Origin of the sequence: Acidovorax sp. (assembly GCF_046314175.1) — a bacterium.
Lineage (GTDB): Bacteria > Pseudomonadota > Gammaproteobacteria > Burkholderiales > Burkholderiaceae_C > Acidovorax.
This window is the reverse complement of record NZ_JBKBXG010000007.1, coordinates 1-41,534: the sequence shown is the minus strand read 5'-3', so window position 1 is coordinate 41,534 and position 41,534 is coordinate 1. Positions and strand designations below refer to the sequence as shown.

General features: G+C 61.2%; 30 protein-coding genes and 1 pseudogene. 5 read left to right on the top strand and 26 right to left on the bottom strand.

The features are described 5' to 3' along the window. The 4 genes and pseudogenes from ACK4OE_RS03295 to ACK4OE_RS03280 form a co-directional block, all read right to left on the bottom strand. Window positions 1-229, bottom strand: a pseudogene (locus tag ACK4OE_RS03295) (acyl-CoA dehydrogenase); the annotation flags it as partial. 45 nt (window positions 230-274) lie between these two features. Continuing rightward, window positions 275-853: an OsmC family protein gene (locus tag ACK4OE_RS03290; RefSeq protein ID WP_409882969.1), complete on the bottom strand. Its 579-nt coding sequence runs from the start codon at window positions 851-853 to the stop codon at window positions 275-277. Window positions 854-937: 84 nt separating this feature from the next. Continuing rightward, window positions 938-1,849, bottom strand: a complete 912-nt coding sequence (locus ACK4OE_RS03285; protein ID WP_409882967.1) for a sulfurtransferase — start codon at window positions 1,847-1,849, stop codon at window positions 938-940. Window positions 1,850-2,081: 232 nt separating this feature from the next. After that, window positions 2,082-3,716: a sigma-54 interaction domain-containing protein gene (locus ACK4OE_RS03280; protein WP_409882965.1), complete on the bottom strand. Its 1,635-nt coding sequence runs from the start codon at window positions 3,714-3,716 to the stop codon at window positions 2,082-2,084. 95 nt (window positions 3,717-3,811) lie between these two features. Here ACK4OE_RS03280 and purT point away from each other — a divergent pair, with 95 nt between their 5' ends. Beyond that, window positions 3,812-5,014, top strand: a complete 1,203-nt coding sequence (purT, locus tag ACK4OE_RS03275) for a formate-dependent phosphoribosylglycinamide formyltransferase (protein WP_409882963.1) — start codon at window positions 3,812-3,814, stop codon at window positions 5,012-5,014. 119 nt (window positions 5,015-5,133) lie between these two features. On the opposite strand, the gene ACK4OE_RS03270 is transcribed toward purT, so the two are convergent. Beyond that, the gene (locus ACK4OE_RS03270; protein ID WP_409882961.1) at window positions 5,134-6,069 is read right to left on the bottom strand and encodes an ATP-binding cassette domain-containing protein; all 936 of its coding nucleotides are present in this window, start codon (window positions 6,067-6,069) and stop codon (window positions 5,134-5,136) included. A gap of 104 nt (window positions 6,070-6,173) precedes the next feature. Between ACK4OE_RS03270 and ACK4OE_RS03265 the strand changes: the two genes are divergently transcribed. Both ACK4OE_RS03265 and ACK4OE_RS03260 read left to right on the top strand, forming a co-directional pair. After that, window positions 6,174-6,968, top strand: a complete 795-nt coding sequence (locus tag ACK4OE_RS03265; protein ID WP_409882960.1) for a helix-turn-helix domain-containing protein — start codon at window positions 6,174-6,176, stop codon at window positions 6,966-6,968. Window positions 6,969-7,060: 92 nt separating this feature from the next. Further along, a complete protein-coding gene (locus ACK4OE_RS03260; protein WP_409882958.1) occupies window positions 7,061-7,681 on the top strand; it encodes an FMN-binding negative transcriptional regulator in 621 nt (206 codons plus the stop codon). Between the two features lie 32 nt (window positions 7,682-7,713). Here ACK4OE_RS03260 and ACK4OE_RS03255 read toward each other — a convergent pair whose 3' ends face one another. The 21 genes from ACK4OE_RS03255 to ACK4OE_RS03155 form a co-directional block, all read right to left on the bottom strand. Then, the gene (locus ACK4OE_RS03255) at window positions 7,714-8,850 is read right to left on the bottom strand and encodes a diguanylate cyclase domain-containing protein (protein ID WP_409882955.1); all 1,137 of its coding nucleotides are present in this window, start codon (window positions 8,848-8,850) and stop codon (window positions 7,714-7,716) included. 17 nt (window positions 8,851-8,867) lie between these two features. Next, window positions 8,868-10,349 carry an AMP nucleosidase gene (locus ACK4OE_RS03250; protein ID WP_409882954.1) on the bottom strand — a complete coding sequence of 494 codons (1,482 nt, stop codon included), beginning with the start codon at window positions 10,347-10,349 and terminating at the stop codon, window positions 8,868-8,870. A gap of 98 nt (window positions 10,350-10,447) precedes the next feature. Continuing rightward, a complete protein-coding gene (locus ACK4OE_RS03245) occupies window positions 10,448-12,613 on the bottom strand; it encodes a S41 family peptidase (protein WP_409882953.1) in 2,166 nt (721 codons plus the stop codon). 187 nt (window positions 12,614-12,800) lie between these two features. Continuing rightward, entirely contained in the window at window positions 12,801-15,518 is a 2,718-nt protein-coding gene (tssH, locus tag ACK4OE_RS03240) for a type VI secretion system ATPase TssH (protein WP_409882951.1), read from the bottom strand. A gap of 56 nt (window positions 15,519-15,574) precedes the next feature. Continuing rightward, complete coding sequence (gene tssG, locus ACK4OE_RS03235) at window positions 15,575-16,660, bottom strand: type VI secretion system baseplate subunit TssG (RefSeq protein ID WP_409882950.1); 1,086 nt, start codon at window positions 16,658-16,660, stop codon at window positions 15,575-15,577. Beyond that, on the bottom strand, window positions 16,657-18,531 hold the full coding sequence (tssF, locus tag ACK4OE_RS03230; RefSeq protein WP_409882949.1) for a type VI secretion system baseplate subunit TssF: 1,875 nt from the start codon (window positions 18,529-18,531) through the stop codon (window positions 16,657-16,659). Before tssF ends, tssG begins: the two co-directional genes overlap by 4 nt. A gap of 16 nt (window positions 18,532-18,547) precedes the next feature. Continuing rightward, a complete protein-coding gene (gene tssE, locus ACK4OE_RS03225) occupies window positions 18,548-19,072 on the bottom strand; it encodes a type VI secretion system baseplate subunit TssE (protein WP_409882947.1) in 525 nt (174 codons plus the stop codon). An 11-nt stretch (window positions 19,073-19,083) separates the two neighbouring features. Continuing rightward, window positions 19,084-19,938 (bottom strand): type VI secretion system accessory protein TagJ, encoded by an 855-nt coding sequence (locus ACK4OE_RS03220; RefSeq protein WP_409882946.1) that lies wholly within the window; start codon window positions 19,936-19,938, stop codon window positions 19,084-19,086. Between the two features lie 247 nt (window positions 19,939-20,185). After that, window positions 20,186-21,640 (bottom strand): type VI secretion system contractile sheath large subunit, encoded by a 1,455-nt coding sequence (gene tssC / locus ACK4OE_RS03215; RefSeq protein WP_409883052.1) that lies wholly within the window; start codon window positions 21,638-21,640, stop codon window positions 20,186-20,188. Between the two features lie 70 nt (window positions 21,641-21,710). After that, a complete protein-coding gene (gene tssB / locus ACK4OE_RS03210; protein WP_409882944.1) occupies window positions 21,711-22,259 on the bottom strand; it encodes a type VI secretion system contractile sheath small subunit in 549 nt (182 codons plus the stop codon). Window positions 22,260-22,565: 306 nt separating this feature from the next. Next, window positions 22,566-23,564 (bottom strand): type VI secretion system protein TssA, encoded by a 999-nt coding sequence (gene tssA / locus ACK4OE_RS03205; protein ID WP_409882943.1) that lies wholly within the window; start codon window positions 23,562-23,564, stop codon window positions 22,566-22,568. 18 nt (window positions 23,565-23,582) lie between these two features. Further along, a complete protein-coding gene (gene tagF / locus ACK4OE_RS03200) occupies window positions 23,583-24,344 on the bottom strand; it encodes a type VI secretion system-associated protein TagF (protein ID WP_409882942.1) in 762 nt (253 codons plus the stop codon). Continuing rightward, entirely contained in the window at window positions 24,326-27,958 is a 3,633-nt protein-coding gene (gene tssM / locus ACK4OE_RS03195; RefSeq protein ID WP_409882941.1) for a type VI secretion system membrane subunit TssM, read from the bottom strand. Before tssM ends, tagF begins: the two co-directional genes overlap by 19 nt. A 2-nt stretch (window positions 27,959-27,960) precedes the next feature. Further along, window positions 27,961-29,223 (bottom strand): DotU family type VI secretion system protein, encoded by a 1,263-nt coding sequence (locus ACK4OE_RS03190; protein WP_409883050.1) that lies wholly within the window; start codon window positions 29,221-29,223, stop codon window positions 27,961-27,963. A gap of 84 nt (window positions 29,224-29,307) precedes the next feature. Continuing rightward, on the bottom strand, window positions 29,308-30,642 hold the full coding sequence (gene tssK / locus ACK4OE_RS03185; protein ID WP_409882940.1) for a type VI secretion system baseplate subunit TssK: 1,335 nt from the start codon (window positions 30,640-30,642) through the stop codon (window positions 29,308-29,310). A 3-nt stretch (window positions 30,643-30,645) separates the two neighbouring features. After that, entirely contained in the window at window positions 30,646-31,215 is a 570-nt protein-coding gene (gene tssJ / locus ACK4OE_RS03180; protein ID WP_409882939.1) for a type VI secretion system lipoprotein TssJ, read from the bottom strand. A gap of 22 nt (window positions 31,216-31,237) precedes the next feature. After that, a complete protein-coding gene (locus tag ACK4OE_RS03175; RefSeq protein ID WP_409882938.1) occupies window positions 31,238-32,026 on the bottom strand; it encodes a PP2C family protein-serine/threonine phosphatase in 789 nt (262 codons plus the stop codon). Continuing rightward, window positions 32,023-34,188 (bottom strand): type VI secretion system-associated FHA domain protein TagH, encoded by a 2,166-nt coding sequence (gene tagH / locus ACK4OE_RS03170; protein WP_409882937.1) that lies wholly within the window; start codon window positions 34,186-34,188, stop codon window positions 32,023-32,025. Before tagH ends, ACK4OE_RS03175 begins: the two co-directional genes overlap by 4 nt. 35 nt (window positions 34,189-34,223) lie before the next feature. Further along, window positions 34,224-34,697, bottom strand: a complete 474-nt coding sequence (locus ACK4OE_RS03165) for a TssQ family T6SS-associated lipoprotein (protein ID WP_409882936.1) — start codon at window positions 34,695-34,697, stop codon at window positions 34,224-34,226. 3 nt (window positions 34,698-34,700) lie between these two features. Continuing rightward, entirely contained in the window at window positions 34,701-35,513 is an 813-nt protein-coding gene (locus ACK4OE_RS03160; protein ID WP_409882935.1) for a PEGA domain-containing protein, read from the bottom strand. A gap of 35 nt (window positions 35,514-35,548) precedes the next feature. After that, window positions 35,549-37,585 (bottom strand): protein kinase domain-containing protein, encoded by a 2,037-nt coding sequence (locus ACK4OE_RS03155; protein ID WP_409882933.1) that lies wholly within the window; start codon window positions 37,583-37,585, stop codon window positions 35,549-35,551. A 746-nt stretch (window positions 37,586-38,331) separates the two neighbouring features. Here ACK4OE_RS03155 and ACK4OE_RS03150 point away from each other — a divergent pair. Further along, window positions 38,332-38,814 carry an Hcp family type VI secretion system effector gene (locus ACK4OE_RS03150; protein WP_409882931.1) on the top strand — a complete coding sequence of 161 codons (483 nt, stop codon included), beginning with the start codon at window positions 38,332-38,334 and terminating at the stop codon, window positions 38,812-38,814. Window positions 38,815-39,017: 203 nt separating this feature from the next. Beyond that, a complete protein-coding gene (gene tssI, locus ACK4OE_RS03145; protein ID WP_409882930.1) occupies window positions 39,018-41,318 on the top strand; it encodes a type VI secretion system tip protein TssI/VgrG in 2,301 nt (766 codons plus the stop codon). Window positions 41,319-41,534 lie beyond the last annotated feature (216 nt).

The following is a 41,534-nucleotide window of genomic DNA, read 5'->3' as shown; positions in this document are numbered from 1 at the left end:
TGGCCAAGCCGTAGTCGGCCGGGCCGGCGGTGCTGTCCAGGTGCGCGCTCATCGCGCCCACGGCGGCCAGCTGCTGCAGCTCGGCGCAGGGGTAGTAGCCGGTGCGGTCAATCGCCTCCACCTGCGCGGCCAGCGGGCCCTGCGCAATCTGGCGCACGGCGGCCAGCAGCGCATCGCCCCGCAGGGCGCTGTCCAGGTGGAGTTGGGGGGGGAGGTCGGCGGGGTTCATGGGGCTCCTTGGGGGCGCGGGGTGGGCTCGATGGCGGCGGGTTGGCTAGTCCGCCAGGCTGATTTCAAACGGAATGGGGTTGCGCATGCTGTTCGCCACGGGCGAGTAGAAGTTGGCGTGCTGCACGATCTCATCCAGCACCTCGCGCGGCGCATCGCCCTCCACCAGCACCTTCACGCGGATTGCCTGAAAGCCCATTTCGGCAGGCAGCTTCTGCAGCGCCCCACCCGCACCCCAGGCGGCGGGGTTGCCGATGTCGCCTTCCATGAAGATCTCGATCTTGCTGAGCTTGACCTGCTTCCAGGTGGCCACGGCCGTGATGCCCACCGCCAGACAGCCGCCCAGGCCCGACAGCACGATCTCGCCGGGCGCGGGTGCCGTGTCCTGCCCGAACAGGTGCAGGGGCTCGTCCACCACCACTGGGGCATGGTTGCCCACAGTGCTCAGCGAGCGGTACTGCCCTTCCATCACCGTGTGGACCTTGTTCGTGCCCCGGCTCGCAGGGTTGTTGCGGCCCTTGTCGGCAAAGGCCATCAGCCCGTCGCGGTCGATGGGGCGTAGGTGCGTGTGCACGGTGGTCACGGTGGTGACGGGGGCAGAGGGTTCCAGCAGATCGGTGGACATGGTGTTCCTTGGAGAAAAAAGTGAAGGTAAAAATGAAACAGGGGCCGCAGCAGGCCACACCCGCTGCGGGGATTCGGGCGTGGCTCAGGCCGCCAGCGCCAGCGCAGGCTTCTTGGGGAACTTGACCAGCGGCAGCCCGCTTTCAATCGGCAGCTTGTCGTCGCGCGACCATTCGTTCCACGAGCCGAAGTACATGCGCACATCGGCAAAGCCCGCCTGCTTGAGCGCCAGGAAGGTGTTGGACGCGCGCGCGCCCTTGAAGCAATACAGGTACACCGTGTCCGCCGGGCTGATGCCCGCCGTGGCGCATTCGGCGCGCACTTCGTCGGGCGACTTGAACACCGGGCCTTGGGCAGATGGCTTCATGAAGCGGTACCACTCCAGCCACTTGGCGCCGGGCAGGCGGCCCTTGCGCGGCGCAAAGTCCTTGCCATAGGGGCTGGAGCTGTCGCCAATCCACTCGTCCACATCGCGCACGTCCAGCAGCACGGTGTCGGTGCCCAGGGCCTCGATCACGTCTTCCTTGGTCAGCATCACGTCGGTGGTGGTCAGCTGGGTCGGGAAGATGGCGGGCGTAGGCGCCATGGCCTCGGTGGAGACGGGCAGCTCTGCCGCCTTCCAGGCCGAGTAGCCGCCATTGAGTACCTTGACCTTGGGGTAGCCCAGCCAGGTCAGCAGGTAGTAGCCCCGGCACGACTGGCCGTAGCCGCTGTTGAGCGCGTCTTCGTAGAACACGGCCGTCTCGGCGCCCGACAGGCCGATGGCGCCCAGGTGTGCGGCGAAGGTGTCTTTCAGCTCCTGCAGGCCCTGGGGCGTGGAGGTGGCGAGATACGTGAAGGTCTCGCGCAGGTTCACCGCGCCGGGGATGTGCCCTAGCGCATAGGTGTCAGCGTCGCGGGTGTCGATCAGCACCACGGGTTCTGCTGCTTGCAGGGCCAACAACTGGGTGGGTGAGATGAGAACGGCGTCGGAGGCAGAGGCGGTCACGGTGCTCATGGGAAACCTTTCGATGCGGTGGTGGGCGGGATGCCTGCCCTCCTTATCGCAACAGGTGTGCCAGAGCGGGTGGGTGCAAAGAAATTTGAATAAAATTTGCCGCTAGCGCTTATCCATAAAGCGCTAATAGCTATCAATTTAATAGTATTTTGCCGCGCTCTGATCGCAAAGCAGCATGGTCAACGCAGCCGCTGAACACTGTGTGTACAAATTGTCGACACAGTGTGTGGCGTCACTTCAAGCCTGCCTTGCGCAGCCGGTAGCTGAATTGCCGCAGCGTCAGCCCCAGGCTCTGCGCTGCGCGCGACTGGCTGCCGTGGTGCGCGGCCAGCGCGGTTTGCAGCACCTGGACGCTGTGGGACTGGGCCGGGGCGTAGTCGCGCACCAGCGGCGCTGCGGCGGCCCCGGGAGGCCCTGACGCGATCTGCGGAGCAGGCGCCGCTGCTGGCGGCAACACCACAGCCGCAGCGGGCAGAAACCGGTCCAGCTCAGCCCGCGTCACCAGCGTGTCATTGGCCAGCAGCACCAGCCGCTCGATCACATTGCCCAGCTCGCGGATGTTGCCGGGCCAGGGGTGTTCTTCCAGCCGCGCCAGCGCGTCGGGCGACAGGTTGACGTTGCGCTGGTGCGCCTGGTTCGCGCGGCTCACAAAGTGCAGCGCCAGCGCGCGGATGTCCTCGCGCCGCTCGGCCAGCGAGGGCAGGCGGATGGGGATCACGTTCAGGCGGTAGTACAGGTCTTGCCGGAAGTGGCCGACCTCCACCTCCTGCGCCAGGTCGCGGTTGGTGGCCGCCACCAGGCGCACGTTCACCTTCACCTCGCGCTGCCCCCCCAGGCGCACCAGCGTACCCTCTTGCAGCGTGCGCAGCAGCTTGGACTGCATGGCCAGCGGCAGCTCGCCGATCTCGTCCAGAAAGATGGTCCCGCTGTCGGCCTGCTCAAACCATCCCGCGCGTGCCGTGCTCGCGCCCGTAAACGCCCCTTTTTCGTAGCCAAACAGTTCGGATTCGAACAGCGCATCGGGGATGGCCGAGCAGTTGACCTTGATGAAAGGCCGGTCGCGCCGCCCGCTGGCCAAGTGCACGGCGCGTGCGAACAATTCCTTGCCCGTGCCTGACTGGCCCAGCAGCAGCACGGTGGCCTGGGTTTGCGACACGCGCTCCAGCTCGCTCAAGGCCTGCAGCAGCGGCGGCGAGCTACCGATGAGCCCGTAGCGCGCGCTTTTGGTGTTGAGCGCATTGGCCAGCACGGCGTTGCGCGCCTGTAGCTGCCGCGTCTGCTCGGCCACCAGGGCTTCGAGCTGCAGCAGCTGCCCCACCAGCGTGGCCAGCACGCGCAGCACCGCCAGGTCGTCGTTCAGGTGGCGCTGGCGGCTGCGGATGCGGTGGCAGGCCAGCACACCGATGGGCGCGTTGTTGACCTCGATGGGCAGGGCGATGAAGGCCACCGTCTCGGGCGGCAGCTGGCTGCGTTCCACCGCGCGCGCCAGAAACAGCGGTTCGGCATCAATGTCCTGCACGATGGCAGGCTGCCCCGTGGCCAGCACGCGGCCCGTGATGCCCTCGCCCCAGGCATACCGGCCGCGCTGGGCCTCGGCCTGGGTGAGGCCGTAGGCGTGCTGGATGGAGGCGGTGCGCGGTTCGCCAGCGGCGGCAGGAGCATCGTCAACGAGCACGATGCGCCCCCGGTTCAGGCCCAGCAGCTCGCTCATCAGGTGCAGCATCTCGCGCAGCACCAGGCCGGGTGCCAGGCTGCGGCCAATGAGGCGCATCACCTCGCGCATCAGCAGCAGCTCCTGGGCGTGCCAGTCGGTGGGGCTGTGCGAGCGGGCCGTGCTGGAAGGGGAGGACAGGGGCGGTGGGGACATGCCCGGAGCGTTTGCAAGTTCTGCGCCCGGGTGCATTAAAGTCGCCGTCGTCCTTCTCACCCTGACTTTGTCACCCTTCCTGAAAGCCCTCCACCATGACCACCCTCGGAACCCCCCTGTCCCCCCATGCCACCAAAGTCATGCTCCTGGGCTCGGGAGAGCTGGGCAAGGAGGTGCTGATCGCGCTGCAACGCCTGGGCGTGGAAACCATCGCCGTGGACCGCTACGACAACGCCCCCGGCCAGCAGGTGGCCCACCATGCGCGCACCATCACCATGAGCGACCCCGCCCAGCTCAAGGCCCTGATCGAGGCCGAAAAGCCCCATCTGGTGGTGCCTGAGATCGAAGCCATCGCCACCCCCATGCTCGAAGAGCTGGAAGCCGCTGGCACCGTGCGCGTCATCCCCACCGCCCGCGCCGCCCGCCTGACCATGGACCGTGAAGGCATCCGCGTGTTGGCGGCCGAAACCCTGGGCCTGCCCACCAGCCCCTACAAGTTCTGCAATTCGCTGGAAGAGCTGCAGGCCGCCATTGATGCAGGCATCGGCTACCCCTGCATCGTCAAGCCGGTGATGAGCAGCTCCGGCAAGGGTCAGAGCAAGATCGACGGCCCCGACGACGTGAAAAAAGCCTGGGACTACGCCATGGCTGGTGGCCGCGTGAGCCACGGCCGCGTGATCGTCGAGGGCTTCATCGACTTTGACTACGAAATCACCCAGCTAACCGTTCGCGCCGTGGGTGCCGATGGCCAGATCGAGACCCATTTCTGCGACCCCATAGGCCATGTGCAGGTCAGCGGCGACTACGTGGAAAGCTGGCAGCCCCACCCCATGCACCCGGCCGCGCTTGAGAAGTCGCGCCAGATTGCCAAGGCCGTGACCGATAACCTCGGCGGCCAGGGATTGTTTGGCGTGGAGCTATTTGTGAAGGGGCAAGACGTGTGGTTCAGCGAAGTGAGCCCACGCCCCCACGACACCGGCCTGGTCACCCTGTGCACCCAGCACCAGAGCGAGTTCGAACTGCACGCCCGTGCCATCCTGGGCCTGCCGGTGGACACCAGTCTGCGCAACCCCGGCGCCAGCGCGGTGATCTACGGCGGCGTGGATGCGGTCGGTATCGTGTTTGACGGCGTGGAGGAGGCACTGCGCGTGCCGGGCACCGACCTGCGCCTGTTCGGCAAACCCGAGAGCTTCACCAAGCGCCGCATGGGCGTGGCGCTGGCGCGTGCGGCCGATGTGGAGACGGCGCGCACCAGCGCCAAGCTGGCTGCCAGCAAGGTCAAGCCACGCAAGGTGTAAGGAAAAATTTAAGTGAAATTGGCCTCTGGAGCTTATCCCATAAGCGCTAGTAGCTATCGAATCAGGAGTGATTGAGGGCGCGGTGGGCGGCGCTCCCCCAGTGCCAACGCATCACTCGCTCACTCCCGGATCTGCCGCCCGGTGAGCTTGAGGAACAGGTCTTCCAGATTCGCAGGCCGGTGCAGCGTGCGCAGATGGCCGTGCGCGCCCAGCGCCTGCAGCAGCGGCTGGGCGTTCTGCGTGTAGAAGAACACCGTCTCCCCGCTGATCTCTACCCGCGCGGCCAGGGCGCGCAGTGCGGCGTCTCCGGCCAAGGCCTTGGCGCCCACGCCAAACACCTCCACCACATCGGGCTCCAGGTGCTGGGCGATCAGTTCGCGCGGCCTGCCTTCGGCGATCTTCTTGCCGTGGTCCAGCACCAGCAGGCGCGAGCACAGGCGCTCTGCCTCGTCCATAAAGTGGGTGGTCAGCAAAATCGACTTGCCTTGTTGCAGCAGCATTTGCAGCCGCTCCCACATCAAGTGGCGCGCTTGCGGGTCCAGGCCCGTGGTGGGCTCGTCCAGCAGCAGCAGGCGCGGGTTGTTGACGAGGGCACGCGCCAGCGACAACCGGCGCTTCATGCCGCCGGACAGTTCTCCAGGCTTGGCGTTGGCCTTGGGGGTGAGGGCGGCGAACTCCAGCAACTGGGGTACGCGCTCGTCCATGACCTTGCCCTTGAGGCCAAAATAGCGGCCAAACACGTGCAGGTTTTCGGCGCAGGTGAAGTCCGGGTCCAGCGTGTCGAACTGTGTGACCACGCCCAGCTGCGCCTTGATGGCCAGCGCATCGCGTGGCATGTGCAGCGGGGTGCCTCCAGCTTGTGGATAAAAGTGCACGGCACCGCCATCGGGCGAAGCGAGGCCAAGGCACATGCGGATGGTGGTGGTTTTGCCAGCGCCGTTGGGGCCGATGACGCCCAGGCATTCGCCGGGGGCGATGGAGAACGACACGTCGTCCACCACCGTGGTTTCGCCATAACTTTTGCGCAGGTTCAGGACTTCAAAGAGTGCGGTCATGGGCTGATTGTGTGCGATACCAGAAGCGCCAATGGCAAGGACCGCACTACATGGCGCACCCAAGACGGGCGCTGGTTTTTTTGCGGTGCTAACCTGTTGGCGCCATGAAATCCATTCATCTTGATGCGGGGTATGCCGAACTGCCTCTGGGCACACTCGACTCTGAAAAAATCGAGGCAATTTGGCGCTACAGGGCGCAGTCCGAAGGGCAGCAATTGGTATTACCGGACGGGCGGATGGATCTGGTGGTGCATTGCGCGCTGGGGCGGGCAGGCACTGCAACGCCGCGGCTTTTGGTGATTGCAGGACCTGCGCAGGTCCCCACCATGGTTGCGCTACGCCCCCACACCGTCATTCTTGGTGTGCGCTTTCATATCGGCTGGGGCGGGGCGTGCCTCGGCATTACGCCGAGTGCGCTGCGCGATTGCACGTTGGTGGGCGGTGATGTTGAGCGGTGCCTGGGGGCATTGGCAGGTGAAATCCTCGCGCAAACCACATTGCATGGTGTGGAAGCTGCCTTGCGTTGTGTGGCCGCGGCGCTGGCGTCGAGTGCGCGTGCGCGCATGGCCGCATCCCACGGCCGGGCGCTTCTTGCGCTTGGTCGCATGCAGCACGGTGCACAAGATGATGCTGGTGCGGCGGCTTGGGCGCCCCCCTCCTCGGCCCGCACGCTGCGGCGCGATATGGTGGCGGTGGTAGGCCTGCCCTTGCGCACGCTGGCGGGTGTGTTGCGCTTCCAGCGTGCGATGGCGCTTCTGGCCAAAGGCGTGGCTCCGCTGAGCGACGTGGCTGCCGCAGCAGGCTATGCAGATCAGGCCCACATGACCCGGGAGTTCCGGCGGTTCGGCGGGTTCACACCGGCCTTGCCTGAGCCAGCGCCACTGGTCCGCCTGGCATAGCTGCGCGTTTGCTACTGTCCGAAACGTTCAAGACGTGCCGCGGCAAATGGGCAAGACTGCGACGGTTTCGCAAACGCTTTTTTTACCCACACATGTACACACAACCTGTTTTTCAGCCAGACGGCTCTGGCGACTGCCACAGCCTGATGCGCACGTACCCGCTCGCCACCGTGGTGGCGATGACGGAACTCGGGCTGGATGCCAACCTGCTGCCGCTGGAGTGGGTGGCACAAGGCGTTCATGGCCAACTGCGGGGGCATATTGCGCGCGAGCACACCTTGCGGGCGGTGTATGAAGGAGCGCAGGTACTCGCGGTATTTCAGAGCCCCAACGCCTACATTTCGCCACGCTGGTACGTGAACGGCCAGCGCAGCGGGCGCCTTGCACCCAGCTGGAACTACGCGGCGGTGCAAGCCCGCGGTGCCATCCGCTTCACGGACGACATCGAATGGATGCACGCGCACCTGCAGGCGCTCACCCGACTGCAAGAGGAGTACCGCGCGCTGCCTTGGTCGCTGCAAGATGCGTCCCCCTCGTTTGTGGAAGATGCCGCCCGGCGGCTGGTGGGATTTGAGATCGACATCGATCACTTGAGCGGAAAGCGCTTTCTGTCGCAGCAACGCACTGCGGAGGATCGCCACAGCCTGGTCAAACACCTCCTTTTGGAACAAGCAGGCGCTGCGCGCGACGTGGCGGCGATGATCAACCCTTGAAGACCGGGGCCACCCGGTTGGGTGGGTTGATGTCAGCCAGCTGCCATCAAACGCCCGCGGCCCGAAGCCTTTGCGTCGTAGAGTGCAGCATCGGCGCGGGCCATGAGGGCGGACAGTTTGTTTTCGCCCGGGTTTAATGTGGCCATGCCAGCGCTGAAGTCCAGCTCGAACCCCAGCTCTGCGGCGCTGGTTTCGCGCAACCGCGCGCGCAGGCGGCGGTCAAATGCTTCGCCAGCGGGTGCTGTGTTGTGCAACAGCAGCACGCCGAATTCTTCGCCGCCCAGCCGCGCGATCAGGTCGCCGGTGCGGCGGGTTTCGCCCAGCAACCGGGCAAACAACTGCAAAGCGCGGTCACCCGCTTCATGGCCCAGGGTGTCGTTGATCTGCTTGAAGTGGTCCAGGTCTAGCATCAGGGCGGTCATGGGCAGCCGGTGACGCCAGGCGTGGGACATCAGGTTCTCGCCCTGGTGGGTGAAGCCACGGCGGTTGAGCAGGCCGGTCAGCCCGTCGGTCATGGCCAGTGTGCGCAGCTTTTGCTCAGCTTCATACCGCCACGCGACCAGCACGGCGACCGTACCCAGCACCAGGCTCACGTTGGTGACCACGGCCGCTGCCAGATTGACTGGGTGGGGAGTGCGAAAACTGGGGTACTGGTCGGTGAACGCACCCAGCACACCGCGGGCCAGCGTAAAGAGCGCAGAACTCAGCAGGCAGCCCAGCAACAGGTGTCTCCAGCGGCTGTCTGCAAGGATGAGGGGCGCCTGCGTGGCACGTGCCACCACACACAGCGTGGCGGCCAGCAGCCCGTTGGCCCAGCCCACGCGCCAGGCATAGTGGTCAAAACCCAGGGTATAGCCCAGCGGTGCCGCCACCACCAGCACCAGCAGGGTGCGGCGCAGGGGACGGGGCCCCAGCCACTCTTCCAGCGCGCGGTACAGCGCCCACTGCGCGGCCGTCTGGCACGCAATGGCAACCGTGGACAAGGCCTGGTCCCACAGCGTGGACGACGCGATGATGGCGGCCCAGCCCACTGCTTGCAGCAGCAGGCTGGCCTGCACGCACCGTGCGGCACGGCTCACATCCCGGCCCATGATCAGCGGCAGCACCGCCGAAATCATGAACAGGTTCGCCGCCATGACGGTCATGAGCGTGACGAAGTCCAGGGTCATGGGGTGGACAGAAGGGATTACTGGAAAGCCACCTCGGCGAAACTACGCAACTTGCGGCTGTGCAGGCGATCGACGCCGCCGGTGCGCAGGATTTCGATGGCGCGCATGCCGATGCGCAGGTGCTGGTCCACGCGCTCGCGGTAGAAATGGTTGGCCATGCCGGGCAGCTTGATCTCGCCGTGCAGGGGCTTGTCGCTCACACACAGCAGGGTGCCGTAGGGGACGCGAAAGCGGAAACCGTTGGCGGCGATGGTGGCGCTTTCCATGTCCAGGGCCACGGCGCGGCTTTGGCTGAAGCGGCGCTGGGGCATGTTGTCGGGCAGCAGCTCCCAGTTGCGGTTGTCAGTGCTGGCCACGGTGCCGGTGCGCATGATGCGTTTGAGGTCGGCATCCTCGATCTTTGTCACGTCGGCCACTGCCTGTTGCAGGGCCATCTGGATTTCGGCCAGCGCCGGGATGGGTACCCACAATGGCAGTTCTTCGTCCAGTACGTGGTCTTCGCGCACGTAGGCGTGGGCCAGCACATAGTCGCCCAGTTGCTGGCTGTTGCGCAGGCCCGCGCAGTGGCCCAGCATCATCCAGGCGTGGGGGCGCAACACGGCGATGTGGTCGGTAATGGTCTTGGCGTTGGCCGGGCCCACGCCGATGTTGACCATGGTGATGCCACTCGCGTCCTTGCGCACCAGGTGATAGGCGGGCATTTGCGGCAGGCGCGGCGGAGCGGCACCCAGGTCGTCGCCTGGCTGGGAGGGCAATCCAACGCGGCGGGTGACCACATTGCCGGGCTCGATGAAGGCGATGTATTCGCTGTCGGGCTTGGCCATCTCGGCATGGCCAAGGCGCACGAATTCGTCGATGTAGAACTGGTAATTCGTGAATAGCACGAAGTTCTGGAACCACTCGGGCGCCGTGCCGGTGTAGTGGCGCAGGCGGTGCAGCGAATAGTCCACACGCGGCGCGGTGAAAAGCGACAGCGGCTGCGCCTCGCCGGGGCGGGCCTGCCAGGTGCCGTTGGCAATGCCATCGTCCATGGCGGCCAGGTCGGGCAGGTCGAACACGTCGCGCATCAGCATGCGGCGCTCGGTGGTCAGCGTGCCTTCAATGTGATCGTGCTCGGCAAAGGAGAAATGGATGGGAATGGGGTGTGTGCTGGTGCCTACTTCCAGTTCTACGTTGTGGCTGGCGCGCAGAAGGCGGAATTGCTCGGCATAGTAGTTGGCGAACAGATCGGGCCGCGTAAGGGTGGTTTCGTAGCGGCCAGGCCCCTCCACAAACCCATAGGCCAGCTTGGTGTCGGCCCGCGCCACCGTGGTGGTGTGCACCCGTATAAAGGGGTAGAACGCACGCACGGCTGATCCGGGCGTCTCTCCCGCCACAAAGCGCTGCATCGTTTCGCGCAGATGGCCGATCTGTTGCTGGTAAATACGCTGCACCTGTGCCAGCGCTTCGGCCGGATCGGTGTGGCGGGTGGGGGCAATGAAGTCTGGAATGAGGGGCATGGGGCTATTTTCTCTCGGCTCGCCCATCCCGCCCGCCACGCCCACACAAATAGATGACAGTGGCGGGGTCCCAGACCTTGGCCGTTAGTGGCGGAGTGTCAAGTCTTGCTGTCCAGCCACTGAACGGCTGCATCCAGTACCGGGTCACCCCCGCCCATGATGCGCTGCACGAACCCTGCGTCCACCGGGACTCGCAAATCGGGTTCCACCCCCTTGCCGTGCACATAGTGGTCGCCGTTGGCTCCGATTTCTGCCACGGTGGGAGCGTGCACCACCACTTCTCCCGGCAACAGCACGCGGGTGGTCAGGCCGACCGAGCCCGGCGTGGGTTCGGTGGCAACGATGTGGGCGCGTCCTGCCTTTTGCAGCCAGGCAGAGAACACTTCGCAGGGGCCTGTGCACTCCTGGCCCGTCAGCAGTACCAGCGGGGCGCTGTATTGGCCGCTCCCCTGGGTGTATAGAGGCAGCTGGGGCGGGATGCCCAGGCTGCCACGGGAGCGCCAGACCTTGGCTGTCGCGTCCACCTGCCGCTGTGCGTAAGCCTGCAGGCGCAGCGGCCGGTCATACGAGAAAAACGACGCCGCAAAATGAGGCACCAGCTGGTAGGTGCTGTGGTTGTTGCCGCGCAGGTCCAGGATCAGGCCGCGCAGCCGGGATTGGTTGACGGTGGCCAGACTGCGCTCCCACATCTCCAGGTTGCCCCCGCCATCCGAGAAGGAGTTGAAGGCGATGTAGCCGTATTGCTTGCCCGAGTGGCTGCGCAGCTGAAAGGCTGAGAGCGATTCGTTGTTGGGTGCTCGGCCGGGTGCCTGTGGCTGCTCGGCCATTCGCTGGCGCAGATCCAGGGTCTGGTCCTTGCCGTCCTGGCGCACCTTGAGGGTCATGGCGTCCCGGTCGTAGGCGATCATTTTGAGCGCATCGTGCCGACGGCCCGCTTCTGTGGGGCGGTTGGAGTAGCGCGCTGCCCGGCCGACATAGCGCGAGACGCTTTCACCGTTGATTTCGACAATTTCTGCGCCGGGGCGCAAGCCTGCCAGCGCAGCGGGCGAGTTGGCAGTCACGCTGCTGACCAACGCGCGGCCATCAGAGAGCCACCACACACCGGGCACTGGCAGCGGCATGATGCCGCGCGGCTGCCATTGTTCGGTCAGGCCGACATCCAGGCCTCCCATGGCAGCGGCCTGTGAGCCAGCTTCCCGATGATCGACGCGAAACAGGCCGTCCTGCAGACGAGCACCGATTTCCGTGTAAACCTGCCCCATCGCCCGTCGGTCCTTCTGATCACCGGCCTGCCGGACCTTGTCGGACAGTTCAGTTTGCAACCGACTCCAGTCGGTGGGCTGGGCGCCACGGAAGGGGTAGCGCTCGTGCATCACGCTGGTGAAAGCCTTGAACGCATCTGCTGGGGCCAAACGCGCCAGGTCAATGTCAGCGGTCGATTGCACGTTGTACTGTGCGAGCGCCACTTCACGGCTGCGGTCGAAGCTGAAACCGCGGCTGTCGAGTGTGACCACGGTGTAGCCGCGGGGCAGTCGCACCATGGGGTCGTCGGATGTGAACAGGCGGCCGTCTGCACCGAATCCTGCTGGAAACGCCACGCCTGCTTCACTGGCCCACACCAGCAACTTGCCGCCCACGGGCTCCAGCGCCAGGTCGGGCTGCAATGGCCACTCCAGCTGCACCGAGCTGGACGTCAGCATGGCGTGCTGCTCGATGGCATCAAGCCCCCGACGGCCCGGGCGCCGCGGCACGTTGGAGTGCACTGTCAGTGCAAAGATCTTGACGCCGGCACCTCCTGTGCGGGTGCGGCCCGTGCCCAGGTCAAACAGGGTGCCGGGCGGTGTCGTCGGCAGGTCGATGGACACCGCAGAGCTGTCCCCGCGCGGCGTTGCCAGCAACTGGTCTTGCACCGGCGTGACATGGGCAGGCTGCCGCTGCACGAAGTACGCGCCCTGGTCGAGCAAGCCGACCAGCGTGTTGCTCACGGTGATCGAGTCGCCCGCATTGCGCTCCAGCATGGCAATGAGGCGTTTTGGCCCCCCTTCGTCCCGCGCCATGACGGCGGGGCCTGAGGGAGGCTGGGTGGGCGCGTAGCCCCGGTTGTTCCACATCTGTCTGCCGGTATCTACAGCCTGCCGTCCCGTGGACATGACCTGCTGCCCCGTGGACAGAACGCTTTCACCGCGGCTGACCGCTTCGCCCGCCTTGCCGATGTCCCCCAGGGTCCACGCGCGAAGCGGCGTGAAGGTCGCAACCATTGCCATGCCAATGAGCGCGATGAGCACCGGACGGAAACGAGGTTGCAGCGGCGCGCGCGCGCCTCGTGGCCAACGGCGCGGTGAGGTCGCTGCTGCAGCAACAACTTCAACTGAAGCGAGGGTGGCGGGGAAATCGCTGATCGGGCTGTGGATGGGCATGATGGCGATGGTGGGTGGGTGGAAAAGGGCGTTCTCAGGTGTAGCTGATCACGAAGTCGTTGTGAGCGGCGCTGACTTCGATCGTGTCGATGGACTTGGCATCGACCGATGCCTGCAAAAACTCCATCGCCATGCGCGGCAGGAGGTTTTGGGTCAAGATGCCGTCGATCATGCGGGCGCCGGATTCGACCTCGCTGCAGCGCTCGCGGATGAGCTGCACCGCGCTGTCGTCGAACGCGAACTGCGCGCCGTGGTTGTCCTCAATGCGTTTCTGAATGCGGCGCATCTGCAGGCGGATGATCTGGTCCAGCATGGCGTCCGAGATGGGGTAGTACGGCACCACCGCGAGGCGGCCCAGGAGCGCCGCAGGAAACTTGTCGAGCAGCGGTTGCCGAACGGTCTTTGCCAACGCCTCGGGCGCCGGAATCAGCTCGGGGTCGTTGCACATGCCCGCGATCAGGTCAGACCCCACATTGGACGTGAGGATGATCACTGTGTTCTTGAAGTCGATGTAGCGGCCTTCACCGTCTTCCATCCAGCCTTTGTCAAACACCTGAAAGAACATCTCGTGCACGTCGGAGTGGGCCTTCTCGATCTCATCGAGCAGCACCACGCTGTAGGGCCTGCGCCGCACCGCCTCGGTCAGCACGCCGCCTTCTCCGTATCCCACGTAGCCGGGTGGCGCGCCTTTGAGGGTGGAGACCGTGTGGGCCTCTTGAAACTCGCTCATGTTGATGGTGATGAGGTTCTGTTCACCGCCATACAGGGCTTCGGCCAGCGACAGCGCCGTCTCTGTCTTGCCGACCCCGGATGGTCCCGCCAGCAGAAAGACGCCGATGGGCTTTCCAGGATTGTCCAGTCGGGCGCGGGCAGTTTGAATACGGCGCGTGATGGCCTCCAGTCCGTGGCGCTGGCCAATCACCCGCTTTTCCAGCGTCTGCGTAAGCTCCAGGACGGATTTCACCTCGTCCCGAACCATGCGGCCCACAGGGATTCCGGTCCACTCTGCGACCACGGCCGCGACGACGCCCGCATCGACAACGGGGTGAAGCAGTGGATCATCGCCCTGCAATGCAGAGAGTTCCTTGCGCAAGGCATCCAACTCCAACGCAGAAACCTGGGGTTCTGCCGGTGCTGATGGCGGTTGTGTGATTGGAGCGTCTGTGCTCTCGGCTGCGCCCGCATCGCTCTGTGATGGCGGTTTGTGGGCCGCCATCAAGGCCACTTCGGCGGCGACGATGCGTTGGGCCAGGTCGCTTTCACGTTCCAGGCGCTCGGACAGGGCTGCGTGTTCCAGCTCAAGGCTCTGCAATGTTGCTGCAAGCTCCTCAAGACGGCTGGTGTGGGTGATGCCCAGGGCCGCTTCGCGCTGCACCACCTCCAGCTCCACCTGAAGTGCCTCCTGCTGGCGAGTCACTGCTTCAAGCCGGGCTGGCGTTGCCGTCAATGCCATGGCTACGCGGGAGCAGGCCGTGTCAAGCAGGCTCACGGCCTTGTCAGGCAGTTGCCGCGAGGGGATGTACCGGTGCGACAGGCTGACAGCAGCGGCAACTGCCTCGTCGGCAATGCGCACCTTGTGGTGCCCCTCCAACTTGGTGGCCACGCCACGGAGCATTTGAACGGCCTTGGGCTCGTCAGGTTCATGGATGTGCACCAGTTGGAACCGGCGTGTAAGTGCCGGGTCTTTTTCGATGTACTTTTTGTACTCAGCCCATGTGGTGGCGCCGATGGTGCGCAACACGCCACGTGCAAGGGCTGGCTTGAGCAGGTTGGCAGCATCGCCCGTCCCTGCCTGCCCACCGGCTCCGATCAAGGTATGGACTTCGTCGATGAACAGCACGATGGGCGTGGTGCTTGCCTGCACTTCATCCAGCAGCGAGCGCAGGCGGTTTTCGAACTCGCCCTTCATGCTGGCACCGGCCTGGAGCAGGCCCACATCCATCACGCGCAATTGCACGCCGCGAAGTGGAGGAGGCACGTCATCTGAGGCGATGCGCAGCGCCAAGCCTTCCACCACTGCCGTCTTGCCAACACCTGCTTCACCCACCAGGATGGGGTTGTTTTGCCGTCTGCGCATCAGGATGTCGATCATCTGGCGAACTTCGTCGTCGCGCCCTGTGACGGGGTCCAGCTCGCCTTTGCGTGCACGGTCTGTGAGGTCTACCGTGTAGCGCTGCAGGGCATCCTGTTTGCCCGCACCCAGGGGCGATGTGGCACCGCTGGCATCGCCCGGCGCACCCTGCAGACCCGACCCATCGGCAGCCTGTAGCGTGGCCTCTGGAGAAGCTGGCAACAATTTCGCAAACGCATCGCTGAGAGCGGGTTCGCTCACTTTCTCTAGCTCTTTGGAGATAGACCGCAGTTCATTGGTCAGTGCGCGCGTGCGCAGCATGCCGGAGAGCCAGTAGGCACTGCGAATCTGCGATTCATTGAACATCAGCGTGGCGTACACCCAGCCGCGCTCAATCGACATTTCGATTTGATCGGAAAAGTCGCTGATGGACGTTGCGCCCCGAGGGAGCCGATCCAGGCTGCGCAGCACGTCTGCTGCCAGCTGCTCCGAGTTCACTTCGAAATGGCGAAGGATTCTGAGCAGATCGGAATCGTTTTCCTGCAGCAACTGATGCAGCCAGTGCACCAGCTCCACATACGGATTGCCCCGCAGTTTGCAGAACACCGTGGCGCCCTCCAGGGACTTGAAGAGCAGGGGGTTGAGTTTTCCAAACAGGGCGAGTCGGCTGATCTCAGACATGGGAAGTAAGGGCAGTGCGTTGAGGGTGAAAGGTGTGTGTGGTGGCAGCGCGCGACCTATGCCGACGGGCTGCGCGGCTGTGGCTGGCCGCGTAGCTTGTGGCCGCGTTGCTGGAGCCAACTCTCAGGGTCGAGCCGGAAGTCATCTGCGTCGTGGGTGGCCGGAGCGCTTAGCATCCAGCTGGTCCAGCCCAGGCGCGTGCCGCCGCCCAGCTGGGTGCGAGGAACTTCCTCGCGCTGCAGAACCAGCTCGAAGTCCCAGGCGTATTCGATTCCAAGGTAGTTGCGGACCCAGTCCACCAAGGCCTTGAAGTCCTGCTGTCCAGGCAGGAAGCGCTCGTACTGCGCCAGCGTCATGGGGCCTATCCGTAGTCGGAATTTGCTTTGGGCGTCGGGCACCCGCGAGCCCACAACGGTATCTACGCCCAGTTGGGAGTTGCAAGCATGGCGCGAGAGGCGCGTTTGCTGCGCGGGCTCTAGCTCCAGGAGGTGCAGGCAATATTCTTGCAGCCCGACTCGGACGCCAAAGTAGCTGCCAATGGCCCGTTGCAGTCCTTCCGGGTTGCGTGTGGCCCGCGTGAGGTGGCCGGCCATGTGCAGTTTGGCGTGGTCAGCAACAGCATCGCGCTGGCGTGCGGTGGATTCCCCCACGCCGACAATGCTGGCCATGTGCCGACCAAACATGTCATCGCCAGCTCGGTCCAGAGAAGCCGTAGGTTGGGCGTCGGACCAGGCGCGAAAAAACAGCAGCAGCAGACGGTGGTGAAAGATGTCGGAGAAGCGCGCCAGCGCCGGGTCGTCATGCTGGCGCTGGCGTTCCCGGACATACTCTGTAAGGTGTGTCGGCAGAGGCCCGTTGGGTCCGTACAGGCCGAAATTCCACACGGTCAGGCGTTCGGGTTGGCCCGCCACTGGAGGCAATAACTCGGCGATGGTGGCCGGCGCAAAGGCAAGAGACGGGTCTTGCCCCAGACGGATGGGCTCTGCGTTCGGGCGGGCTGCGCGGCCCAGGCGTGGCAGATGCGAGTTGCGCGCCTGGAGCCATCGCAACGTGAAGAACAGGTCAAAGGCGTGGGGATTGCGGCGTAGCCGCTGCCACAGGTCACTGGCTTCAGTGCACGGTGGTGGCGCGGGTTTTCTCATACCCCGGGCCTCTGGCCAGGCCGCACGTCCCACTGCGCAATTTTTCCGCGCTGGCGTGAATGAAGGGACAGCTCCGTAAAGCTGTTGACCCCCACATGTCGTGCGAAGAAGCGCTCCAGCACAGACACCAATGGCCATGCGCTGACGCCGGCAAACGAAGCATCATCCACTGTGAGCGAAATGCCGACCCCGCGTCCGTAGACAAGCTGGCTGTGCTGGGTCAGGCGCCGGGTAATGGGGTGGATGCGCATCTCCTTGAGCCCTGCGACCTGGCCTGCCAGCGCATGGTTGCCCAGTGCCAGGTAGAGATTCATCACTTCTCGCAACGTGGCCGCGCCTTCCTCATCCGAGAGGTCGGTCATCGCCAGGTAGTTCAGGGTGAGGTGCGATATCAGGCGCCAGGTGATCTCATTTTCAGCCACGCTGCCAACAGGACGCGAGGGGCCTGTGATAGTGCGGATGTGTCCAATGGGTGCCGACTCAATGGTGGTGAAGTCGCCTTCTGCCCGGTTGGTTGGCATCAGCAGAGGCAGGTCCCGGTTGGTGCACAGGGTGCGCACGGAAAGCTGTTTGAGGTCGTCGGAGAAGGGGGCTGCACGCTGGTCGACCAGTGACAGAAACACCTCGCTTCCCAGGTACTGGGTGCGGGGGCCAAACCGCACAGCGTGCTCGGAAAAAAGTCGGGGCTCGCGCCGCATCGCGAAGTAGGCCTGATCTTCCGACCTGATGCCATGGACGGACGCGTACAGCGGTACGAATTCCCGGTCATTGACTTGACCCTCCTGGTGTCCAGTCACGCTCAGCACGCTGTAAACCTCGAAGTCGCGCGGGCGGGTCCGCTCCATCACCACGTGGTATTCGTTCACGTCGGAGGACACGTGGATGCGATCTGCCATGCGCTCGAACAGGTTGATGGCCGGGGTGCAGTGCAGCAAGAACTTGTGATGGTCGACCACTGCTTCCAGGGCTGGTACGGCCTTGCGCAACAGCAGGGTGATCGCCACCCGCTTTGCAGGAATCTGCCGCAGTGCCGAAGAAAGACCCCGAATGGAAAAGAAGCGGAAACGCGCGGGGAACGCAAAATACTCGTGAAGAAGGCGATGTCCTTGAAACGCCCGGTGGGAGTAGGGAAGGAGCGCCTGTGATTGCTCGTATCCTTCTGCATGCAGCGCCTGGGCCGGCAGGTGTCCATACACGATGGATGGATCGTTCACGTCGTGGATTACGATTCCCAGCACCGACTGGTGCAGGAGTTCCTGCAGGTGTGATGCAATGGCGTCTGTTGCATGAATGTACAGATCCAGCCTGTCCATCGCCAGATGCGAGAACTCCATGGCACCCTGGGTTTCAAGCTCCAGTCTCAGATGTGCGGCGGACTCTGCGGGCAAGCGAAATCGGGCCAGGGGAAGGTCCAGAGGCGGGCCGGCCAAGGCGGCGCGTGTGAGTGCTATGGGCCATAGCGTCACATCGTGGCCCGTACGAAAGTCGCAGGAGGTCTGATCGTCAGTTGTCTTGCGAGAACGCAGCATGCTGCCTGCAGGCAGGCAAAAGCCATCAGCGACATTGCCTTCAATCTCGCTGGGGGACATCTGAACGACCACCATGGCCGGGGTGGGCGCCAGGTAGTGCGGGCACACCATTTCCAGAATGCGCTGCGACAACCGCGGAAACTCCGCGTCCATCTTCATCTGTACCCGCGCAGTCAGAAAGCTGAAGCCCTCCAGCAGTCGCTCGACATAGGGGTCTGCGACTTCGAGATCGCGCAGCGCAAGGCGTCCTGCGACTTTTGGAAACGCAGAGGCGAACTCGGCTCCCAACTCTCGCAAGTAGGCCAGCTCGCGGTTGTAGTACTCCACCAGACGGGGATTCATCGTTGTGCGCTCACTGTCAATTTCTCAGATCCGATACCAAGACCTGGCCCGTTTCGAGGTCGAGGCTGGTCTTGAGCAGCAACTCCAGCGGGTAGGGCATGGACCAGAACTGGCAGCGAATCTCAAACTGCAGGGTGTTGTGGTGGTTCAGCGAATCGAACGATGGCAAAAGCGTGACGGCCAGGGTTTCCGGCAGGATGCGCGGCTCAAAGGCCACAATGGCGCGGCTCACGTTGGCCTCTACATCCTTCCAGTCCAGGTCGGATAGCAGCTTGCCTGCCAGCGGCGTCATTCCGTAGTTCAACGTCGACTGTTCCGCATGCGCTAGGCCGTCAAAATCGATGTGTCCCGACGCGTTACTGGCATTCAGCAGCCAGCCCAGATCGCGCAACAGTGCTGCACGCAGCCGGGACTCGGTGACGTAGACCGCGTCGGCTTGCTCGGTACGCTTGGTGGGCTCGTGGTCCGTCAAGCGATCCAACAGCGCCGGTTGCAGGCGGTCCTTCTCGGTGCCAAATCCGCTCAATCGCCTGGAAAGCATGTGCGAAGGCGTCAGGCGTTGAAAGAGATCGTGCGCACATCAAGCATCGCGTGATCGCCCTGATCTGTGATCAGTACCCGCTGGCCTCTGCCCGCAACATGATCGCCACCTATCTCTGACCATTCAGTGCGGCGTGCGAGGCGAAGGCCGTCATCGTCTCCCGCGTGGGCGGGGTAGCGTACGGGCACTACACCTTGCAGGGTGCCCTCATTTACTAACGTCAGCTCGGCGGGTTGCCACACAACATCGCGGAGGTCCTGGGGTTTCTCCAACGTGATGCTTTTGATGGACGAGAGCGGCACCCAGTAGTAGCAGCCCGCTGAATAGAGTTCCAAAATGGGCCCGAGGCGCGAGTCCGAATCGCACAGCCATTCGAATGGGTCTCCATTGATCGATCCGCTGATCGCTGGCGCCATGTCCAGTGCCTGGGTGCGCAGATCAAATGCGGCCTCCTGGGAACCCTCTGCTTGCGCCTTCAAAGCATCCACCATATAGCTCAACCACTGCGGCGGCTCGCCCACTACAAAGGGCGTGCGCCGGCCCTCAAACACTTCAGTTCGCAAAAGCTCGCAACGCATTGCTTCGCGATATGCCTGAGCCATGGGCAACGCCTTGGGGTCCAGCTGCGCGCACACCTGCAGCTGTGCGAGGGCTTTGTCCCAATCTCCCATCACTGCGAGCAGCTGAAAGTAAAAGGTGCGCAGTGAGGCCTTTGTCGGCTCTGCTCGAATGGCTTCTTTGATGCGGCTCAGCTGCACATCCAAAGGGTTGGTTGAGTCGAAGAATGTCGTAGTCACTTGAATACTCTTTGGATTGCCGAGGGTACGCAGCAGCGGGTTGATAGCTGGCGAGGTGGTCGACTGCACGCAGACCAGTCCGTCCGCCGTCCGTACGGAAGCAGGCGCACGTTGTTGGCTGCGCCGACGCCTAACCCCCAGTCACATGCACAAACTGGCCGAATCCGGACAAGACAACGGTGTCAACGGAAACGCGACGCCCGCACCTCGCCAAAAGTTGGCTTGTATGTTTGTATGGTTTGGGTGAGATGAAGGGACGCTTGGGGCCGTCGCGTTTATTGATGCGACTGTTGTTTCGCAACGGCCCTGAGTGGACTCAGTTTCCCGCTTCCTTCACAGAAGGGAGCTTAGATACCAGTCGCAGCGAAACCGTCAGACCTTCCAGTTGATAGTGCGGGCGCAGGAAGAACTTGGAGGTGTAGTAGCCGGGGTTGCCTTCCACTTCGTTCACTTCCACCTCTGCTGCGGCCAGTGGCTTGCGGGCCTTGGTCTCTTGCGATGAGTTCGATGGGTCGCCATCAACGTAGTTCATGATCCAGTCATTGAGCCAGCGCTCCATATCGCTGCGCTCCTTGAACGAGCCGATCTTGTCGCGCACGATGCACTTCAAGTAGTGGGCGAAGCGGCAGCAGGCAAACATGTAGGGCAGGCGCGCGGACAGGTTGGCATTGGCCGTGGCATCGGCGTCGTAGTATTCAGCCGGTTTGTTGAGTGACTGGGCTCCGATGAACGCGGCCACATCAGAGTTCTTTCGGTGGACCAGCGGCATGAATCCGTTCTTGGCCAGCTCCGCTTCGCGCCGATCACTGATGGCAATTTCGGTGGGGCACTTCATGTCCACGCCGCCGTCGTCGGTGGGGAAAGTGTGTGCGGGAAGATTCTCCACCGCACCGCCCGACTCCACCCCACGGATCGATGTGCACCAACCGTAGTATTTGAACGACCGGTTGATGTTTACCGCCATCGCGTACGCCGAGTTGGACCAGCAGTACTTGCTATGGTTGCCGCCCGCGGTTTCTTCCTCAAAGTCGAACTCGTCAACGGGATTGGTCTTGGCACCATACGGCAGGCGCGCCAAGAATCGGGGCATTGCCAGACCGATGTACTTCGAGTCATCGGACTCTCGCAAGCTGCGCCAGGCCGCGTATTCGGTGTTGGTGAAGATCTTGGTCAGGTCGCGGGGGTTTGCGAGTTCTTGCCAGGAGTCCATTTGCATGAGTGCTGGCGATGCACCCGAGATGAATGGGCAATGCGCAGCGGCAGCGACTTTGGCCATTTCTCCCAGCAGCTCGACGTCTGGAGGGCTGTGGTCGAAGTGGTAGTCGCCTACCAGGCATCCGAAAGGTTCGCCGCCAAACTGGCCGTATTCTTCTTCATAGACTTTCTTGAAGATGGGGCTTTGATCCCAGCCGACACCTTTGTACCGGCGCATGTTGCGATGCAGTTCCTTTTTGGAAATGTTCATCACACGGATCTTCAGCATCTCATCCACTTCCGTGTTGGTCACCAGATGCTGCAGGCCGCGCCAGGCGCCTTCCAGTTTCTGAAACTCCGTGTGGTGGATCACCAGATTGACCTGCTCTGACAACTTGCGATCAATCTCGGCAATGATGGCCTGAACAGTCTGGTAGGCGTCATTGGAGATCGTCGCAACAGACGCCAGCGCCTGCTGCGCAAGGGTCTGAACCGCTGCCTCCACGGCATCGCGGGCCTGGTCTGTTTTTGGTTTGAATTCCTTGCTCAGCAACGCCGCGAAGTCGTGCCCCTCCATAGACTGGGTAGTCGCGGAAGATTCGGTGATAGGTAGTGCGCTCATGGGTGTTTCCGTTCGCTAGGCTGGCTCAGGCGGCGTCGTGTTGAACAGAGCCTTCAGCAGGCTCCATGGCGGGCTTGGCGCTGGTGGCCAAAGACTTGAGCAGTGCCGGGTCTTGGAGGACCTTGCGGATCAGTTCTTCGGCACCCTGCTTGCCATCCATGTACGACAGCAGGTTGTGAAGCTGGGTGCGCGCCTCCAGAAGTGTGTTCAGCGGACCGATGTTCCGCGCCACTGCGGCGGGAGAGAAGTCATCCATGCTTTCAAACGTCAGGTCCACGCTCAGGTAGCCCTCGCCCGTCAAGGTGTTGGGGACAAGGAAGGAAGCGCGTGGCTTGATCGATTTCATGCGCGCATCGAAATTGTCGATGTCGATGTCCAGGAATTTTCGATCAGCTATTTCGGGCAAGTTCTCCAGAGGCTTGCCTGACAGGTCCGCCATGACGCCCATGACAAAGGGGATGTGCACCTTCTTCTCGGAGCCATAGATTTCAACGTCGTACTCAATCTGTACGCGAGGCGCCCGGTTTCGGGCGATGAATTTTTGTCCGCTTTTGCCCACTTTGGTGATTGACATGATTACCTCTCAAGTTGTCGATATCTAAGAACCTGGGCGGACCGCGAAGTTGTTCCGACACAGGCCGTCTTGCTTCAAATGCTTACAAAAATGTGCAAATTCACCACAGCTTGAATCCGCAGTTGCCAATACCCAGAACGCCTTTCACGAAACCACAACGGGATGAAAGTGGAGCGCGCTAGAAACATCAGCCAGTGCGTCCAGTTACAGGCGAAACTTTTGCGCACTTTGTTCGCGAATCGGCTTACAGGTTTGCGTGGTTCAGTATCCGAGTCCCTGGCGAAGTGACTGTTACAGTTCGTAGATTCATTGGGGCGATTCGGGCTGCGTGCCGGTTATCACTTCAATCTGCTGAAGGCTCTGTGGCGCCAATTCCCGCAAGATGTCGATGAAACCCATACCCATCAATCTTGCGGATCGGCGGATGAGCAGTGACGCCGGGTTGGTAGGCTCGGTCGACTCCAGGAACTCGGCGATCTTGACCAGTTGTTTGATCGCATCGTCCCGCGTTTTGATCTCCAGCGTCTTCACCGTGCTCTGAACCGCCAAAGAACCGGCGTCCTGCTCGACGGCGGTTGAGACTTCTACTGCAACTGCGCTTTTGGGCAAGAGACCGCTCAGAAGCGCCACCAAGGACTGAATGTTCCCCAGGTCAGGATGCTGGTGGCTGGGGAGCTTCTCGGTGCAAATCTGCATGATTTGCTGAAGTGACGTCTTGGCTTGCGGTATAGCCAGCAAAGAAAGGGTGTCACGTTTGGATGCATCTTCAATGCTCAGTCGAAGCTGCTCCAGAGTCAGTTGCGGATTCGACTCGGCGCGCTGGCCGCGTGCCAGCACTTCAGCATCACGAACCGTGAACGTGCCAAATGTGGACCTGACAAATTCCGTCTGTCTGAGTTCACGCAGCAGGCCCGCAACGTCGTTAAGGATGGACACCGCATTCATCCGCATGAAGTAGTCATCATCCTCGGCGAGTGGATGAATGTGATCCCAATGCTGGTCTAGCAGGGCGGCCATGAGACCGAGTCCACGGGCAAGGCCCACGAAGCCTGCGGTATTGGTCCAGGATCTGCATAGCAGCCCCGCAATGCGTATGTCCTTGCTTTGTCGGAGCAGCTGCAACGCGCTGCTTTCAACCGCCTGCCAGTCGGGTTCTTCTGCTGGGATGATCGTGTCGCCATATTGCTGCTCCAGCTTGCCTCGTGCGGCTTGTTCCAGTGCGAGAAACTCGGGGGCGTACGTCATTTCCGGGCCGCAGGGCGGGCTTGACGGAACATCGCTAAGGAGCTCGTCGATATCGGTCATGGGATATGAGATGTATGTTTACAGTGGGGAGACATGAGGCTCGGACGAAGGCGGCTGCTTCATGAACAGATGCGCAAACAGCGAGCGATCCAGTACGCCGCGATGCACATGTTCGTCATAGCCCCAGCGAGGAGTGGGGGTGACCCACCAGAGGCTGTTTTCGCTGCCGCGTGCCGTCCGGTTCCTCCAGTCACCGCGGGGAAGTTGAACCCGTTCGTCAGCCGCCTGATGTGCATAAGATGCCTCGCTGAGGTCCGCGAGGATGTTGTCGATCAACGACGGCTCGCGCGGCGTGGCGCTAGCCGACTCAAACGGGCTGGCAAGATGGCTAAGGCGCTGATCCAGTTCTTCTGGCGAAAGCGTGAGACGCCTCGCTTCCACAATCGCCGCGCGTGCGCCCGACAGGAACACGCGTACGCGGGCGTCGTCTGCGAGCGAGCTTGTGGCATGGGGTGCCGTTGCCATCACCGTCAGCGGGTAGTAGCGACCGACCCGGTCCATGCTGGGTGCGAGTGCCCCAATAACGGCAGTGCCAGTAACCGCAGCTGGCACCGCGAAGAACCAAAGCGGTGCGGTCACAAATTTCTCGGGCCATGTTGTGCTGTTCAGTGCACGCAGCTCATCCATGCCCGATCTCAACCAGGTGTCCCATTCAGTGGATAACGCATGAGGCATGCGGCGCCCCACAAAATCGCCGAGGCTGGGTAGCTTGCCGTACCACGCAACGGCGCCTTCGGGTTGCGCGCTTCGTGCCTCGGGGGCTAGAGGTTGTTCGGACATTCGAACTCCTCCATGGCTTTGAGCCGGAACGGGTTGAGGACACTGCTCGTTGTGACCTCGAACCGTACCCTTCGACCGTCCACATTGAAGATGGCGGTGAACTTTTCAGGTGCGTTGCCGGGAAGAATCTGGGCCCGATCAAAGAGTCGGTGCAAGGCCCATGGCCCTTCAGTGACCAAACCAGAGTTCTCCGCGCCCGCTGCCGTGATCTGCAGCCGCACCTGACCCGTACCGCGCGTACCGGGCCAGTTCACTGACTTGGGGATTTGCGGACCGTGCTGGTAGCGCAATACATCACCGTCGACATCCAGGACCATTTGCGAGATGGATGCATCCATTTCAATCGGTTTGATGTCCAGCCGAATCCCCGGGGCCTTGCCTCCTGACCGGAAGAAGACATCTCGGATGGTCGAGGCTTTCTGAAACGACGCCAAGGAGGCGGAACCGCCTACAGGGGTTCCATCGACACCTTGTTTGAACGTCCACGTGGCGGTGGAGATGTCGACCATGGGTTGCAGCGTGCTGCGGAAAAACTCGTCCATGGTCCCACCCATCGCAAACAGTTTTGCGAAATCGTCCGCAGTGACATCTCGTCCGGCACTGCGAGTGAAGGGATACCGGCCCAAAATGGCGCGGCGGCAGAAGTCGCCAATGGTGGCATTCAGGTTGCCACCGATGGTGCTGCGCACATCGCGCCCCACCATGGTGGACGTGGCTTGAGCCAGGTCGTCATACATGATGTTGAGCGGCGGAGGGAGTCGCTTGGCCTCTGCGCGCACCCTCTCCAGGGTGGACGAAAGCGTGGGAGGGACCGTACCGCCCGATTTGACCTGCTGCCGTGCTGCTGCAATCACGGCGGACGCCTCAGCGAGAACCTGCAGGCTCTGCGTCAGAGGTGTTGGACCTGAGCCGTTACTCGTGGCAAGGCGTCGGTACTCGCGAAACCGGAAGTCCACGATGTCCGCTTCAAGTGTCCCGCTGGGTGTCAGCCCACCTACGTTCACCTGCTTTCCGGTCAGGCGGCTTAGTTGGCGTTGCTCTTCGCGAATGCGGTTCAGCTTCTCGCCCAGCCAACTGCTGGTACTTGCGTTGGTACCTCCCTCTGCGTCTGGGCGCCGGGCCAGCGTCGTCTCCCGGGAAACGGCGCGAATGAACTGCTCCAGACTGGAGTTAGCCGACGAGTAAAGTCGGGCTTGCTCTCCGGCTTGATCCAGTGAGCCGATGCGCGTTGGACGAACATCAGCCAGATAGTCCTCCCAGAGCTTCGCATACTCCATGAGGTACAGGCGTTTGACTTCATTCGCCATCTGCCCCGTCAAAACCTCCTGGGTGGTACTGCGTCTGCCGTCGGATTGACCAATGATCCATCCCTCTTCCTTGGATAGCAGCGTTGTCACTTTGGGCACTTCGTGCAAGAAGACACCGTGATAGCCGTCATAGGTAAAAAGCCCGGAGATGCCCTGGGTCAGCGGTCGGCCGCTGCGGCGGCTGAAAACCTGAGGTGCTTCTGGTCCGCTGGCGCGCACCACTGAAAAGTCTGCAGGCAGATTGTTGCCCGTGGAAAGCAGCTGCTTCAGACGGCTATACGCACGCTGCGCAGGCGACATTTGGGCCAAACGCTGTCGGACCTCCGCGACGAGAGCGCTGTCGATGGGTGTGGTTGCAAGCACCACGCGCTCATCCATGAGGCGATCCAGATGATGAGAGAGACGTTCGCTCACGCCTGCCTGTACCAATTCGGGCGTCAGACTCGCGTCCCATTCATGGCGAATCCAGGCTTTGACGGTGCGCGCATCGAATCGGTCCGCATCGTGCACCATGAGATACGCTTTCAGCGCTTCGTAGCTGGCTTCGGGATTGTTGGTTGCCGTTTGTTGAAGTGATCGCCGCAGCTGCCTCACGATGCCAGGCAGCCAAGCGTCCTCTAGCAAGCGCAAGTAGGTGTTGTCCGCAGCAGTTTGCACTTTGGGTACCTGCAGAAGGCCCCAGCGCCATCCCACCGGGGGTGATCCCGTGTATTGGTCGCTGACGGCGAGGGCTTCGGCGTGGTCCAGCAAGGGGAGCAATGCCACCAAATTTTCCGGATCGGCCGTTTTGGCTTCATCAACCGCATGGCGCAGCGTGGCAACGCTGTCCTTGACCTCGGCCAGATAGCTCAGGTTGTTCTGATTGCTGATGCTCCATGCCAGCGCCGCTCCGCTCAACGCAAGCACAAGCCCAATGAGGCCCCCCGCCTGCAGGAGTCTGAGTTGCCGCTCTTTTTTGGCATTGCGGCCGGTCAACCCCGCTTCGTTGAACATCACCCCCTTGAAGAGGGTTTCGATAAAGAAGCTTTTGCCTTGTTGTCCCGTAGCTTGTTGGTTGGGGCTGGCGATGGAAAACCGGCGCTTCAGAGCGGAAAGCACGCGATCAAACGGCATGCCTTCCTGGGTTCCGCTCGTGAAGTAGACGCCTCTGAAAAGCGGCTTCTCCTTGAAGCGTGACGACGAGAAAGCCTCCGCCAACGTCTGGTTCACCACTTCGCGAAGACCCACAAACTGTTGAGGAAGCGCATAGATCAAACCGCGCCGTGCCAGATCGGTTTCTGCAAGCAGACGCTGCGGCAACAACCGATTGATCTGCGTGACGAGTGCGTCGAATTCCGCGGTGAATTGTGCAGTGGGATCGAGGTTTGAGGCCGACTCTTTGTAGGCCTGCGTGAATCCCCAGACCTGAGACCGTTCTTCGCGCGTCATCTGACCAAAAAACTCGTTGAAGCCCGCCAACAGATCTGTTTTGGTGATCAGCACATACACCGGAAACTTGATGGCGAGCTCGTCGCATAGCTCGCCCAATCGCATGCCGATGGTTTTTGCAAGGCGTGCACGCTCTGCGTCATTGCTGCTCAGCAGCTCTTGGACGCTGAGTGTGACGATGACTCCGTTGATGGGTTGCCTGCCGCGAAAGCGCTTGAGCAACTGCAGAAAGCCGGACCAAGCGGCTTTGTCCTGTACTGCATCGCTTTCCTGCGTGGTGTAGCGTCCAGCCGTGTCCAGCAGCACCGCCTGGTCGGTGAACCACCAATCGCAGTTGCGAGTGCCGCCAACGCCGCGAATAGACCCCTTGCCAAACTGCTCCGCCAAGGGGAAATTCAGACCCGAGTTGACCAGTGCAGTCGTCTTGCCAGAGCCAGGAGACCCAATGATCAGATACCAAGGCAACTGATAGACATAGCGTTTGGTAAACCGACCGAAGAGGCCGTTTTCTGTTTCGCCAAACCGTGTCTTTGCGAGGACATCAACCGCCTCTTTAAAGCGACCCTCCAGTTCCGCCACCTCTTCGTGGCCGGGTGAAGAATCCTGGGGGGTATCGCGCCCTGCCGTCAGCCTTGCAAGCTGTCCGAGCAGCTTGTCGTTCATTCTCTTGGCTCGCCACCATTGCAAGAGAAGTTTGATGAACCAGGCAACAAACAAGGCCGCGATCAGCGCCCAGCGGACGTTTTCACTTTCCAATGGTTGATAGGGCTTGATGTAAACCAATGGCCCTATGAACCAAATCACCAAGCTCAGCAGGATCAATCCGCAGAGCACCAGGGTGTGACGATTGAACAGCAGTGCTGCCAGGTTTCTCAGCATGCTCATTTCCTAACGCTTTCACTGCGTGCATTGCCGCCGCTGATGGCCTGCAACTCGTTGTCTCGCACCTGCGGGGCTACCAGAAGAATGATTTCCACACGCCGATTTCTGGCCTTGCCTTCGCTGGTGGTGTTGGGGGCCACAGGGTCGGCTTCACCTCGGCCCTCAGCTCTCACGCGCGTGCTGTCCCGTACGGTACGGATCAGCATGTCGGACACCGACTGGGCTCGTTCCTGCGATAGGTGCCAGTTGGACGGAAAGCGCGCTGTGCGTATCGGTGACGAGTCTGTGTACCCGTTCACCACGACCTTGCCCGGAACTTCATTCAATGCAATTGCCACGCGTTCGATGACTTGTATATAGCGGGGCTTGACGGTGGTGGAAGCAGGATCAAATAGACCATCACCCCGAAGAATGATGGTGCTGCGATCTGCCAAGTCGATGACTTCGACCAAGCCTTCCCTGATTTCTGGTTCCAAAAACTGGCGCAATCGGGGTTTGTCGACCGTGGCAACTGCGGCGATGGCTTTGGGAAAGCGGATGGAGTTAATGGCTGCAAACAGCTCGTCGGATTGAGCTGCCAAACGGTAGTTGAACCAAAGAAACAGGAGAAAAGCCAACAGCAATGCCAATGCAGTGGCCACCCAGAGGGGAACCATCGTCCATGGTGGTGCCGCTTTGCGCTCCTCCCCCTTCCAGCGGATCGACAATGCGCTACTGCGGTCGCCACGTGTGCTTTCGATCAACGCCAGCAACCGGGCCTTCAGAGTTTCGAGCTGGCTGCTGCCGTTTTCAATCACGCGATAGCGGCCTTCAAAGCCGAGCATCAGGCAAAAGTACATGAGCTCAATCAGGTCGATGTGCTGGTGGGGCGTCTGAACGAGCTTTGCCAGAAGCTGAAAGAACTTCTCCCCGCCCCAGGTCTCGTTGTGCAAGGCAACCAACAGGCTGAATTTGGGCCAAACCCCCGAGCCCCCCCAGGGGGTTTGCGCTGCTGCTTCATCCACCACCGTACAGAGGCAGTACCTTGCTCCGATCACCGTTTCGATGGAGACACCCGCTACACCGGCGCCTCGTTCAAATTCCCGGATGTTCGCAAGCAGCAGTCGCTGGAATCCTTCGGGATCGGAGTTCGACACCATGGCGCGAATCTGCGGGATGAGATTGAGCAGTGCGTTCGCGGACGCCACCAGGGGGTTGCCGCCGCTGATCACATCGGGCAAATCCGTTCGTGCGGCGGCAGGAGAGGGCATGGACGTGTCCATCAGGCCCGGGATTCCGTCCGTCGAGTGTCTTACTGCCCCCGAAGCGAAGAGGTTGTCCGTCATTTGCATCGTCATAGACATCTTTTATCTGCGGATCGCCCAGAACTCCAGCTGCAACTCCGGGAATTCGCCAGACACATGCATTGCCAGCCCGCCGGAGTTGTTCAACTGCCGCCACAGGTCGTGCGTGGTATCGACCTCGAAATACGAATATCCCGCGTGGTAGGGGATTTCGCGCGGTGCGACCGAAAGCGAACGCAAGATGACACCTGGCAGGTGAAGATTGACAAGGTCGCGAATTTTTTCCACAGGGCCGAGCTTGGTCTGCGTCGGAAAGTGAGTGCGCAGAAACTCCACTGTGGTCTGGGCATGCACTGCCAGCACAAAGTCGCAAGTGGTAAGCAGTTCGGTGGACGGGATAAGGGCTACACGTACGCCGTACTGCCGCTCCTGCAGCTCGATCTGGATGGCGTTCTGTTCAAGGACTGAAGACAGGCCACGACGAAGCTCCAGCATGAGCGGTGGAAAACAGCTTCGCAGGTCGTCATGGTCATAGGCTGGCAACGGGGCCGGGCGACGCTGCTCTCGGGTGAAGGTGGCGAGTTCTCCAGCCATCTTCAGCAGATCATCAAACAGGCGCTCCGGGTGTATGGTGCGGACTCGGACCCAGTGCTCCACGGCTGGTTCCCAGCGGTTGATGTACTGCAGCATCAGAAAGTCGCCCACCTCGCCAACTCCACCGCGGCCCGGTTGTATCAAGCGCTCTTCTAGCGCCGCGCCGCGTTGTTTCAGTAAGCCATGTAGCTCGCGACAGAATGCAAATAGCGCCGATGTCTCTGAGTTGTTCACTACCGTGGGGATGAACGACTTGTCTAGCAGCACCGACCCATCGGATTTGCGCTCCACAACGTGAGCGACCGGCAGCGATACCCATCCCTCTGAGAGATCCTGCTTTGCGCGCAGGCTGAAGCGTGCTTTGCCAAGCTGTACCTCTGCGGGCTGGGCGCCGACATCATTCACGTCAGGCACCTCCAGCACTTCCGCCTGATAGCGGGTCATGCCCACATCCGACTCACTCAACGTCACCTCCGCTCCACTGCGTCGGCGCAAAGGCAATGAGAGAAATACGAGTGTGTCCTTGACGTCCTTGCCAACATCCAGAGGTGGCGGAGCATCGTCAACTTGCGGGATCTGGAAAGGCGTTCCGTCCGGCATCACCCCGTGCGCGGATATCAGCGCAATCTTGCCGAGCGCAAGCATCTGATTGTCCAGAGTGAGCTCAGAAAATCCCCAGTAAAAAGGCTGACCAGGCAGGCTGCGCCCCTGCACCAGAAAGTCGATATAGCGCTCTTGTTGCTGAAAGTGCTGCGGGCGCAGGAACATGCCCTCGGCCCACACTACTTTTCTTTGCCAGACCATGGATTACCTTGAAGTTATTTGATGCTGAACGCGGACGGCATCGCGGGACACCGTCACCAGGTAGTGCACGGGTTTGAGCCGCTCTGTCTGCCCCAACCCCCACCAGCGACGGCGCATCTCGACGGAGTTGGGCGCATCTACAGAGGTTCTCCAGGTGCTGCGCTCCAGATCCCGATAGCCCGCAAGGAAACCAAATGCACGCACATCGGGGTTGCCCTTGCGTTCAATAATCCGCCGCTCACCAGGAGCAATCAGCAGCTCCTCGCGGCGAACAAAGTCACCGCCTAATTGGCTTTCGTCCTTGTCTTGTAGATCGAAGAAGCTGGAACGCTCGAACGTAGCGGGAGCACGTAGCTCGTAGATGCGAAGCAGAACAGGTTTCGGCATGCCGTCGATATCGGGGTTCAGACTGCGTTCCGCAACGATTTCGATGATGGCGGAGGGAACGGCGGTGGGTGCCTCGACGGGTCGATTGAGCGTATTCACGACACCACATGCCGACAGTGCAAACGCTGCAGCTATGAGGGATGCGGATCTAACAATGGCTCGCCGCATGGGGGTACTGGTCGTCATGATGGCAACAGTCTTTGCAATTTCAGTTGATGGCGGGGTTCTCGGAGACCCACACCGCGAAAGCACTGAGGTTGTCCTGATGGGGGCGGCCCTTGGCGGTCACCGCCCCCGCCATGTTGTGCAGCCACACATCCGGGCGATCTGCTGCCTGCAGCGCGTCTTCCATGGCAGACTCGTGCAGGTTCTCCCACAAGCCATCCGAACACAGCAGGAAGGCATCACCTTCCATCAACTCCATCGACTGAGGCAGTACCGTAGGAGGGACTTGGGATTCGGCACCGACAGCGCCTGCAAGAACACTCCGGTTGGGGAGCGAGCGAGGATCGCTGTTGGCGTACATCCCGGCGTGCAAGAGCTGTTGCACCACACTGTGGTCCTCGGTCATGCGGTGAACCTTGCCGCCTCGAAACCAATACAGCCGAGAGTCGCCCCAGTGCGCCCACAGCGCTCGCCCGGTCAGCGGCTCGATACACAGCAACACCACGGTGGCGCTCATGTGCATGCGCGACGTGGATGTGGGTTGCTCTTCCGAGACTGTGTGCTCCGCGCGAAAGATCAGCGACGCCAGACTGGCAGGGGCAAACATAGGGTTCTCGCGATAGCCACCCAATACCGCGTCCACCGTGAGCCGCGCGGCCAGTGCGCCGTTTCCGTGTCCTCCTGCGCCGTCTGCGAGCGTGCAGCAAAAGCCCTTGGGCCCGAGGTCAATCATGCCCAGGTAATCTTCGTTGGAGGCCCGTCCGCCTTTTTCAGAGATGGCTGAAACGGTGAGTTGCAGTCGATGTGCTTCACCTGCTATGTGCGCGATCACAGCGTCTCCTCCGCAGCTTGCGCAGCATTCTCATAAGCCTCTACGAATGTCTTCCCCGAAAACGCCATCAAGTCATCTTCCGCGTGGCGACGGATGGACTCGTAGCGTTGTTGGTAGTCGTCCCACAACGCGGCCTTTCTGTGCACCGACGAGATTCTTGACATCACGCTGGGTGATGATGCAGCGCTTTTCTCCAGCTCTACCGGGCTTAGGCGTGCAGTGGCTTCTTCATAAGCGGCGCGGATTCCGGCCATCAGTGCAACTTGATGCACTGCGAGGTCTTTGTAAGCCTCTTTCATCGCCGGAACTGGCTTCATAAACCCGGGAAACGTTTGGCCGGTCAACTGCAGCATGACGCCATCGGCGGTAGGCAAAAACTTCAAGGGGTTGTTTGCGCCTGACGCAATGATGGTGACGTCAGCCCTGAACTCACGTTTGATCTCAGACCGTGCGGACAACAGGTCAATCGAACCCTGCACTGCTGTGCGCAAGGCTTCACCAAATCCACGCATGAAATCTGGGGTGATGGAGAGCGCTACTCTGTCTGGCGTGATTCCGGCGCCCTCAAGGAATGCTGAGGCCAACGCTTGCATGGAGATGCTCACTTCGGGCTCTCCGTTAATCGGCTCAGGGCGCAGCGTTGCAGGCGCTGGATCAGCTGGACGCGGAGAGGGCATAGCGTTGCTCAAACCTGCTGAAGCATGTTCATTGCTTGCGAAACCGTTGATGGAGTCGGTTCTGTGGCTTTTTGATTGGAGCGGGTTTCCCCGCTCTTCACTACCTGCCTCATGTGCTGCGCTGGTCGGCCTCAGAGAGGCTGTGGCGTGTGGCTCGGAGCCGACCGCTGCAACAGGATCGCTAACGTTGATGAACGAAAATTCTGGCGTGCTGTCTGGCGTGGCACTTCCAAACAGGGCCAGGTCCAATCCCTGGGTGGGTTGGAGCCCCGCAGCAACTGCCGACTCTGTGGCTTTTGAGGCTTGTACTAAAGGGGTAATCTTTGCGACTGCCGAATCAACGCCAAGGCCGCTACGGGCTTCGCGAGGCATGCTAAAAATTTGTGCCAGATCAGATCCGCGGGATAGGCCGTGGTCTTCGGCTTCCGCATACATCGACTCTCCCGGTTCGCGAAACAACTTCAGCGGGTTGAGCTCGATCGCGGGGTCAAGCTGTTTGGGCAGACCGGTATGTGCAGCGTTGTCCATCTCTCCTGCGAACTGGCTTGTTCGGGGCAGAGACTGCAGCAGTTCGTCATTTTTGAGCTGAGCGACCTCTGCCAGGCTCTTGGCGGCCAAGTCGCCACTCCATGCGTCGTTCGCGCTTGCAAGTACTTTGGGGTCGGCAGCAAAAGGGTCAAAGTCATCTGGAATCACCATGGCCCGGTGTTCGACCGCTTTCGAATGAGTCGCGGTACTCGCTGGAAGATGCTTCTCGAAAGGGTTGCTGGAATTGATCTGCGTTGGCACCGGATCCGGGTGCACAACGGCTTTTGTTGGAGGGTTCACCTCTGATGCGCCGAGAGGGCTGTTCTGCTCCAGAGACGCTGTATCTGGCGCTTCCACGCGCCCGAGCATCGCAAAGGGATTGTCCGAAGACGCGTCAGGGTCAGCGGCAGGCCGGTGAGTTGTTGGCAGATCGGCCAGCTCTGGCACGCATGTCTCTCCCCCCACAATCGCCGGTATATCTGCCCAAGGGTTGGGTAGCGATGCGAGGTTGAGTGTTGTCGTCTCTGCGGTGGCCAGCCCCGGGGTGGCGGACGAGTGCATTTGTTGTAGCGGCAGTGTGGTGACACCATTGACTGGCTGGTGCTCCCTGCGAGAAGGCGTATCACCTCGCAGTTCTCCCGGCAGACATGCTCTCAGTGTGTAAGGACCAATGCCAATCTCTGCGCCGGGCATCAAGGGCACTTCCTGTCCTGACAGAACCTCCAGGCCATTTACCAGCACAGACCGGCGCTCGCACAGGTTTGCGATGTAGGCCTGATCGGAATCAAGGCGCACCATGGCGTGAACCCGTGCGACCTCCGCGTCAGCGTCGGGCAAAACTAGCTTGTTTTGCCCGGCCCGCCCAATGGTGCCTCCGGCCATACCAAATATGGCAGACCAAACACGATCCGCAGGGCTACCCATTTGGTGCGTGACCACCAGTTCAATCTTGTCCATTGGATTCCCGCTCTTGTCTTGGGATGTCCCGGGAATCAGGGCGCTTTGCGCGTGGGGCGCTTGTTTCGCGCGGCGTTGCGTGCATTGTTGAACTCTCGTCCCCACACCGGATGTCCCTTCTCTGCTTCCGTGAGTTGAAATGTGGGGTCTTGCTCCAAGGCAAGGTCGAACTGCTGCCGGCATGGGCGGGTGCGTCCAAGAGCGCAATGACTGAATGCCATGAACTTTCGCGCCTTGATCTGCGATATCAAGGACAGCTCAGGCGCATCGGCCAACGGGGTAAGTTGGGCAATCGCGTCCTCAAACTGGCCTTCTGCATAGGTATTCAAGGCTTCTGCAAGTAGCGCCTCTTTCTGCGCGCGCGGATCCACTGGCGCGACAGGCGCCTCGGGAACCACGGGAGTCGCCACCTCACGCTTTGGCTCGGGAGCGTCCGGGGTGGTCTGGCACGCGGCCAGAAGCGCGCATGCACAACCGATGAGCAAGGAATTCCAGAAACGGGTTTGCATCATTTATCTCGCGTCAAAGTCATGGGTAATCGTGATCGTCTGGTCGGACTCGACCTTCAGTGTTTTTCGGACTGTCTCAAAGCCCGGGTTGCTCAGGTCGATCGTGTGAGAACCCACCGGCAGCTTTATCTCAGTGAGCGGCGGAGTAACGCCAAGACGTTTGCCGTTGAGGTTGACGTTCGCCCAAGGAGACACTCGCAACTGCACGTTGTTGTCTGATCGAGGCAATGCGCGAGAACTGAATGTGTTTGCAGATGAGGCGCCGTACGGTGTCTGTTGATATCCCGCGGCAGGGAGTAGCGGAGTGACTGCCGCGATCACGGTGCTATTGAGTGAAAAACTGAGGGGGGTGGCATTGGCTGTGCGCTGCGCATCCGTGGCGCCCTGCGATGAGCGACTGCATCGCAGTCCCCGCTTGCCCTGGGCTTTCAAGTAAGCCTCGCGCCAAGGAGTGCCCTGCAGTTCGTACCCCTCAAGTGTGAAAGATGGCCTTGCTTCGAAGGCTGCATCGAAGGCAGCGTCGCACCGTGCCCATTCCTTATTGGTGCAATATACAAATGCAAGATATCTGTGGGCGGTGGAGCGCTCCCTCCGGTCTTGCAGTCCTGCGAACAGCGCTGCCTGAAGCGCCTTTTCGGCCATGTCGAGTTTGCGGGAGTCGTAAAGCGAAATGCCTTGGCCCAGCAACTGGCGCCCCGTTGCAGAGTCAGCGCTACGTGATTCAGCGCCCGCAGGCTCGTCGCAGCCTGTGGATGCGAATGCGGCACCCGACCCCACCCACAGGAAAAGCGTAACCCAGCGCAGTAAAGCGTTCATTGGCATAGCGTCTAAGCGATAGAGGGTGGCTGGAGCTATTCGAACTGGTGGCTAACAACCACCGGCTCACCCTTCTTGACCTGCACCGTTCTGATGACAGAAGCAGCGGCGGGGTTGCTCACTTCGATGCGGTGCGTGCCCTCGGGAAGCTCGACTTGCGTAAGCGGGGGCGTTGTGCCCATCGCAGTGCCATTCACAGAAACACGACCCCAAGGGCTGATTCGGAGCACCACGCGTCCGACATCGCCCACAGGCTTGGGTGGCGTCTTCACTGCAGTGGCAGGGTCGGCTGCGGTGGCTGCAGAGCCCGCTGTTGGAGCCGTTGTCTCAGGCTTGGCGGCAGCATCTGGGAGCAGGCCACGCTCAGTTGCGGGCGGCGGCGCTGAAATTGCACTTGCTTCTGTGGGCGAAGGTGTCACCGACGCCGACATGGGGGGCACCGACTCAGTTGACTCCAGTCGATTGATCAATGCAAAGGCTTCGCTTCGGTATTTGCCTTCTGGCTGGGCCTCCAGGTACCCATCCAGAGCCGCCACCGTCCCTATGTTCTTCGCTTCTCGCCAATGCTGGTCATCGGACGGGGCTGAAGTCGCGGCAATTTGTTCCGAGGCAGATGTATCCCTGCCGCCCCACCAAACTGCCATGGAGATTGAGGCCACCACCACAACCGCACCGACTATCCAGCGGGTGGTAGCAGGGCGGCGCGTCACTGTAAGTTTGCCTGCTGGTGGAAGGATCGGGCTTGTTGCCGATGGTTGTGAGGGAAAGACGATCTCAGTATGAGCAGGCGATGTGGATGTTGCATCGCTTGGGGCGTGGTGGGGTTGTTCCGCCGTGGGCGCTGCAGAGCTTTCAGGGCCAGGTGTCGTGTTGAGGCTGGTGACCGTCCGCTGAGGGTAGGGTGGGGGCGCAACGGGCGTGGTTCCCTCGTATTGCCCGTCGAGATGGGTTGATATCGCTACCGGGGCTGGGGCGGGATGGCTGTTCGGAGCCTTTCCAGACAGGCTCCGGTCGATAGGGCTCTCAGCGGTCGCAGCCGCCTCCTTGTACGGTGCTACAGATGTTGATGCAATCGGCGCTGCCAACGGGTTTGGTGCTGATTTTTGCTCTAACTCACTTGGGGATTGCGCGCCCAGGCCAGGGGCTGCTGCGTTGGTCCATGGGTTGAACATGGGCGCGGTAAACGTCGAAATACCCAGCAGTTCCTTGAGCTCTGCAATGGTCTGGGGGCGGTCCTGCGGCTTTACGGCGAGCGCGCGATGCACGCCATGAAGGAACTGGGGAGAGTACCCCGCATAACTCGTAGTTGTAAGTGCCGCAACCGGGTCGTTGATCATTCGTGCCACGGAGGTTGCCGGTGGCTTGCCGGTGATTGCTAGATACAGCATGGCGCCGATCTGATAGATATCCGTCCATGCGCCTTGGGGCATGGCGCCGTCATCGACATATTGCTCGATAGGCGCAAACCCAGGCTTGAGCACCATGGTCAGCGCCTGCGTCATGTCGCCGATGATTCGCCGCGCGGCGCCAAAGTCGAGCAGCACCGGCATCCCGGAGTTTTGCAGGAACACGTTGTCAGGTGCGATGTCGCGGTGGTAACAATCGGCGGCGTGGAGCATCTCGACCACGTCCAGAATGGGACTCAAGATGGCTGACAACATACGTTGGTTCATGCGATCGTGCTGAGCGCCGAGGAATGTTCGAAACGTCTGTCCTTCGTAGTGGCGCATCACCATGTAGGCGGTGCCGTTGAATTCAAAAAATCGGTACACATGCACCAGAGCGGGGTGCGAAAACTTGGCCAGCAGACGCGCTTCATTGATAAAACTGCGCAGGCCTGCATCAAAAGCGCCACGGTGTTGAGAGCGCACATGGATTTCGTTCGAGGACTTGCGCCCAGCCAGCGTGGCGGGCATGTATTCCTTGATGGCCACAATGCGATCCAGACTGATGTCGCGGGCTCGGTAAACGATGCCGAAACCCCCTTCGCCAATCACGTCCAGCAGTCGGTACTCACCGATATGCACGCCAGGCGCAAGGCAGTTTGCCGACCCCCCTACAGTGTCAATCATCACGCGACGCCCTCAGTTTTCATTCTTGAATTTCAGCCTGGCTCAACCAGCAGGTTCCTGTGGTCCAACGACCACAGGATGCCAACACTTGGTTGAGCGCGCAGGGCGCTGCCCATTGTTTTATTGCGATCAGAACAAATTGCACGACATGCTGGCTTTGGTCAGTTGCCCTGGCCAAGTAAGCGCTGCTCGACGGCTGCTCATTCAGGCCAACCCCACGGCGCGCACATATGGATGCGTGTTTGTGAAGCTTTGCGTTAAGCGGCCGCGTTGCGCGCCTGGAAACGGCATGGCAACCTCGTTCAGAAGCGGTCAATCTGTTGTTTGATCGCGGGCGAGTCTACCGTGCAGATGTGGCAAAACGCGTCATAAAACCCTCACTACATACGCTCGGAAACACACTGTTTCTAATGTTGCGGAGGTTGGCCTATTTGCTGTTACTTGAAACCCCTTTTTCTGAAATCCGCTCGTATCATGCGCCCGCTAACAAGCTTGCGAGGGAGGGGAATTCAAGCAAGCAACGGGTGCAGCCCGTGACAGAAATGCCGTAATTCGAGTGCGGGTGGTTCGTGTAAATCTTTGGATTTGCATTGGGGCTTGTGCGTGCTCTTTGCGGGTGATTTCGTACTCCTCTCTGGGCAGTTTCTTCTGTGGGGGCTTCACGCTCTTGCGGAAATTTAGAGCGCGGGCGCACTGCCGTTGGTGGTGATTGCTTCGCATTTTTTGAACCAAGGAGAGGTACCCGAATGACAGTTGCAATTTTTATGAAGGTGGAAGGCGCCAGCGGGGAGTCGAAAGACGCGGCGCACAAAGACTGGACCGACGTTGAGTCCTTCACCTGGGGTGTGACGCAGCCCCACTCGATGGCTTCCGGCGGTGGTGCTGGTGCTGGCAAGGCCGATTTTCAGAACCTGAACATCGTTGCCAACATCGACAAGTGCTACCCCGCTGTGCTCAAGCATTGCGCTACCGGTAAGCACTTGGGCCAGGTGGAGATTTCGATGTGCAAGGCCGGTGGCACGCAGATCGAGTTCGGCAAGATCACCTTGACCGATGTGATGGTGACCAACGTCACTGTGAGCGGCACCAGCTCTGGCGACACCGTGGTGGTGAACTACGCCTTCCAGGCGGCCAAGATCAAGACCGAGTACTCCGAGCAGACCAGCCAGGGTGGCAAGGGTGCTACGAGCCAAATGGGCTTCAGCATCAAGGAAAACAAGGAAGCCTGATCTTTCTGGCTTCTGGTTGCGCCTACTCCGTGCGCGCAACCTAAGAGCCGTGTCTTTGGATGCGGCTCTTTTTTTGTGCGCGCCTTGTGAGCGGGCGATGCGTTTGCTACGCCGTTTGCATTGCATTGCATTGCACGCATCGCTTGTCTTTCAAGCTGCCCGTTCCTTAGCAGCTGCCTCACTCCAGAGATTCTTCATTTGCCATGACCCGCCGCGTCACCATTCAAACCCCCCTGGGCGAACAGCTGCAGTTTCGCAAGCTCGACGGCGCCGAAACGATCAGCGAGCTGTTCTCGCTGGACGTTGATTTGGTCAGCCAGAGCAAGAGCATCGACCCCAAGGCCTTGCTGGGCAAGGCCGCCTCGGTGGTGGTGGAGACAGAGGGCCTGGGCAAGCGCTACATCAGCGGCCTCATCACCCACTTCGGCATGCAGGGGCAGGACCATCGTTGGGCCTCTTACCGCCTGCGTTTGAAGCCCTGGCTGTGGATGGCGACACGCAAGACCGACTTCAAGATCTTCCAGCACATGACGGTGCCAGACATCATCATGGAGGTGCTGGGAAAATACGGCTTCCCGATCGAGAAGAAGCTCACCCGCGCATACCGCACCTGGGACTACTGCACCCAGTATGGCGAGAGCGACTACAACTTCGTTGCGCGCCTGCTGGAACACGAAGGCGCGTACTACTACTTCACGCACAGCGCAGGCAGTCACACCCTGGTGCTGGCAGACGACATCGTGGGCTCGCACAGCCCCTTGCCCGGTGGTCACGTCATTCCGTTTCATCCCCCCGGCAAAGCAGCCATTGCCGACAAAGAACACTTCCATGCGTGGGAGTTGTTGCAAGAAGTGCAGCCGGGAAGGCACTACAACGACGACTACGACTTCAAGAAGCCGCGCGCCGACCTTTCCAACATGCGTCAGAACCCGCCCGGGCACGAGCATGACAAGTACGAGATCTATGAATGGCCCGGTGGCTACACCGAGTTTCCTGATGGCGAAACCTATGCCAAGCTGCGCCTGCAAGAACACCTGACCAAGCAGAGCCGTGTGCTGGGCCGCGCCAACAAACGCAATCTGGCGCCTGGGTACACCATCAATCTGGAAAACTATCCGCGCGAGGACCAGAACCGCCAGTACCTGGTGCTAAGCGTGCACTACCACTTCGAAGAGAACCCCGAAGTGAGCAGCAGTCGAGGAGGCGGAGTTACCCCCACCAAGAACCCGCAGGAGGCAGGCTCCATTCAGCAGTTTGAAGTAAGCGCCCAGCCCACCAGCATCGAATACCGCCCCAAACGCAGCACCCCCAAGCCCCGTACCCGTGGGCCACAGACCGCCGTTGTGGTGGGGCCGCCCGGCGAAGAGATCTGGACCGACAAGTACGGCCGCGTCAAAGTGCAGTTCCACTGGGACCGCATCGGCGCCATGGACGAGAACTCCAGCTGCTGGGTGCGCGTATCCACCAGCTGGGCGGGTCCTCAGTTTGGCGCGGTGTTCATTCCACGCATCGGTATGGAAGTCATCATCGACCACATCAACGGTGATCCTGACTACCCCATCCTTACAGGCTGCGTCTACAACGCCGTCAACATGCCGCCCTGGACATTGCCTGCCAACGCCACCCAAAGCGGCATCTTGACGCGCTCCAGCAAAGGCGGGGCCTCAGGCCCCGGAATGAAAAAAGGCCCTGGTGACGCCAACGCGCTGCGCTTTGAAGACAAGGCCGGGCAAGAGCAACTGTGGATCCACGCGCAGAAGGATCAACTGACTGAGGTGGAAAACGACGAAGAAAAATGGGTGGGCCGGGACCGAGAAAAGACGATTGATCGGGACGAGACCAACACCATCCATCGTGACCGAACGGAGACGGTTGACCGCAATGAGAAGATCAATATTCACGGCTGGCGCACGGAAGAAGTTGACGGCGATGAGACGATCACGATTCACAGCAATCGCTCAGAGCGTGTTGACCACAACGAAGAAATCAGCATCGGCGACAACCGGGACGAAACTGTCGGCAAGAACGAAACGGTGAAGATCGGCCTCACCAAGCAGCACACCATCGGCATCATGTCCATGCTCAATGTTGGGCTGGTGCGGGTGATGAGTATTGGCGTCGCCTACAGCCAGAACATCGGCATGATGATGTCCACCATTGTGGGCATGACCCAGACCACCAAGGTCGGGCAAAGCCAGAAAACCACGGTGGGCAAGGACTACGTACTGGAGGTTGGTGGTGGGGGCGGTGACGCTGGTTCTGCAGCCGCCAGTGCTGGGGCTGACCATATCGTTGCGCCATCCGGCGGTAGTGCAGGCGGGGGCGGTGGTGGTGGTGAGGCACCCAGCTGCATCAAGATCGACGCCAGCCAGATATTCCTGGAGTCCAAGAAGATCCATCTCAACGCCAAAGAAGAGATTCTGCTGACGGTGGGCAGCAGCACCATCAAGCTCACCCCCGGGCAGATTGAAGTGCTTTCGCCGCTGGACAAGCTCAACTGCTAGGCGGGCACTTCGGACTGAATTTGTCGTCGCGCGGACATCACGCGCATCGCGGCGCTCCTGCAAGCGCCAGCATCTGAATAACAACACATTCGATTGAGGGAAAAACCATGGGCAAACCCGCTGCCAGACAAGACGACCTGACGGAATCCGGAGGCCCGATCATCCAGGGCTCGCTGACAGTCCTCATCGGCTCGCAAGGCGGCATAGCCTGCTCCA

Coding starts and splice junctions, on each gene's coding strand:
- ACK4OE_RS03290 (WP_409882969.1), bottom strand. CDS start 853: ATGTCCACCGATCTGCTGGAACCCTCTGCCCCCGTCACCACCGTGACC.
- ACK4OE_RS03285 (WP_409882967.1), bottom strand. CDS start 1,849: ATGAGCACCGTGACCGCCTCTGCCTCCGACGCCGTTCTCATCTCACCC.
- ACK4OE_RS03280 (WP_409882965.1), bottom strand. CDS start 3,716: ATGTCCCCACCGCCCCTGTCCTCCCCTTCCAGCACGGCCCGCTCGCAC.
- purT (WP_409882963.1), top strand. CDS start 3,812: ATGACCACCCTCGGAACCCCCCTGTCCCCCCATGCCACCAAAGTCATG.
- ACK4OE_RS03270 (WP_409882961.1), bottom strand. CDS start 6,069: ATGACCGCACTCTTTGAAGTCCTGAACCTGCGCAAAAGTTATGGCGAA.
- ACK4OE_RS03265 (WP_409882960.1), top strand. CDS start 6,174: ATGAAATCCATTCATCTTGATGCGGGGTATGCCGAACTGCCTCTGGGC.
- ACK4OE_RS03260 (WP_409882958.1), top strand. CDS start 7,061: ATGTACACACAACCTGTTTTTCAGCCAGACGGCTCTGGCGACTGCCAC.
- ACK4OE_RS03255 (WP_409882955.1), bottom strand. CDS start 8,850: ATGACCCTGGACTTCGTCACGCTCATGACCGTCATGGCGGCGAACCTG.
- ACK4OE_RS03250 (WP_409882954.1), bottom strand. CDS start 10,349: ATGCCCCTCATTCCAGACTTCATTGCCCCCACCCGCCACACCGATCCG.
- ACK4OE_RS03245 (WP_409882953.1), bottom strand. CDS start 12,613: ATGGCAATGGTTGCGACCTTCACGCCGCTTCGCGCGTGGACCCTGGGG.
- tssH (WP_409882951.1), bottom strand. CDS start 15,518: ATGTCTGAGATCAGCCGACTCGCCCTGTTTGGAAAACTCAACCCCCTG.
- tssG (WP_409882950.1), bottom strand. CDS start 16,660: ATGAGAAAACCCGCGCCACCACCGTGCACTGAAGCCAGTGACCTGTGG.
- tssF (WP_409882949.1), bottom strand. CDS start 18,531: ATGAATCCCCGTCTGGTGGAGTACTACAACCGCGAGCTGGCCTACTTG.
- tssE (WP_409882947.1), bottom strand. CDS start 19,072: ATGCTTTCCAGGCGATTGAGCGGATTTGGCACCGAGAAGGACCGCCTG.
- tssC (WP_409883052.1), bottom strand. CDS start 21,640: ATGGAGGGGCACGACTTCGCGGCGTTGCTGAGCAAGGAATTCAAACCA.
- tssB (WP_409882944.1), bottom strand. CDS start 22,259: ATGTCAATCACCAAAGTGGGCAAAAGCGGACAAAAATTCATCGCCCGA.
- tssA (WP_409882943.1), bottom strand. CDS start 23,564: ATGACCGATATCGACGAGCTCCTTAGCGATGTTCCGTCAAGCCCGCCC.
- tagF (WP_409882942.1), bottom strand. CDS start 24,344: ATGTCCGAACAACCTCTAGCCCCCGAGGCACGAAGCGCGCAACCCGAA.
- tssM (WP_409882941.1), bottom strand. CDS start 27,958: ATGCTGAGAAACCTGGCAGCACTGCTGTTCAATCGTCACACCCTGGTG.
- ACK4OE_RS03190 (WP_409883050.1), bottom strand. CDS start 29,223: ATGGACACGTCCATGCCCTCTCCTGCCGCCGCACGAACGGATTTGCCC.
- tssK (WP_409882940.1), bottom strand. CDS start 30,642: ATGGTCTGGCAAAGAAAAGTAGTGTGGGCCGAGGGCATGTTCCTGCGC.
- tssJ (WP_409882939.1), bottom strand. CDS start 31,215: ATGACGACCAGTACCCCCATGCGGCGAGCCATTGTTAGATCCGCATCC.
- tagH (WP_409882937.1), bottom strand. CDS start 34,188: ATGGACAAGATTGAACTGGTGGTCACGCACCAAATGGGTAGCCCTGCG.
- ACK4OE_RS03165 (WP_409882936.1), bottom strand. CDS start 34,697: ATGCAAACCCGTTTCTGGAATTCCTTGCTCATCGGTTGTGCATGCGCG.
- ACK4OE_RS03160 (WP_409882935.1), bottom strand. CDS start 35,513: ATGAACGCTTTACTGCGCTGGGTTACGCTTTTCCTGTGGGTGGGGTCG.
- ACK4OE_RS03155 (WP_409882933.1), bottom strand. CDS start 37,585: ATGATTGACACTGTAGGGGGGTCGGCAAACTGCCTTGCGCCTGGCGTG.
- ACK4OE_RS03150 (WP_409882931.1), top strand. CDS start 38,332: ATGACAGTTGCAATTTTTATGAAGGTGGAAGGCGCCAGCGGGGAGTCG.
- tssI (WP_409882930.1), top strand. CDS start 39,018: ATGACCCGCCGCGTCACCATTCAAACCCCCCTGGGCGAACAGCTGCAG.